This window comes from Xanthomonas sp. D-109, from assembly GCF_017746095.1.
Lineage (GTDB): Bacteria > Pseudomonadota > Gammaproteobacteria > Xanthomonadales > Xanthomonadaceae > Xanthomonas_A > Xanthomonas_A sacchari.
This window is the reverse complement of the sequence record NZ_JAGHWV010000026.1, coordinates 1-57,671: the sequence shown is the minus strand read 5'-3', so window position 1 is coordinate 57,671 and position 57,671 is coordinate 1. Positions and strand designations below refer to the sequence as shown.

Here is a 57,671-nt window from a genome sequence, read left to right as displayed (position 1 = left end):
AGCGCCCGGCCAACGCCGGCTGCGCGTCGCTGTCCAGCTTGCCCAGGCGCAGCCGCGGCTCGAGCTGCGCGGCCGCGGCGGCGAAGTGCGGGGCCATGGTCCGGCACGGGCCGCACCACGGCGCCCACACGTCCACCAGCAACGGCAGCTCGCTGCGCTCGGCGTGCGCGGCAAACGTCTCGGCGGTCAGCGTGACCGGTGTGGCGTCGAACAGGCCGCGATGGCAGCGTCCGCATTGCGGCGCATCCGCCAGTTTCGCCTCCGGCACCCGGTTGAGCGCGGCGCAGTGTGGGCAGGCGACATGCAGCAGCGTGGTCATGCGCCGGCCTCGATGCTCTTGTCGCCGAGCAACACCGTGCCTTGCGCATCCTTGACCGTCACCTGCACGTCGATGCCCTGGCGCACGCTCTGGGTGACCACGCAGAACTGCTCGAACTGCGCCAGGATCCGTTCCATCTGCGCATAGTCCTGGTTGGCGCCGGGCAGCTGCAGTTCCACCGAGGCCTGCGGAATGCGCCAGAACCCTTCCGGATTGCGCATCGGCGTGGCGGTGATGTGCGCGACCACCCCGGCAGGATCGTTCTTGTACTTGCGCATCGCGAACAGCAGGCTGGCCGCCAGGCAATTGGCAATGCCGGCGAGCAGGATGCGCGTGGGATTGGGGCCGCGCTCCTGGCCCAGCGGCGCGGTTTCGTCGCTCAGCCAGGGCTCCAGCGCGGTTTCGTCGAAGCGAATGCGGAACGCGAAGTCCGTGTCCTGCTCCAGGGTGACGCGGATCGGATCGCCGATGGGCATCGTGGAAACTCCACTTCGCAGAAAGGGATTTCGACTCTACGCCGGCACCGGTAACGGCGTGTGGACGCAGCCTTGCGCTCACGCCGCCGCTTCGCGCCGTGCCAGCGGGTAGTACAGCAACGGGATGACCAGCAGGGTCAGTGCCGTGCTGACCAGGATGCCGAACAGCAGCGCCACCGCCAGGCCGTTGAAGATCGGATCGTCGAGGATGAACAGCGCACCCAGCATCGCCGCCAGGCCGGTCAGCACGATCGGCGGTGCGCGCACCGCACAGGCCTCGATCACCGCCTGTTCGGCGCTGCGTCCCTGCGCCAGGGCATGACGGATGAAGTCCACCAGCAGGATCGAATTGCGCACGATGATGCCGGCCAGGGCGATCATGCCGATCATGCTGGTCGCGGTGAACTGCGCGCCGAGCAGGGCATGACCCGGCATCACCCCGATCACCGTCAGCGGAATCGGCGCCATGATCACCAGCGGCAGCAGATAGCTGCGGAACTGCGCCACCACCAGCAGATAGATCAGCAACAGGCCCACCGCGTAGGCGATGCCCATGTCGCGGAAGGTCTCGTAGGTGATCTGCCATTCGCCGTCCCATTTCACCGCGAAGTCGGCGGTGTCGGTCGGCGGTGCGATGAAATGCTGCTGCAGCGTCTGCCCATCCAGCGGGTGCCGGCGCAGTTGCCCGACCAGGTCGAACATGCCGTACAGCGGGCTGTCCAGGCGCCCGGCTTCGTCGCCGGTGACGTACACCACCGGCCGCAGCTCCTTGTGCGCGATGCTGTCGTCCCAGGGCAGGCGCTGCACCGTGACCAGTTCCGACAGCGGCACCAGTTGCCCATCGCCACCGCGCACGCGCAGCGCCAGCAGGCGTGCGCTGGCGGCCTGCGCGGCGCCCGGCAGGCGCAGCCGCACCGGCTGTGCCACCTTGGACGTGCCATCGTGCAGCCAGGTGACGTCCAGACCCTGCACCGCCGTGGCCAGGGCATCGGCGATGGCCGCCTGGCTCACGCCCAGGCGCGCGGCGCGCACGCGGTCGACCACCAGCGTTTCGCGGCTGGCCGCACTCTCCACGCTGGTGTCGATATCGACCACGTTCGGCGTGCGCAGGAAGCGTCGCTCCAGCGCCAGGGCCAGCTGGCGGCTGCGCGGATAGTCCGGCCCGTACACCTCGGCCACCAACGGTGACAGCACCGGCGGCCCCGGCGGCACCTCCACCACCTTCAGCGACGCGCCATGCCGGCGTGCGATCGCCGCCAGCGGCGGACGCAGCGCACGGGCGATGGCATGGCTGTGGCGCGTGCGCTGGTGTTTGTCGATCAGGTTCACCTGCAGGTCGCCGACGTTGTTGCCGCTGCGCAGGAAGTACTGCCGCACCAGGCCATTGAAGTTGACCGGCGCCGAGGTACCGGCATAGCCCTGGTAGTCGTGCACCTCGGGCGTGCGGTCGAGCACCCCGGCCAGGTCCACCAGCAACGCATCGGTGTCCTGCAGGGTGCTGCCTTCGGGCAGGTCGACCACGATCTGCAGCTCGGACTTGTCGTCGAACGGCAGCATCTTCAGCACCACCCACTGCAGCCCGACCAGGCCCACCGCGGCCAGCAGCAGTGCCGCGATGCCGGCGAACAGCCAGCCGCGCCGGCGCGCGCCGCGGACCGGATCCAGGAACGGGTGCAGCAAGCGCCCGAACAGGCGCTGCAAGCGCGGCGGCGCGTCGCTCCCCGCCGCTGCCTGCGCGGCGCGTGCCGGCACGTGCCGCTTCAGCAGCTTCAGCGCCAGCCACGGCGTCACCACCAGCGCGATCGCCAGCGACAGCAGCATGCCGACCGAAGCGTTGATCGGGATCGGCCGCATGTACGGCCCCATCAGGCCGCTGACGAAGGCCATCGGCATCAGCGCCGCGATCACGGTGAAGGTGGCGAGGATGGTCGGGCCGCCGACCTCGTCCACCGCCGGCGGGATCGCCTCGCGCAAGGTCTTGCCGCCGGCGCGCAGATGGCGGTGGATGTTCTCCACCACCACGATGGCATCGTCGACCAGGATGCCGATGGAGAAGATCAGCGCGAACAGCGACACGCGATTGAGGGTGAAGCCCATCGCCCACGAGGCGAACAGCGTCAGCGCCAGGGTCAGCACCACCGCGCTGCCGACCACGATGGCTTCGCGCCAGCCCAGCGCGAACAGCACCAGCAGCACCACCGAGGCGGTGGCGAACACCAGCTTGTGGATCAGCTTGGCGGCCTTGGCCGCCGCGCTGGCGCCGTAGTCGCGGGTGACCTCGGCATGCACGCCCTGCGGCAGCAGTTCGCCGCGCAAGGCCTGCAGGCGCGCGCTCACCGCGCGGGTGAGCGCCGAGGCGTCGCTGCCCGGCTTCTTGGCGATGGCCAGGGTCACCGCCGGTGCGCGCCCCTGCGCCGGGCCGCCGCGCGTGGGCGGCGTGCCGTACCACACGTAGGCCGTGGGCAGGTCGGCGCCGGCCTGGATCCGTGCCACATCGCGCAACTGCAGCGGCCGGCCGTCGTGCACGCCGATCACCAGCGCGCGCACGGCGTCGGCATCGGCCAGGAACCGCCCGGCACTGAGCGGCACCGCACGGCCGCCGCCGATGCGGTCGCCGAGCGGGCGCACCACGTTCGCCCCCTGCAGCGCCTGGCCGAGGTCGGCCACGGTGAGGTCGTAGGCGGCCAGCCGCGCCGGATCCAGCGTCACCGTGACCACCCGCGGCGGCGCGCCGATGCTGTAGATGTCGCGCGTGCCCGGCAGGCGCTTGAGTTCGGTCTCCAGGGTGCGCGCGATCGCACCCAGGTCGGCGGCGCTGCGCTGCGGATCGTCGCTCCACAGGGTCACGCTCATCACCGGCACGTCGTCGATGCCCTTGGGCTTGACCAGCGGCGCGCTGGCGCCCATCTGCGTGGGCAGCACGTCCAGATTGGAATACACCTGGTTGTACAGGCGCACCAGCGCGGTCTGCCGCGGCACCCCGACCTGGAATTCGACGGTCAACACCGCCTGCCCGGGGCGGCTCACCGAGTACACGTGCTTGATGCCCTCGATCTCGTCGAGCTTCTGTTCCAGCGGCGTGCTCAGCAGCTGTTCGACCTCGCGCGCGTCGGCGCCCGGCAGCGACACGAACACGTTGGCCATGGTCACGTCGATCTGCGGCTCTTCCTCGCGCGGGGTGATCGCCACCGCCGCCAGGCCGAGCAGCAGGCCGAGCAGGGCCAGTACCGGCGTCAACGGATTGGCCTGGAAGAACGCCGCCAGGCGGCCGGACATCCCGAAACCGGCGGCCATGTCAGCGCGCCGCCAGCGCGCGCCGCTGCGCAGCCAGCGCCTGTCCGGCAGCGACCGGATCGCGCGCCACCCGCTCGCCCGCGCGCAGCCCGGCCAGCACTTCCACGCGTTGCGCATCGCGCTGCCCGATCCGCAGCTGCCGCAGGCTGAGCCGACCGTCGGCCAGCACATAGGCCGCGCTGAGTTCGCCCCGTTGCAGCAGCGCCGACAGCGGAATGCGCAACGGCGCCGCCTCCGCGGCATCGCCGGCAGCCAGCGGAAAACCGACCTTGGCCGTGGTGCCGGGCGCCGGAGCCGGCTGCAGCGCCGGCAACGGTACCCGCACCGTCACGCTGTGGCTGCGCGGATCGGCGGTGGGGAACACCGTCACCTGCGGAATCTGCAGGCTGCGCCCATCGTCCAGCCTCACCTGCGCGCGCGGCGCGGCGCGGATGGCGTCGGCATCGGACTGCGGCACCTGCACCTCGATGCGCTGCGCGCCGGGCACGTACAGCGACAGCAAGGCCTGTCCGGCCGCCACCGCCTCGCCCGGCTGCACCTGGCGCGCGCTGATGACGCCCGCGAACGGCGCGCGCACCACGGTGTACTCGGCCGGCTGCTGCGCCTGCGCCAGTTGCGCGACGGCGGCAGCGCGTGCGGCGTTCGCCGCATCGCGGGTGGCGCGGGCCTGATCCAGCTGCGCGCGCGACACGTATTGCGCCCCGGCCAGGGACGCATAGCGGCGATAGCTGGCCTCGGCCTCGTCGGCGCTGGCCGTCGCGGCACGCACTTGCGCCTGCGCACTGGCCACGCCGGCGCGCTGTTCCACTGCGCTGAGCTGCAGCAGCACCTGGCCGGCGGCGACCCGGTCGCCCACGTCCACCGCGACGCTGCGCACGCGCCCGCCGGTCTGCGCGCTCAGATCGGCGTACGCCACCGCGGTCACGACGCCGTCCCAGGAGCGCGACACCATGGCCGCGGGCTCCACCGGCGCGGTCGCCAGCGCCGGCAACGGCGGTGGCGCGACCGTGGCGGCGTCATGGCGACAGCCGGCGAGCGCCAGCATCGCCAGCGCCGCGAGCGCGCCCGCCAGGGGCGCACGACCGCTGCCGCGGACCGGTGCAGCGGCAGGCGCAAGCCTCCCGCGCAGCCGTCCGGCGCTACAGACACCTCGGACCGGCCAACGAAGCACACGCATGATCGAACTCCAGAAGAAAGGGCGCATCCGCGCCGTCGGTGGGCACTCCGCCGCGGCAAGCCGGGCGCGGGCCGCACGAAGCTGGCCGCGAGATAAATTAGAATTTTCTTATATTAGAGTCAACTGATATGATGGGCGTACTTTCCCGCCGAGCACCCCCAATGCCCGCCTCCTCCGCCCAAGCCCTGGTCGACCGCGCACGCGCGCAGATCCACGAAACCCCCGTCCACACCGATGCCGCCGCCACGCCCCTGCCCGGCGAATGGATCATCGACGTGCGCGAACCCGGCGAGTTCGCCATGGGCCACCTGCCCAACGCCATCAACATCCCGCGCGGCATCCTCGAATTCCGCCTCGACGCCGATCCGGCGCTGGCCCGACGCGACCAGCCGATCCTGCTGTACTGCGCCAGCGGCGGCCGCTCCACTCTGGCGGCGCTGAGCCTGCAGCACCTTGGCTACACCGCGGTGCGCTCGCTGACCGGCGGCTTCCTGGGCTGGACCGCGGCCGGTGGCCCGGTCGATTTCTGAGCCCATGCCGCGCCGCGCCGCAACCGCCCTGGATCCAGCCGCGATGCGCGCGCACGCCAGCGAGGCGGCGCGCCTGCTGAAGGCGCTCGGCAACGAGAAGCGGCTGCTGCTGCTGTGCCTGCTGGTGGACCACGAGCAATCGGTCGGCGAGCTCAACGCGCGCGTGGAACTGAGCCAGTCGGCGCTGTCGCAACACCTGGCGCTGCTGCGCGAGGATGGACTGGTGCAGACCCGACGCGACGGCCAGACCATCTATTATTCGCTGGTGCCCGGCCCGGTGCAGCGCATCCTCGAGGTGTTGCACGGCATCTACTGCAGCGCCGCGCCACCTGCCGCCACCAGGAGCGATCGATGAGCCCGCATCCGCACGTCCACGCCTTCCACCATGCCGGTTCCGGCACCTGGAGCTACGTGGTCGAGGATGGCCACGACGCCGCGGTGATCGACCCGGTGGTGGGCTACGACCCGGAGACCGGCGCACTGGACGACGCGCCGGCGCAGGCGCTGGCCGCGTGCCTGGACGCGCGCGGACTGCACCTGCGCTGGATCCTCGAGACCCACGCGCACGCCGATCATGTCTCCGCCGCGCAATGGTTCAAGCAGCGATGGCCGCAGGCGACGCTGGCGATCGGCGACGGCATCCGCGAGGTGCGTGCCCGTTTCGCGCCGCAGTTCGGCCTGGACGCCGATGCACAGGTGCGCTGCGGCTTCGATCACCTGTTCATCGATGGCGAGCGTTTCGCGATCGGCAGTGTGCAGGCGCAGGTGATCGCCGTGCCCGGCCACACCGGCGACAGCGTCGCCTACCTGATCGGCGATGCGCTGTTCCCGGGCGATTCGCTGTTCATGCCCGACAGCGGCACCGCGCGCTGCGATTTCCCCGGCGGCGACGCGGCCACGCTGTACCGTTCGATCCAGCGGCTGTACGCGCTGCCGGAGGCGACGCGCGTGTTCGTGTGCCACGACTACGGCGCAGGCGGCCGCGCGGTGGCCTGCCAGACCAGCATCGGCGAACAGCGCCGCAGCAACATCCACGTGCGCGACGGCATCGACGAAGCGGCCTTCGTGGCCTTGCGCCAGGCGCGCGATGCGACGCTGGCCGAGCCGCGGCTGATGCAGCCGTCGGTGCGCGCCAACATCCAGGCCGGCCGCACCGACGACCTGGCGCCGCCGGCGGCGTCAGCAGGCAGCGCGCCGCCGGCGCGCTAGGATGCGGGTCTGCGGCAGCGCTGCGCGACTGCGGTCGCGCTCTGCCGCATCGCCTTCCCCGCCCCCGCTGGAGTGAGCCATGACCCGACCGCTGCGCCGCCTGCTGTGCCTGTGCACCTTGATCGTCGCCACCGCGATCGCGCCGGTCTCGGCGCAGACGCCGCTGACCGTGTTCGCCGCCGCCAGCCTCAAGGAATCGCTGGACGAGGCCGCCAGCGCCTACCAGCGCGCCAGCGGCTCCCCCGTGCAGGTGTCCTACGCCGCCAGCTCCACGCTGGCCCGGCAGGTGGAACAGGGCGCGCCGGCGGACGTGTTCGTGTCCGCCGACCAGGAATGGATGGACTACCTGCAGCAGCGCAAGTTGATCGATCCGGCGCTGCGCCGCGACCTGCTCGGCAACACGCTGGTACTGGTGGCGCCGGCCGCCAGCAAGGCGCAGGTCGACCTGCGCACACCGGGCGCGCTGCTCGCCGCGCTCGGCGCGCAGGGGCGCCTGGCGGTCGGCCAGACCGCCAGCGTGCCGGCCGGCAAGTACGCGCGCACGGCACTGCAGGCGCTGGGTCAGTGGGACGCCGTGCAACCGCGGCTGGCCGAAAGCGAGAGCGTGCGCAGCGCGCTGATGCTGGTGGCGCGCGGCGAGACACCGCTGGGCATCGTCTACGGCTCCGACGCCCAGGCCGAGCCCAAGGTGCGGGTGGTGGCGACCTTCCCCGCCGACAGCCACGCGCCGATCGTGTATCCGGTGGCGCCGCTGCGGGCGAGCGCGCAGGCGAAGAGCGCCGCCGAGTTCGTGCGCTGGCTGGGTACGCCGCCGGCGCAGGCGATCTTCCGTCGCCATGGCTTCTCGCTCGCCCGCTGAGGCCTGGCATTGTTCGACTTCACCGCGCAGGAACTGACCGCGATCGCGCTGAGCGTCAAGGTCGCGCTGGTCGCGGCGCTGGCCAGCCTGCCGTTCGCGGTGGCCTGCGGCTGGCTGCTGGCGCGGCGCCGCTTCTTCGGCAAGTCGTTGCTGGACGCGCTGCTGCACCTGCCGCTGGTGATGCCGCCGATCGTCACCGGCTATGCGCTGCTGCAGCTGTTCGGCCTGCAGGGCCCGATCGGCGGCTGGCTGTTCGAATATCTCGGCGTGCAGTTCGCGTTCCGCTGGACCGGCGCGGCGCTGGCCAGCGCAGTGATGGGCTTCCCGCTGATGGTACGGGCGATCCGCCTGGCCCTGGAGTCCACCGACCGTCGCCTGGAAGCGGCGGCCGCCACGCTGGGCGCCGGCCCATGGCGGGTGTTCTTCACCATCACCCTGCCGCTGGCATGGCCGGGCGTGGTCGCCGGCGGCGTGCTCGGCTTCGCCAAGGCGCTGGGCGAGTTCGGCGCCACCATCACCTTCGTTTCCAATATCCCCGGACAGACCCAGACCCTGGCCTCGGCGATCTACAGCCTGCTGCAGGTGCCCGGCGCCGAGGCCGGCATCTGGCGGCTGGCGGCGGTGGCACTGGCGATCTCGCTGGGCGCCTTGCTGGCTTCCGAGTGGCTGGTCCGGCGCCAGCGTGGCGCGGAGGCGGATGCATGAGCCGCGCATGCACTCGGAGCCTGCACCGATGCTGAGCATCGACCTGCAGCTGCAGCGCGGCCGTTTCGCCCGCCACGTGCGCATCGAGGAACAGGCGCGCGTGGTCGCCCTGGTCGGTCCGTCCGGCGCCGGCAAGACCAGCCTGCTCAATGCCATCGCCGGCGTGCTGCCGCCGCGCAGCGGGCGCATCGCCATCGATGGCCGGGTGCTGTACGACAGCGCGGCCCGCATCGACCTGCCGGCGCATCGCCGCGGCATCGGCTACGTATTCCAGGACGCGCGCCTGTTCCCGCACATGGACGTGCGCCGCAACCTCGGCTACGGCCGCCATGGCCGCGGCCAGCCGGCGCGCTTCGCACTCGATGCGGTGGTCGAGCTGCTCGGCATCGGCGCCCTGCTGGAGCGGCGCCCCGACACGCTCTCCGGCGGCGAAGCGCAGCGCGTGGCGATCGGCCGCGCGCTGCTGTCGCAGCCGTCGCTGCTGCTGTTCGACGAACCATTGTCGGCGCTGGACGCGGACCGCCGCAGCGACCTTATCCCCTACCTGCAGCGGGTGCGCGACGACGTGCGCCTGCCGATGCTCTACGTCAGCCACCAGGCCGAGGAAGTGGCGCGCATCGCCGACGCGGTGCATCGGCTGGACTGACGCCGACATCGCGTTCACTGCGGCTGACGAGACTGGCGTCCTCCGTCCCCGACAACGCCGCATGCGCCGCTACCGCAAGCTCGACTTCCCCACGCAGGACGTGCGCCGCTTCCTCGAGCCGGGCCCGGTGGTGCTGGTCAGTTCGGCGTGGAAGCAGCAACGCGACATCATGACCCTGGGCTGGCACATGGTGCTGGAGTTCTCGCCCTCGCTGCTGGCCTGCTGCATTTCCAGCGCCAGCCACAGCTTCGCGCTGCTCCGGCGCAGCAAGCAATGCGTGATCAACCTGCCCACCGCCGACTTGGTCGACACCGTGGTCGGCATCGGCAATACCAGCGGCGCGGACCTGGACAAGTTCGCGCACTTCGGCCTCACCGCGGTACCCGCCACGCACGTGGCGGCGCCGCTGATCGCCGAGTGCTACGCCAGCTTCGAGTGCCGCCTGCACGACGGCAGCCAGATCGGCAAACACGGCCTGTTCGTATGGGAGGTGGTCAAGGCGCACGTCGCCGCCTCGCCGAAGCGGCCGCGCACCCTGCACTATCGGGGCGACGGCCGCTTCATGCTGTCCGGCACCGAGATCTCGCGGCGGCGCCTGTTCAAGCCGGAGATGCTGTAGTTCCCGGCAACGGTCGAGGCAGACCGCACGCTGCGATCGCGGCGCTCAGCGCGCGCCGCTGACACGCCCCGATTGCACACTGGCCTTGCCCTGTCGGACCTCGAAGGTGAACGCGTAGGCCAGCGTCACCGGCACCTCCTGCACCGACTGCGCATCGTCGCAGCGCCCGTCCTGCGCCGGCCGCTGCGCCGGATCGGCATAGGTACAGATCGCCGCCGGCACGAAGCGCCACTGCACGACCGCGTCCTGCACCGCCTGCAGCAGATCGGCCATCTCCGGCTGCGCGCCCGCGCTGCAGTCCGGGCGATCGTTCAACAGGGCGCTGCGCTCCACCGTGCCTTGTGCGGACAGGATCACCCGCACGCAGACCGTGGTCGGGGCCAGCGTGCGGCGCGGCGACTCGCTCGGCAACTGCGGCGTCGGCGCCTGCAGCGGTTGCGGCATGCGGAACACTTCCTGCGGCTGCATCCGATACGACTGCACTGCCGCCGCCCCCGGTGCCGCGCCGAATCCTGTTTCCAGCATGCGCTGATCCACCGAGTCGATGCGCTGGGTCGGTTGCAGCGCCTCTTTCGGCACGTGGCTGGCGCAGCCGGAAAGGACCAGCACCAGCAGCATGCCGGCCCGCAAGTGCGCACTCATCGCACGGTCCGCGCCATGCCGCACAGCGGCGCGGCGCCGCCCTTGCTGGGGAATGTGCGGTCGCACAGCCCCTCGACCTCCCCGACGGCATCCTCGCCCAGGCGATACCAGCGGTAGTTCGCGGCATCGGCGACGCCAGCCGGCGCCTCCTCGGGGTACATTTCCACATCGAACGCAACCGGAATCTTCAGGCGGCTGGCCACAGCACGTCCGTGCGCAGTCGCCGGCGAGAAGCGCCATTTCCAGGCGGCGGTGACCGCGGCAGCATCCAAGACGGCGCTGCCACTACCATGATCCAGCACGCGCACGGCGCTCGGCGCCCCGTGCGCATCCACGTCGACCAGCAGGACCAGCTTGCCGGAGACGCCCGCACGCACCGCTTCATCCGGGTATTTCGGGGGTGGCATGTCGATCACCTTGGCAGGCCGCGCTCCGGTCCGCGCGGCGACCACCGACGCCTGCTGCGCCGGTCGTGCCGACGTGCCATCCACCTCGCTCGCGACCAGATCGCGTGCCACGCCCGTGGCATCTGTGCCAGTTGGCAACGCCAGTGCCATTGCACTCCCGCTCAACGCGGCCAGCGTCACCGCGGCGATACCCAGACGACGCCGCCAACCGCGCACCGCCGGGCGCCGCAGCAAGGCAATGCGCTGGCACAGGACGCTGCCCGCCTGCCAATGGCAGCCCACCGGCAAGGCCAGCGCGTCCAACTGGGTCTGCAGCATCGCTTCGGCGTAGTGCCGGCGCGTGCCGGGATGGCGAACCAGCACCGCGGCATCGCAGGCCAGTTCCTGATCCAGGCGGAAGCGCGTGGCGGCCCAGTGCAGCAGCGGATTGAACCAGTACACGCAGCGCAGCACGGCGAGCAGCAGATTGCTGCGGGTGTCGCCACGGGCGATGTGCATACGTTCGTGCGCCAGCACCAGGTGCGCCTGCGGTGGGGGATAGCGCGCGGCAAAGTCCATCGGCACCACCACCTGCGGCCGCCACGCACCCAGCACCAGCGGCCCATGCAGCGCATGCTCGGCGACCAGCACGCCGTCCTCCCCTGGCCGCAAGCAACCCAGGCTGCGTCGGTAGCGGCGCTGCTGCCGCCAAAGCACAGCCGCCGAGGCCAGCGCACCCGCCAGCCACAATGACAGCAACCAGACCGCGGCATGACCGCTCGCGTGCACGCCGTCGCCCACCGACATCTTTGCCTGCGGCACGCCGACCAGCACCGTCGGCATGTCCAGCACCAACCCCGCCGGCAACGCTGGACGCCAGCCGCTGGGCAACAGTGCCGCCAGCAGCGCCAACGGCACCGCGATCCATAGCGCGTAGGCGATGCCGGCACCGAACGCGCGCCGCATCGGCACGCGCAACGCCAGCACCGCCGCGATGGCCACGCTGACGACCAGCGCGGTACTCCCGAGGTCCCTCACGATCCCGTCAATGCTCATCGTCCAGCTCCTGGATCAGTCGTTTGAGTTCGGCGATATCGGCATCGCTGAGCTTGCCGCGTTCGCTGAAGTGCGCCACCAGCGGCGCGATACGGCCGCCGAACAGGCGGTCGAGCAGGCCTTCGCTCTGTTGCTGCACCCACTGCGCGCGCTGCAGCAAGGGCGTGTACAGATAGCGGCGGCCCTGTTTGTCGGCGCGGATCGCGCCCTTGTTGAGCAAGCGGTTGAGCAGGGTCTTGACCGTGGGTTCGGCCCAGCCGCCATGGCCGGACAAGGCGGCGAACACCTCCTCGGCGCCGAGCGGGTGCCGCTCCCATAGCACCTCCATGACCACGGCTTCCGCATCGCTGATCGACATTGCGTTTACGTCCGTAAATTTTCATTGATTACGCGCGTAAACAAAACGCATGTCAAGCGTTTTTTTGCGCAGCGGCCGATGCCCTAGCGATCGGCATGCCCCCATGCCGGAGGTCGTCGCCGGCCGTCGCGTGTGCCGCGGCACCGCCCGCATCGCGCGCGCACCACGATCGACGCAATCGCCGGCGCACCCTCTAAGCTATGCCGATGACCGATCACCTCGACGACCTCGACGCCGCTGCCGACCTGATCCTGCAGCGCATCGCCGGCCCGCTGCGCGTGGGCGCGCCGCTGGGCCTGGGCAAACCGCATCGCCTGCTCAACGCGCTGTACGAGCGCATCGAACACGATCCGACGCGGCCGCTGCAGATTTACACCGCGCTGTCGCTCAATCCGCCGGCGCCCGGTGGCGGAATGCAGGGGCGTTTCGCGCGTCCGTTCGTGCAGCGCCACTTCGGCGAGGACTTCCCGCGCCTGCGCTATGTGCAGGCGATGCAGCGCGATGCGCTGCCGGCGCACATCCAGGTCGAAGAGTTCTACATGCAGTCCGGCGCGTTGCTGCGCTCGACCCAGGCGCAGCGCAGCTACACCAGCCTCAACTACACCCATGCCGCCGACGCGGTGGCGCAGCGCGCGCCGAACCTGATCGTGCAGAAGGTGGCGCGCGAACCCGACGGCACCCGGCTGTCGTTCTCGTGCAACAACGACATCACCCAGGACACCCTGGCCGCGGTGCAGCGGCGCGGCCTGCCGCGGCCGCTGCTGGTGGCCGAAGTCGATCCGCAGTTGCCGTGGATCGGCGGCTGCGCGGCGGTGGAGCCGAGCTTCTTCGACGTGGTGGTGACGCCGCCGGGACCGTATCCGCGCCTGTTCGGGCTGCCGCGGCAGCCGGTCGCCGATGCCGATTACGCCATCGGCCTGTACGCCAGCACCCTGGTGCGCGACGGCGGCACCCTGCAGATCGGCATCGGCACCCTGGCCGATGCGCTGTGCCATGCGCTGGTGCTGCGGCATACCGACAACGCGCGCTACCGGCAGGTGCTGGCGGCGCTGGATCCGGAACTGGAGCGGCATCCGGCGGTGCGCGAATGCGGCGGCCTGGAGCCGTTCGCGGTCGGCCTGTTCGGCTGCAGCGAGATGCTCAACGAAGGCTTCCGGCAACTGGTCCAGTGCGGGGTGATCCGGCGCAAGGTGCTCGACGACGCGCCGCTGCTGCAGCGCGTGGCCGACGGCACTGCCGATGCGCAGGACCTGCAGCGCCTGGAGCGCGAGGGCGAGTACCTGCAGGGCGCGTTCTACCTGGGTTCGCCGGAGTTCTACGCCTGGCTGCGCGACATGGACCCGCAGGCACGCGCGGCGATCGGCATGCGCCGCATCAGCGAGATCAACCAGCTCTATGGCGGCGAGACGCTGCGCCGGCTGCAGCGGCGCGAGGCGCGCTTCTTCAACTCCTGCATGATGGCCACCGCGCTCGGCGCGGCGGTGTCCGATGCGCTGGACGACGGCCGCGTGGTGTCCGGCGTCGGCGGCCAGTACAACTTCGTGTCCATGGCGCACGCGCTGGACGACGCACGCAGCGTGCTGATGTTCCGTGCCGTGCGCAGCGACGGCGGCGCGGCGCAGTCCAACGTGCGCTGGAACTACGGCCATACCACCATCCCGCGGCACCTGCGCGACCTCTACGTCAACGAATACGGCATCGCCGACCTGCGCGGCCTGACCGACGAGGATTGCATCGCGGCAATGGCCGGCATCGCCGATGCGCAGGCGCAGCCCGGATTGCTGGAGACGGCGAAGGCCAACGGCAAGCTGGCCACCGGCTTCGCCGCGCCAGCGCACTGGCAGCGCAACCACGGCGCGCGGGTGCGCGACGCACTGGCGCCGTTCCGCCGCGACGGCACCCTGCCCGACTATCCGTTGGGCAGCGATTTCACCGAGGTCGAGCAGCGCCTGCTGCGCGCCCTGGCCTGGCTGCAGCACCACACCGCCAGCACCGGCGCCAAGCTGAAGACGCTGACCAGCGCGGTGCTGGCGCGTCCTGCCGCGGATGCCGCCTGCCTGCAGCGCATGGGCCTGGACGCACCACGCAGCGTCGGCGAGCGCCTGGAAGCGACGTTGCTGGCGTTCGCCCTGCAGCGCACGCGCACGCCGCAGTGACACGCGCGCGGGCCTGACGCGACAGCGCAGGCGCGCGCCGATCGCGGACCGCGACGCGAGACAGTGACCGCGGTCGCGCGCGAAAGCGACGTGTCGCACGATCGCCGCACATGAGGGGCGATGACACGATTCGGCAACACGCTGGCAGGAAACACGTCAACTCCGCTGGCGATGCTGTCGGGATATCGTTACCAAACGTGGCCGCGATGCCTTCCCACCGTTCTGCCCCGATGTCGTCGTCGCTCTCCCGCCGCACCGCGCTGCGCATGCTGCTGGCGATGCTGGCGCTGCTGCCGTCGGCGCTGTTCGCCGACCCCGGACTCAACGACCTGCAATACATCGGCAGCCACAACAGCTACCACGCCGGCTTCGCGCCCAGCGAAGCGACGCTGTGGAAACGCCTGGATCCGGCGACGTTCGCGGCGCTGGATTACCGGCACCCGCCACTGACGCAGCAACTGGACGACGGCGTGCGCCAGATCGAACTGGACATCTACGCCGACGCCAAGGGCGGGCGCTACGCCCACCCGGCGATGCTCGACCAGCTCGCCAAGGCCGGGCTGCCGCCGGCGCCGCCGATCGCCGCACCGGGAGTGATGCAGCGACCGGGCTTCAAGGTCATGCACATCCAGGACCTCGATCAACGCAGCACCTGCCAACCGCTGCTGGCCTGCCTGCGCGAGGTGCGCGCGTGGTCGCAGCGGCATCCCGGGCATCTGCCGATCTTCATCCTGCTGGAAACCAAGCAGTCGACCGTGCCTGCGGCGTTTCCCACGGTGCAACCGGAACCGTTCGACGGCAAGGCGCTGGATGCACTGGATGCCGAACTGCGCTCGGTGTTCGCCGCCAACGACTACATCGGCCCCGACCAGGTGCGTGGCACTGCGCCGACGCTCAATGCCGCCGTGCTCGCGCATGGCTGGCCTGCGCTCTCCGCGGCGCGCGGCAAGGTGGTGTTCCTGCTCGACCAGCGTTCGGTCGGCCCGGCCTACCTGGCCGGCCATCCTTCCTTGCGCGGCCGCGTGTGCTTCACCAACGCCGACCCCGGCACCGACGATGCCGCCTTCGTCGAGCGCAACGACGGCAGCGCCGAGGACATCGCGCAATTGGTGAAGGCCGGCTACCTGGTGCGCACACGCACCGATGCCGACCTGAAGGAAGCCAAGGGCAACGACACCGCGCGACGCGACGCCATGCTCGCCAGCGGCGCGCAACTGCTCAGCACCGACTTCCCCGATCACGAACCGGCCACCTCCGGCTACGTGGTGCGCTTTCCCGGCGACGCCGTCGCCCGCTGCAATCCGCAACGTCCGCACGCCGACTGCCAAGGCGTCGACCTGCGCCACTGATCGCCCACGGCCGCGCCGGGTCGCGGCCACCCCATACGCCGCAATGGAAGGCCTTGGCGATCCGCGCGCCGGCATCGACGCGCCTGGACCTCGGATCGCAACCGCTGTTTCCCCCAACGAGCCACCCCCATGCTCCCGTTCCATCGCCCCCGCCCCTTGTGCTGTGCCATCGCCCTCGCGCTTGCGCTCTCGCCGGCCGCGCACGCCAGCGACGCCAACGCCCCCGCTGACGCCAGCGCGCGCACCACCACCCTGGACTCGGTCAACGTGCAGGCCGCCCAGGCCACCGTGCCGGGTTCACTGGACGAACAGCGCCTGTCCAACGGCGTCAACAGCGTGATGAGCAAGCAGCAGATCGACGCGATTCCCTCCGCCGGCATCGCCGACGTGGTCGCGCACCTGCCTGGGCTATCGGCCTACAGCGACATGCACCTGGGCCAGGCCACCACCGGCGAGAACGCCTACGTCAGCATCCGCGGCCTGGACGCCAGCTACAACAGCTACCGCCTCAACGGCTTCGGCATGCCCGAGACCGATTCGTCCACGCGTGCGATCTCGCTGAACATGCTGGCGCCGTTCGGCATCCAGTCGGTCAAGGTCTCCAAGTCGCCGACCCCGGACCTGCCGGGCGACGCGATCGGCGGCGCGATCGACATGCGCACGCCCAGCGCGTTCGACTTCGATGGCGACTTCTACGGCAAGACCACCGCGCAAGGCCAGTTCAATGCGCTCGCTTCGGACCTCGGCGGCAAGCACACCGGCGGCACGGTGCAACAGGAGCTGGCCTGGAAGTTCGGCGACGACCACGCGTTCGGCATCTATGCCTCGGCCTACTACGGCAAGAACAACAACATGGCGCAGGCGCCGGCGCCCAACAGCGCGTATTTCCCGGCGGACCCGGCGCAGGCCAAGGCGGTGGACCTGCGCGACGTCGGCCCGCTGCTCAGCGCCCGCTACAAGTACAGCGTCTACACCAGCCAGATCGAGCGCTACGGCGGCAACCTCGCCTTCGACTGGCAGGGCGACCACACCTCCCTCTTCGCCCGCGCCATCTACGGCAGCTACAACGTCACCGGCCAGCAGGACCAGTCCAGCGCACGCCTGGAAACCGTCAACAACCAGCCGACCGCAGTGCGTGGCGGCTACTTCAACACCCACGACATCAAGGAAACCCTGGCCACGCTGCAGTTGGGCGGGCAGACCACGCTGGATCGCCTGCGCTTCGACTACGGCAGCTCCTTCGGCCGCGGCACCCGCAGCCGCCCGGACTACGTCGCGGCGAGCCTGTACGGCTTCACCCCGGGCAGCTTCGCGTTCGACCTGAGCGACCCCACCTATCCCAGCATCGGGCCCAGTTCGCCGGCCCTGAAGAACTTCTTCTACAGCCTGGATTCGGCGCTGTTCTGGAAGACCCAGGGCCACGATGCCGGCAGCCACGACAACCGCGCCAGCGCGCATGCCGACATCAGCTACCGCGTGGACGGCGACGTGCTCGATGAGGTCAAGACCGGCCTGTCGCTCGACCACGCCGACCGCGGTTCCTACGATCATCCGTTCTTCCACAAGGACGGCAACTTCGTCTACAACGGCCCCTACTTCGGCGGCAGCAACTACGTGTTCCCCAACGCCGGCGGCCCGCCGCTGAGCGCCCTGCCTGGTCGCCTCACCTACGCCGCCTTCGACGGCCACTACGCCGGCCCGTTCAAGATCCTGGACCGCGACTGGGTGCGCGCGCAGGCGGTGCCGTACAAGTACGTCAACGATCCCAACGGCGCGGGCATCTATACCGCCAACGACTACAACGCCAACACCACCTCCAGCACCGAGGCGATCTACGCCGGCTACGCGATGGCCACGCTGCATGTCGGCGCGGTGACCATCCTGCCCGGCGTACGCTACGAACTGACCCGTTATTCCGCCGACGCGTGGCAATCGAACGGCGACGGCATCAATGGCCGCTTCGTCGGCAGCGGCCGCAGCTACGGCGAGGTGTTGCCGGGCATCAGCCTCAACTATCGCCCGGACGAGCTGACCGTCTACCGCGCCTCGCTGCGGCGCAGCTTCAGCCGCCCGGCGTTCGGGCTGATTTCGGGCGAAACCGTGTACACGGTCGACCCCACCCAGAAGGTCATCGGCATCTCCAAACCCAATCCCGACCTGCAGCCGAGCAAGGCCGACAACGCCGACCTGTCCGCGGAGTTCTACGACCACAACGGCGGCGTGCTCAGCGCCTCGACCTACTACAAGCGCATCACCGGCTTCATCTACACCTCGCAGTCGGCGACCAGCAACGACAACACGCTGGGCGGTCTGGTCCCGACCGGCACCACCTTCGAGGACGGCGTACCGGTGACCATGCCGCAGAACGGCGGCACCGCCAAGCTGTACGGCGTGGAGCTGGCCGGCAGCAAGCGCCTGCAGGATCTGCCCGGGTTCTGGGGCAACCTCGGCATCGCCGCCAACCTGACCCTGCAGCACAGTTCCGCCGACAGCAAGCGCACCGACCAGCCCGAAAAGACCTGGCTGCCGCGTGCGCCCGAGCGCATCTACAACCTGGACCTGTTCTACGACGACAGCCGCCTGCGCGCCGACCTGAGCTACAACTACACCGGCCTGCAACTGCTCGGCCTGACCAGCGACCGGCTCAACTACTACCTGCAGCCGGTCAAGTCGCTGGACTTCACCGCCACCTACCACCTGCCGCACGGCATCGACGTCGGCATCGCCGCTAAGAATCTGCTCAATTCGGCCACGTTCTACGAGACCCAGGGCAAGTCCACCCGCTACATGGCCTACGACCCCGGTGCCGACGGCGCCTACGTGGAAACCGGGCGCGTGTACATGCTCACGCTCAGCTACACCTACTGACGGACGCCAACCCGGCCTCCGGCGCGCCGCGCCGGAGGCTTTTCGCGCATGGGGAAGCCTGAACGCGTCCAGCGACTTGGGCGCCATACCAGAGACCGCAGTCGATCCTGCGACCGTGCGAGGCGGGCGCCGCGCCGCCAGGACACGCAACGCCCGCCACGCAAGGGTTTCCGCCCCGCAGGGGCAGGTACCGGCGAGGGATGTCATTCGCGTGTAAAATTGCGGGTTTTTGACCACTCACATGGCGAAAGCCCCTCCACGGGCGCCCGTCCCGGGCCCGGCCTTCATTCGCCTGCTGGCGCGCCTGAGCAATGCGCCGATGCCCGCGTCCAGCCCCGCGCTGGCCGACCGGCTCGGCCAATGGATCGACTGGAACCGCGCGGTGGCGGTGTCGCGCGCGCTGGACGGCAAACTGCCCGAGCCTGGCGAGGACGCGCCCGAGGCGCCGGAACCGTCGGCGCTGGAAGCCGAATGCGGCCGCGTGCGCGCCGCGCTGGAAGAGAGCATCGCCCTGGACATCGCCAAGGAAACCGGCAAGCCCGTGGGCAAGCGCCAGCACGACCCCGACGCACCGATCGACTACGCGCCGTTCCGCCAGCGCTACCTGGCGCTGCAGCGCACGATGCTGACCGCGACCGGGCGCCTGCGCGGCCTGCTGCGCGATGCCCTGGTTCCGCTCTCGCCGGAGATGGCGCGGCTGGCCGAGGTCGATGCGGTGATGGAACTGACCCTCAGCCCGCGCGAGCAGACCCTGCTGGCGACGGTGCCCAACCTGCTGGAAGCGCATTTCCAGCGCCTGCGCGCCGCCGCGGCGCCCGCCCCCGATCCTTCCCTCACCGACGTTCCGCCGGCGCCTGCCGACACGGCCTGGCTGGACCTGTTCCGCCAGGACCTGCACAGCGTGTTGCGCGCCGAACTGGACGTCCGTTTCCATCCCATCGAAGCGCTGCTCGCCGCGCTTCGCAGCCGTTGATTCGACCCTCATGCCCAAGACCCTGCTCCATTCCGTCCTGTTCCTCGCCGGCCTCGCCGTGGTCTGCTGGATCGGCGTCGGCTATCTCGGCTCCAACCCGCTGGGCGCCAGCTTCGCCGCGCTGATCGGCCTGTGCTACCTGGCCGGCATCGCCGAGTTGTACCGCTACCGTCAGGCCACGGCGACATTGCAGACCGCGCTGAGCGAGGCCGAGTCCGCGCGCGACGACCTCGGCGGCTGGCTGCAACGGCTGCACCCGAGCCTGCGCAACGCGGTGCGCCTGCGCATCGAAGGCGAACGCGCGGCCCTGCCGGTGCCGGCGCTGACCCCGTACCTGGTCGGCCTGCTGGTGCTGCTGGGCATGCTCGGCACCTTCCTGGGCATGATGGCGACGCTGCGCGGCACCGGCCTGGCACTGGACAGCGCCACCGATCTGAATGCCATCCGCGCCTCGCTGGCGGCGCCGCTGAAGGGCCTGGGCTTCGCCTTCGGTACCTCCATCGCCGGCGTGGCCACCTCGGCGATGCTCGGCCTGCTGGCCGCGCTGTGCCGGCGCGAGCGACTGCAGGCGGTGCAGCACCTGGACCTGCATGCGGCCACCGCGCTGCGCACGCATTCGCTGGCCTACCAGCGCAACGAGGCGTTCAAGCTGCTGCAGGCGCAGTCCACGCTGATGCCGGGCCTGATCGAGCGCATGCAAACGATGATGGCGGCGCTGGAACAGCACAGCGCGGTCAGCGGCGAACGCCTGGCCAGCAGCCAGGACGCCTTCCACAGCCGCACCGAGGCCGCCTACACGCGCCTGGCCGGCGCGGTCGAACACGCCCTGCAGGCCGGCGTGGCCGCGCATGCGCGTGCGTTCGGCGATGCGCTGGAGCCGGTGGTGCAACGCACCCTCGACGGCGTGGCACGCGAGACCGCCGCGCTGCAGGACAGCGTCGGCCAAGCGGTGAAGCGGCAACTGGACGGCCTGGCCAATGGCTTCGCCCAGGCCGCCGAACAGGCAACGCAGCGCTGGGACAGCGCGCTGGCCGAGCAGCAACGCGTCAATGGCGCGCTGCTGCAGGAACTCGGCAGCGCGCTGCAACGCGCCGGCGACGGCCTGGAGCAACGTGCCACCACGCTGGTGGAGGCGACCGCGGCACGCCTGCAGGGCGCCAGCGACGACGCCAGGCAGGCCTGGAGCGAAGCCCTGACGCAACAACGCGAGGTCAATGACAGCCTCACCGCGCGCCATGCGCAGGCACTGGACACGGTGACGAACCGCCTGGATGCCACCGCCGAAGCCGCACAGCACGCCTGGAGCGCAGCGCTGGCGCAGCAGCGCGAGGTCAACGACGCGCTCGCCGCGCGTCATGCGCAGGCACTGGACACCGTGGCGACGCGCCTGGACGCCACCGCAGAAGCCGCACAACAGGCCTGGGGCGCGGCGCTGACGCAGCAGCGCGACGTCAACGACACGCTCGCCACGCGCCATGCGCAGGCGCTGGAGACCGTGACCACCCGCCTGGATGCCACCGTCGAGGCCGCGAAACAGGCCTGGAGCGCGGCGCTGGCGCAACAGCGCGAGATCAACGCGGCGCTGGCCGCGCACAACGCGCAGGCACTGGATGCCGCCGCCGCCAGCCTGGAGCAACGCGCCGCCGCGCTGGCCGAGACGCTGCAGCAGGCGCACGCCGACCTGCAGGACGCGCTGGAAGCGCGCGACCAGGCCCGCCTGCAGGCCTGGACCGACAGCTTCGCCAGCATGGCCGCGACCCTCGGCGCGCGGTGGGAACAGCACGGCGAGCGCATCGCGCAGCGCCAGCAGGAGATCTGCAGCACCCTGCAGGAGACCGCGACGGCGATGTCCGAACAGAGCCAGGCGCAGGCGCGCGACACCATTGCCGAGATCGAGCGGCTGGTGCAGGTCGCCTCGGAAGCGCCGAAGGCCGCGGCCGACGTGGTCGCGGAACTGCGCCAGAAACTCTCCGACAGCATGGTCCGCGACACCGCCATGCTCGACGAGCGCAACCGCCTGCTGGCCACGCTGCAGACCTTGCTGGAAGCGGTCAACCACGCGTCCACCGAACAGCGCAGCGCGGTGGATGCCCTGGTCGCGACTTCGGCGGATTTGCTGGAGCGCGTCGGCAGCCGCTTCACCGACCGGATCGAGGCCGAGACCGGCAAGCTCGGCGACGCCGCCGCGCAGGTCGCCGCCGGCGCCACCGAAGTGGCCAGCCTGGGCGATGCGTTCTCCGGCGCGGTACAGGCCTTCGGCGACTCCAACATGGCCCTGCTGGAGAGCCTGCAGGGCATTGAGCAGGCCCTGGACAAGTCGCTGGCGCGCAGCGACGAGCAACTTGCCTACTACGTGGCGCAGGCGCGTGAGGTGATCGACCTGAGCATGCTCTCGCAGCAGCAGATCACCGAGGAACTGCGCCAGCTCGCCGCGCGTCAGGCGCCCGACCAGGCCGACGCGGCATGAGCGACGAGCTGGAACTGGAGGCCGACAACGGCGCGCCGGTCTGGGCGGTGTTCGGCGACCTGATGTCGGTGCTGCTCGGCGCCTTCGTGCTGATCCTGATCGGGGTGATCGGCGTGCAGTTGCAGTTGTCGAACAAGCTGGATGCGGAAATGCGTCAGCGCCAGCTCGAAGCGCAGCAGCGCAAGACCCTGGAACAGGCGCTGGCCGCGCCGCTGGCGGCCGGCCGGGTGACCCTGGTCGACGGCCGCATCGGCATCCGCGGCAACGTGCTGTTCGCCCTGAACTCCGATCAGTTGCAGCCGGAGGGCCGCGACCTGCTGAAGAGCCTGGCCGCGCCGCTGGCCGGCTACCTCAAGGCGCGCGACGAGATCCTGATGGTCAGCGGCTTCACCGACGATCGCCAGGTGCGCGAAAGCAACCGCCAGTTCGCCGACAACTGGGAACTGTCGGCCGAACGCGCGTTGACCGTGACCCGTGCCCTGATCGAGGCAGGCGTCCCCGCCGATGCAGTCTTCGCCGCCGCCTTCGGCGCGCAGCAACCGGTGGCGCCGAACAGCGACGAGGCCGGACGCGCCAGCAACCGCCGCGTGGAAATGGCACCGCTGCCGCGCATGCGCAAGCGTGCCGCGACACCGCATGCACCCTGATCGGATCCCGACCGCCGACCGCCTCGCCGCCTTGCGTGCACAGCATGCCGAGCGGCTGGACCCGCTGCGCTTCCGCTTCCTCGAAGCGCTGGCACGCCGCACCCAGGCGCAGCAGGGCAAGGCGCGGGAACTGCTGGAGCAGAAGCTGTCCGCGTTGCTCGACGCCTACGCCGCGGCGCTGGCCGCGGCGCCGCAGGACGCTGGCGATGCGGCCGACGCCGCGATGCGAGCGCCGCAACCCGGCCCGCTCGGTGCCTTGCTGGCGCAGTACCGGCCTGCGACTGCGGCGGCCACCGCCCACAGCGGCCAGGGCACCGACGTCGGCCCCCATGTGGAGACCGACACCGAAACGTCCACGGCGACCAACGCAACCGATGCAGACGCCGCTGCGCCGTCGCACGCGCCGGCAGCAAGCGCCGCAGCGCGCCTCGCCGTACCGCAGTTGCCCGCGGTCGAAGACGCACGCCGGCTGTGGACAGAACTGCGCAGCCGCAGCCAATTGCGGCAGTCGCTGCAACCGGCTCCCGCCGACGCCGGCCCGCTCAACTCCGGCGTGCTGGTGCATCGCGCATTGGCGTTGATGCGCACGCTCTCACCCGGCTACCTGCAGCACTTCCTGTCCTACGTCGACGCACTGTCCTGGCTGCAGCAACTGCAGGAGGCGGGCGCACTGGCAACGCCACAGAAATCCGGCAGCGCTGCCGGCAAGCCTGCGACGCCGCGCAGCAAGCCGCGCAAGCGCGGTTGACCGCATCGCTGCCGATTACATGGCCGCAGGAGCGGCTCTTGTCCCCTTTTCCCGGATCAGCCGCGACAGGCATCCCGGGGACGGCGGTCGCGGCTGAAGCCGCTCCTACCAGATCCGTTTTCCCATCATGCGACGCGTCCGCACAGCAAGAAAAAGGCCGGCATGCGCCGGCCCTTTTCGTCTTCCATCGCGGGATCGGCTTACAGCGCCTTCGCCGCCGCCACCACGTGCTCGGCGGTGATCTTGAAGTACTTGTACAACTGGTCCGCCGGCGCCGAGGCGCCGAACGTGTCGATGCCCACCACGGCGCCGTCCAGGCCCACGTAGGCGCGCCAGAACGCGGTGACGCCGGCTTCGACCGCCACGCGCTTGCGCACCGCCGACGGCAGCACCGACTCGCGGTAGGCGGCATCCTGGCGATCGAACACGTCGGTGCACGGCATCGACACCACGCGGGTCTTCAGGCCCGCGGCATCCAGCGCCTGCTTGGCTTCCACCGCCAGGCCGACTTCCGAGCCGGTGCCGATCAGGATCACGTCGGGCGTGCCGCCTTCGGCATCGGCCAGCACGTAACCGCCACGCTCGATCAGTTTGATCTGCGCCTCACTGCGAGCCTGGAACGGCAGGTTCTGGCGGCTGAACACCAGGCAGCTCGGGCCGTCCTTGCGGGTGATCGCGGCCTTCCAGCTCACCGCCGACTCCACCGTGTCGCAGGGGCGCCACACGTCGTTGTTGGGGATGTAGCGCAGCGACGCCAGGTGCTCCACCGGCTGGTGGGTCGGGCCGTCCTCGCCCAGGCCGATCGAGTCGTGGGTGTAGACGTGGATCGCATGCGCCGGGATCAGCGCGCTCATGCGCACACCGTTGCGCGCGTAGTCGCTGAACACCAGGAAGGTGGCGTCGAACGGGATGAAGCCGCCATGCAGCGCCAGGCCGTTGGCGATGGCGGTCATGCCGAACTCGCGCACGCCGTAGTACACGTAGTTGGCGTTCGGGTCGTCGCTGGCGACCGACTTGCTGGCCTTCCACAGGGTCAGGTTGGAATGCGCCAGGTCGGCCGAACCGCCGACCAGTTCCGGCAGCAGCGGCGCGAAGGTTTCGATCGCCATCTGCGAGGCCTTGCGCGAGGCGATGGTCTGGCCTTCGGCGGCCTGCTTGGCGATGTAGGCGTCGGCCTGAGCGAGGAAGTCCTCCGGCAGTTCGCCATGCGAGCGGCGGGTCAGTTCCGCGGCTTCGGCCGGGTACTGCTTGGCGTACTTGTCGAAGGCCTGCTCCCACTCGGCCTGGCGCAGCGTACCGGCACCGCCGGCGCGCCAGCCGTCGTAGATCGCCTGCGGGATCTCGAACGGCGCATACGGCCAGTTCAGCGCCTTGCGCGCGCCTTCCAGCTCTTCCTTGCCCAGCGCGGCGCCGTGCGAGGATTCCTTGCCGGCCTTGGTCGGCGCACCGAAGCCGATGGTGGTGCGGCAGCAGATCAGGGTCGGCTTCTCGCTCTCGGCGATCGCCGCCTCGATCGCGGCCTTGACCGCGTCGGCATCCTGGCCGTCGACATCGCGGATCACGTGCCAGTTATAGGCCTCGAACCGGGCCGGGGTGTTGTCGCTGAACCAGCCAGCGGTGTTGCCGTCGATGGAGATATGGTTGTTGTCCCAGAACGCCACCAGCTTGCCCAGGCCCCAGGTGCCGGCCAGCGACGCGGCTTCGTGGGAGACACCTTCCATCATGCAGCCGTCGCCCATGAACACCCAGGTACGGTGGTCGACGATCTGGTGCTCGGGGCGGTTGTAGCGCTGCGCCAGCAGCTTCTCGGCCAGCGCGAAACCGACCGCGTTGGCAAAGCCCTGGCCGAGCGGACCGGTGGTGGTCTCCACCCCGGGGGTCTCGCTGCGCTCGGGGTGGCCGGCGGTCTTGCTGTGCAGTTGGCGGAAGCGCTTGAGCTCCTCGATCGGCAGGTCGTAGCCGGACAGGTGCAGCAGCGCGTACTGCAGCATCGAGCCGTGGCCGTTGGACAGCACGAAGCGGTCGCGGTTGAACCAGTGCGGATTGTTCGGGTTGTGGCTGAGGAAGTCGTTCCACAGCACTTCGGCGATGTCGGCCATGCCCATCGGCATGCCGGGATGGCCGGAATTGGCGGCCTCGACCGCATCGGCGGCAAGGAAACGGATCGCGTTGGCGAGTTCGCGGCGGGTAGGCGTCGTCATGAGGGATCTGTCGGAAGCGGGCGCGTGGCGTCGGGCCCACTATTGTCCCACAGGCGGGGATTCGGGATTCGGGATTGGTAGCGTCACCGGCTGGACGCCCGAGATGGCGTAGGAGCGGCTTCAGCCGCGACAGGCGTTCACCGGGAGGCCCATCGCGGCTGAGGCCGCTCTCACGCGCGGCCGGTCAGGCGGCGACGCTGCCGCCTTTACCAATCCCCAATCCCGACTCCCTAATCCCGGCCATCTTCCCCCTTGGCCACCAGCGTGGTCAGGGCCAGGTCGCCGGTCACGTTCAGCGCGGTGCGGCACATGTCCAGGAAATGGTTGACGCCCAGGATCATGCCGATGCCGACCGGGTCCACCCCGACCATCGCGCAGATCAGCGCCACCACCGGCAGCGAGCCGGACGGCACGCCCGCGGTGCCGATGCCGCCAAGGATGCACACCAGCATCACCATGCACTGCTGCGCGATGCTCAACTCCACGCCGAAGAACTGCGCCAGGAAGATCACCGTCACGCCCTCGAACAGCGCGGTGCCGTTCTGGTTGGCGGTGGCGCCGACGGTGAGCACGAAACGCGACACCTTGTGCGGCAGCCCCATCTGGTCGGCCACGCGCAGCGCGGTCGGCAGGGTGGCGTTGCTGGACGCGGTGGAGAACGCCATCACCGTCGCCTCGCGGGTGGCGCGGAAGAACCACAACGGCGAGCGCCCGGCCAGGCGCACCGCCACGCCGTAACTCACAACCATGTGCAGGCCCAGCGCCAGCACCACCACGCCCACGTAGGCGCCCAGCCGCACCAGCAGCTCGAAGCCGAACAGCGCCGCCAGGTTGAACATGAAGCAGGCCACCGCATACGGCGCCAGGCGGATCACCAACCCGATCAGGGTCATCGAGATCTCGAACACGCCCTCGATGCCGCGCCGCAGCGTCGCCACCTTGGCGTCGTCGCTGAGCACCATGCCCACGCCGAACATCACCGCGAAGAACATCAGCGACAGGATCGCGCCGTTGCTGGAGGCGGCTGCGACCACGTTGTCGGGCACGATGGACAAGAGCATGTCCATGCCGTGCGGCTGGTGCTTGCTCTGGTCGACGATCTGCGCGGTGCGCTCCACGTTCTGCTGCAGCAACTGCTGCGCCAGTTCGCGATCCACGCCGATGCCGGGCTTGAGCACGTTGACCAGGACCAGGCCCAGCAGCACCGCCACCCCCGACAGCACCACCGTGTAGCCGAGCGTCTTCCAGCCGATGCGCCCGAGCGCGCGGATGTCGCCCATCTCCGAAATGCCCATCACCAGCGCCGAGAACAGCAGCGGCACGATCAGCATGAAGATCAGGTTGAGGAACAGCTTGGAGAACGGCGTGGTGAGGTACTTGGTCAGCGCCTGCACCCAGGCCGCGTCGCCGCCCACGCTCATGTGCACCGCCAGGCCCAGCACCAGCCCGAGGACGAAGCCGATCGCCATTTTCCAGTGCAACGGCATGCCGGTTTCGGCCTTCACGGGGGTGTCGGTCATGAGTGCGCCTTGCGAGGAGAGGCACTCAGCTTAACAAACCATGAGCAGACATCGACCAACACACGCTGACATAGGCTGCGCTGCGAGTGCCTCGGCTTGCCAAGGGGCGCCGACAACGTGGCGTCAGGTCGCAGGCTGGCGAACTGCACCGCTCGCCATCGCGTCATCGCGTCATCGCGTCATCGGACGGCAGGCTGGCGAGCCCCCGCCGGCTCAGGCGTTGCGCCTCGGATACAGCGGCGGCAGATCGTCTGCGGCCGCGCCGCGCGTTGCGACGCGCCAGCGTGGGCCGGACGCGAACGCCGTACGAAGCGCAGCACGTGCACCGGCCACATCGCCACCACCGCCCCAGCGCGCGTGCTGCATGCGCAGGACGGCGTCGCGCTGCGCCGGATCGTCAAGACGCTGCACCACCGTATCCAGGTCGGCGACGCCGGCCTGCGCGCACAGGATCGCCGCGACCTCGTCCAACCCGCCGCTGTCCAGCGCCTTGCGCAATTCCGGCAATGCGGCGCGCGCGCGCGCAGGCACCGATGTCGCGCCAGGCGCCGCGTTGGCCGCTGTGGCCGGCAGTGCCGCGACGGCGCGCGAGCGGCGCGCGCGGCGCCAGGCCCAGACCAGGGTCAGCAGCCACAGCACCGCGAAGCCCACGGCCAATCCTATCCACAGCGACAAGGAGGCAAGCCGTCCCTGCAGTGTGTGCGTCGGCGTCACCGCAGTGTCGCCAGGAACCACGCTCAGCGTCGGCGCCGCCGGGCTGACCGGAGCCGGGGCCGGCGCGGGCACGCCCTGTCCGGGCTGCACCTGCAGGGTGAGGTCCGGCAGGCTGGCCTCGCGCGCAGCGCCGGCGCCGACGTCCCACCACGGCATGCGCAGGCCGCGCACCAGCAGCGGGCCCGCTGCCTGCGGCACGATCGAGTAACGGCGGGTGACGGTCACCTGCGGGCCGCCGTCGACGAAGCGTTCCTGTACCTGCGGCGGCTCCGCGAACACCTGCGCGCCATCGACGCTGGGCGTCGGCAATTCGGGGAACTGCGCCTGCGTCGCGCCGCGTGCGGTGGCCTCGACCACGATGTCGGCGGCCTCGCCGGCCTTGGCGCGTTGCGGCGTGGCGGTGTAGCGCAGGCGCAGTTCGTGCAGCGGCAGCCAGGGCTGCGGCGCATTGGCCGGCTGCGCGCGCACCTGCAGGGTCTGCGCAGTGCCGCGCGCATTGAGTTCGCCGCCGCGGCCGAAGTAGTCGTCGAAGAAGCCGGTGGGGCCGCGGCCGTTGAAACGCGCCCCCGGCAACAGCAGTGCGCCGCTGCGTTCGGGGACCAGCAGGTAGTGCCGCTCGATCACCGTATACATGCGTCCGTCGATCTGGCGACGGTTCTGGATATCGTCGCCGACGCGCTGCAGCGACGCGCCGGCCGGCGCGTCCAGGTCGAGCTCACCCGAACTCAGCGGCACGCCGAGATACAACCGCACCACCACGCCCACGCTCTGCTGCACGTACGGCTTTGCATCGTCGACGACGGTCTGCACGAACACATCGGTATTGGCCACCTGCGCCGGCACATCGGCATTGGTGGTGGCCGGCACCGCGGCACTGGCCGCAGCGACCTCCAGCCGCAATGGCGCGGTGCGTTCGTTGCCGACCTGCAGCGACGGGATCTCCAGGGTGCCGGTGTTGCGCGGGGTCAGCATCACGCCGAACAAGGACTTCGCCGAGACCGCGCCGTTGACGATCTGCATCTGCCGGCTCTTGACCTCGTTGCTGAGCGCGAAATCCGCGCGCAACGGCGTGTAGTCCGGCGTGGCCGCGCCCTGGTCGGTCTCGATGTTGAGGGTCACGCCCTCGCCGGCGCCGACGTTGTCGCGGTCCAGCCACGCGCGCGTGGCCGCACCCGCCGGCAACGCCAGCAGCAGCGCGGCCGCTACCATCAGCACCGCGCACAGCCGTGTCCCCTGGCCGAGTCGCCTGAAGTGGATCATGGTTCTTGTTCCCGCTGCCTGCGTTCGTGTTCCAGCCTGAATTTGGCGCGCAGCAGATTGCCCGGATCGTCCGGCACCCGCCGCAACCACGCCTCCACCGCCTGGCGCTGCTCGCGCTGCTGCGGCGTCTCGTTGGCGGCGGCAGCGGCGCGTTCGGCGGCCTGCTTGTCGGCGCCGCCCTGCTGCGCCATCGCCTGCTGCATCTGCTGGCGCTGCGCCGCATCGGCCTGTTGTTGCGCCTGCGCATCGCCGGGCTTCGGCGGCGCCTGCTGCGCGTCCTTGGCGCCATTGCGTCCCTGCTGGCCATCTCGCTGCTGGCCGTTCCGTTGCTGCCCGTCCTTCTGCTGCTGGTCCTTCTGCGCACCGTTCTGCTGTTGACCCGACTGCTGCTGGCCGTTTTGCTGCTGGCCGCTCTGTTGCTGACCGTTCTGCGACTGCCCGCCCTTCTGCTGCTGCCCGTCCTTGCCCTGCTGGCCGGACTTGGAGTTCTGCGACGACTGGCGCTTGCGCGCCGCCTCCACCGCCGCACGGTTGGCGATCGCATCGGCCATCTGCGGATGCAGCTTCAGCGCCTTGTCGTAGGCGTCGATCGCCTCGTCATAGCGACCCTGGCGCGCCAGCGCATTGCCGAGGTTGTACCAGCCGGCGTCGCTGTCGATGCCTTCGAACTGCTGCTGCGCGGCGGCGAAATCGCCCTTGCGATAGGCCTGCACGCCCGCGTCCAGCCGTTGCTGGCGGACCTGGTCGGCACGTTCCCACAACCCGCCTGCGACAGGACCGGGTGGCGGCGTCAAGACCTGTGGCGGCGCCGGTGCCTGCGCATGCACCGGGAGCGGCATCGCCAGCGGCGCCAGCACCAGCAGCAGCACCGCCGCCCCACCGCGACGGCGGAACGCCAGCAATGCCAGCAGCATCAGCGGCGGCAGCAACCAGTAGCCCTGGTCCAGCCAGACCCGGCCATGGCTTTCGTCGGCGGCCGTCGCATCCTCTTCCTGCGGCCGCAGCACGCCCAGCGCGCGCAGATCCGTATCGTCGGGCGTCAGCCCGGCGTAGCGACCGGCGCCGGCCGCCGCCAGCGCGCGCAACGAGCCCGCATCCAGTTGCGCGTGCGCGAGCCGTCCCTGGTCGTCACGGTAGGCGGCGCCTTGCGCGGTCCCCAATCCCAACGCGGACACGTGATAGCCCTGCCCCGCCGCACGCGCCGCCGCCTGTTGCGCCTGCGCGTCGGCCTGGTCGCTGAGCACCAGGATGTCGCCGCGGGAGAAGCCGGCCTGGCGCAGCAACTGCGCCGCCCAGTCGATCGCCAGGTCGGTGCGCTGCCCCGCCACCGGCATCACCTGCGGCGACAGCGCATCCAGGAACAGGCCCACGTTCGCCGCATCGTCGGTCAGCGGCGCCACCGTGTACGGCTCGCCAGCGTAGGCCACCAGCGCCACTTCGCCGCCGGCGCGCTCGTGCAGCAGCCGCGCCAGCTTGGCCCGTGCCTGCAGCAGCCGCGACGGCGGCAGGTCGCGCGCGTCGATCTGTGCGGACAGATCCAGCGCGATCACCAGAGGCGTACGCGCCTGCCACAGCGGCTGCTGTTCCTGCCGCCAACTCGGCCCGGCCAGCGCCAACACGGCCAGCGTATACCCCAGCGCGCCCAGCAACAGGCCGGCGCTGCCCTTGGCATCGCCGCGCGCTAGCAGGTGCGGCAGCAGATGCGGATCCACCGTGCGCCGCCAGATGTCGCGGCGCCGGCGCCGCCGCCACCAGCTCCAGGCCAGCAACGGCAGCAACAGCAGCGCCCACAGCCATTCGGGGCGCAGCAGGTGCAGGGCCTGGAGGAACTCCGCCACGCGGGTCATTGCCGCCTCCAGGGCCAGATGAAGGACAGCAAGGCCAGGACCAGCGCCGCGGCCAACGGCCAGGCGTAGCGTTCGATCCGCGGCCGCACCGCCGGACCGGCCGAACGCACCGGCTCGAGCCGGTCCAGTTCGGCGTAGATCGAGGCCAGCTCGGCGGTATCGCGGGCGCGGAAGAAGCGCCCGCCGGTGTCCTGTGCGATCTTGCGCAGCGTGTCCTCGTCGACCTGGTCGTCGCCGCCACTGCCGGGGATCGGCAGGCCGAACAGGGACATGCCGCCATCGCCACCGAAGGCGATGGTGTACACGCGCACGTGTTCGGCCTTGGCCAGTTCGGCGGCCTTCAGCGGATCGAGCACACCGGCGGTGTTGACGCCGTCGGTGAGCACGATCAGCACGCGCTCGCCTTGCTTCTGCTCGCGCAGGCGCTTGACCGCCAGCGCGATCGCGTCGCCCAGCGCGGTCTCGCGCCCGGCCAGGCCGACCACGCTGTCGCGCAACTGGTCGCGCACCGTGGCCAGATCGGCGGTCAACGGGGTCAGTGCATACGCCTGCTGGCCGAACACCAGCAGGCCGATGCGGTCGCCGTCGCGGCGGTCGAGGAAGTCGGCCAGCACCGCCTTGGCCGCGGTGAGGCGATCGACCACACGTCCGCCCAGGGTCATGTCCGGCTCGCTCATGCTGCCGGACAGATCCACCGCCAACATCAACTGCCGTGCCTGCTGCGGCGGCATGATGGGTTCGCCCAGTTGCAGCGGACGCGCCGCCGCTGCGCACAGGCAGAACCAGGCCAGCCATGCCAGCCACACGCTGGCACGCCACAATCCGCCGCGCGCCGGCGCGGCGGCAACGGCCTGCAGGCGTTCGCCATAGGGCACGCGCAAGGCCGGCGCATTGCCGCGCCGCGCCGGCAGCAGCAGGTTGGCCAGCAACGGCAGCGGCATCGCCAGCCACATCCAGGGCCAGGCGAAACCGGCCAGCAGGTCGCTGAGGCTCTGCCACGACGACGGCAACAGGCTCATCGCCGTCCTCCGCGCCGTGCCGCCATCAGCGCCAGGAACCTGCGCTGCGCCAGCGGCAGCAACGCCTGCACCTGCGCCGGGTCCAGGCTGGGGCGGTAGCCACCGTCGAGCAACACACGGCCGGGACCGGCGGAAAACGCCTGGTGTTTGTCGCCGCCATCCAGGAACCGCAGCCAGGCCTCACCCTGCAACGCCGCAGCGGCCGGATCGTGGCGCTGCGCCGCGCGCCGCAGCAGCTCCGAGACAGCGGCCACCTGCGCCGGCGGTTCGCCCGTACGCGTTGCCGCGTCGAACTGACGCTGCCAGCGCTGCACGCGCCGACGCCGGCGCAACGACACGAACAGCACCGTGCCGATCGCCAGCAGCAGTACCGCGGCCAGCATCCACCAGCCCGGTGCGGGCGGCCACCACGCCGGTGCCGGCGGCAGGTGCACATCGCGCAGAGGCAGTTGCTGCGGGCTCATGGCAGCGCGCCCCGCTGCACCGGCAGCAACCACGACTCGCTGGGCGCGTCGCTCAACAGCACCCGCACCTGCACGCCGCGGCCCGGCAGTTCCGCGGCCAGGCTTTCCAGCGGCTGCACGAACTGCGCGCGCCAGCGCTGCTGCGCGGTGCTCGCCAGCAGATCCACTTCCACGCGGCGACCGCTCGCCCAGAACGGCAGGGCCGCGCGTGGCGGCTGCATTTCCAGCGGATCGGCGAGCAGCAGCAGCTCCACTTCGTTGTGCAGCGCCAGCGCGGCCCAGCGCGCGGCGGGCACTGCCTGTGCGCTGGCCGGATCGGCCAGCACGGTCAGGTGCGATCCCGGACGCAGCAGCTTGGCCGCGTGATCCAGCGCCATGCCCAGGCCCGCGTCGTCCTGCGGCGGCTGTGCGTACCAGCGTGCCAGCGCATCGAGCACACGCAGCACGCCGCGCGGTCCGGACGCGGGCGGCACCGGCGCTTCGCTGCGGCTGCCGCGCAAGGCGGCCAGCCGATCGCCCTGGCGCTGCGCCGCCCACGCCGCCACCGCGCCGGCACGCGCGGCCTGCACCGACTTGAAGCGGACGCGGGTGCCGAAGTACAGCGACGGCGCGGTATCGGCGACGATCAGGCTGAGCCGTTCGCGCTCGGCCTGAAACAATTTGGTGTGGGTGCGGCCGCTGCGCGCAGTCAGGCGCCAGTCGATGTGCCGCACGTCATCGCCCACCACGTACTCGCGCGATTCGGCGTATTCCATGCCGCGCCCACGCATCGGCGACGGGGCGGCACCACTGAGACCATGACGGCCGCGGCGCGGCGGTGGGATGCGCGCGACCGCAGCGCGCAGGGCCACCAGCTCGGCCAGGCTGGGGCGGATCCCCGCCTCGGCCGGCGCGGCGGCGTGCGGCATGCCCGGCGCGGTCGGCTGCGGTGCCATCGTCGTTACTCCGCGCGCAGGCGGGCGGCGGACAGCAGCCGTGCTTGGCGGCGCCCGCTCACGGCGGCGGCACCTTGTCCAGCAAGGCGGCGACCAGGCGATCGCCATCCCAGCCTTCGGCGGTCGCTTCGTAGCTGGGCAGCACGCGATGGCGCAGCACGTCGGCGGCGACCGCGCGCACGTCGTCGGGCGTGACGAAGTCGCGTCCGGCCAGCCACGCCCGGGCGCGGGCGCAACGCTCCAGCGCGATCGAGCCACGCGGGCTTGCCCCCCAGGCGATACGGCGTGCCAACGCAGCGTCGTAGCCGCTGGCGTCGCGCGACGCCAGCACCAGTTCGATCAGATAGCGCTCCAGCGGCGGCGCCATGTGCAACGCCAGCACCGCACGGCGCGCCGCGAACACATCTTCCAGCGGCATGCGCGGCGGCGGTGCCTCGCCCGCCTCCAATGTCTCGCGAGCGCGCTCACGCGCCAGGCGCAGGATTTCCGCTTCCGCGGCCGCTTCCGGATAGCCGATCCGCACATGCATCAGGAAGCGGTCCAACTGCGCCTCCGGCAGCGGGAAGGTGCCTTCCTGCTCGATCGGATTCTGCGTCGCCATCACCAGGAACAGCTTCGGCAGCGCATAGGTATGCCGGCCGACGGTGACCTGGCGCTCGCCCATCGCTTCGAGCAGCGCCGACTGCACCTTGGCCGGCGCGCGGTTGATCTCGTCGGCGAGCAGGATCGGATGGAAGATCGGCCCGGGCAGGAATTCGAAGCGGCTTTCCTGCGGGCGCCACACCTCGGTGCCGGTAAGGTCGGCCGGAAGCAGATCGGGCGTGAACTGCACGCGGGCGAAGTCCGCTTCCAGGCGCGAGGCCAGCGCGCGGATCGCCGTGGTCTTGGCCAGGCCGGGCGCGCCTTCGACCAGCAGATGGCCATCGGCGAGCAGCGCAATCAGCAGGCGTTCCACCAGCGCCGACTGGCCGACGATGGTCTGGGACAGGCCGTCGCGCAGGGCGACGAACGCGGCGTGCAGGCGCTGCTGCTCGGGCGCGGCCGGCGGGGAATCGAGGGGTGAGGAGGACGTGTTCATTTGCGCAGTCTGACCGATCACCGGTGAAAATGGTTCCGCGCGCGGCCGACGCCGCGTGCGGCGAATTCAGGATTTCCTCATCCACGCAGCATAAACGCCGACGGGAGAGGCTTGCGCCTCTCCCGTCGGGAGTTACAGCTGTCTGCGCTGACGCTCAGCCGGCGGGCGAGCGCTTGGCCACGCGCATCAGCTTCGGGGTCACGAAGATCAGCAACTCCGCCTTGTCCTTGCTGCGACCACGCTTCTTGAACAGGTTGCCCAGGAACGGCACGTCGCCCAGGAACGGCACCTTGGAGATGCTGCTGCGATCGGTGAACTCGTAGACACCACCGATGACCACGGTCTGCCCATCATCGACCAGCACGGCCGTGTTGATCTCGCGCCGGTTGATGACAGGAACCTGGCCGTAACCGCTGAGCGTAATGTAGCTATCAACCTCATCCTTCTTCACGTTCATGTTCAAGAAGATGCGGTTGTCGTCGGTGATGGTCGGCGTCACCTTCAGTTCAAGCAGCACTTCCTTGAACTGCACATTCGGCGTGGCGGCAGATCCGCTGGTACCGCCGGTGATGGTGACATAGCCGATTTCCTTGCCTTGCCGGATCACCGCCTCACGCTGGTTGGAGGTCACGATGCGCGGGTTGGAGATCACCTCGCCACGCCCTTCCTCCTGCAGTGCCGACAACTCCATGTCCAGCGAGAAATTGGCACCGAGCAGGGTATACGCGATCGCACCGGGCGTACCCGTGGTGAAGGTGCCGGCGGGCATGTTGAAGTTCAGCCCGCTCGGAATGTTGTGCACGCTGCTGTTGAGGATCGACGTGTTGTTGGCCAGGTTGCCGCTGATCACGCCGGTGTTGTCGCCGTACTGCCGGCGGCCAGCGATACCGAAGCGCGCGCCCAGATCACGCGCGAAAGTATCGGTCGCAATGACGATGCGGCCTTCGATCAGCACCTGGTCGACCGGCCGGTCGATCACGTTGATCAGCTCGCGCATCTGCGCGACCTTCTTCGGGATGTCGCTGATCATCAGCGTGTTGGTGCGCTCGTCGGCGACGAGGCGTCCGCGCGGCGACAGGAAGCCATTGTCGTTCTGGCTGCTTCCACCGCCACCGCCACCGCCGCCACTTCCACCACCACCGCCACCGCCGATGCCCTTGGCCTCGGTCAGCGCCTTGAAGATCGCGCTAGCGCTGTGATAGTTGATCTGCACGTAGTCGGTGATCAGGTCCTCGCGGTTCTCGATCGCGATGCGCGCGTCTTCCTTGTCCTGCTCGAACTTGGCCAGTTCCTGCTGTGGCGCGACCCAGATCACCTTGCCGTCGCGGCGCTTGTCCAGGCCCTTGGCCCGCAGCACGATGTCCAGCGCCTGGTCCCACGGCACGTTGACCAGGCGCAGGGTGACGCTGCCCTGCACGGTGTCGGAGGCGACGATGTTGAGATTGGACTCCTCGGCGATCAACTGCAGCACCGTGCGCACCGGCACGTCCTGGAAGTTGAAGGTCACCGGCTTGCCGCTGTAACCGCGGGCAGCGACCTGCGCAGCGGCCTGACTCACCGTGGTGGCGGTGACCGCGCCCACCGCCGGCGCGGCGGCGCGCGGGGTGATCTCGACCACGTACTCGTTCCCGGATTGATAGGCCAGGGATTCGAAGCCGCCATTGGTGTTCAGCACCAGCTCGGCACCGCCGGCATAGGGCTTGGCATCGATGCGCTGCACCGGGGTCGCGAAGTCGGTGACGTTGAGCGGACGCTGCAGTTCCGGCGGCAGCACGGCGTTGCCGACGTCGACCACGACGTTGTTGCCCTGGGTGCGCAGGTCCGGGCTGGCGCCGCTGCCGTTGAACGACAGGATCAGCCGCCCTGCGCCGCCGTCGCCGCGCTTGAAGTCGATCTTCGACACCGTGAGCTTGGCCGGCGCCGCCGCGGGCGCGACAGGTGCAGCAGCAGGCGCAGCCGGCGGCGCCGCACTGGCGACGACCGCGTTCCCGAGCATCGCCGCCAACCCCAAGGCGCATAGCCGCATCGTCGCGTGGCGCCGGATGGGGCGCAGGCTCAGGGCTTTGGAAAAAGTCATCGTGCTATCCCCATAATCAATCATTGATCGTCCAGCGCGACGGAGGCGGGACGTTCCAGCCAGCCGCCGGCGCCATCCGGCACCAGTTCAATCAAATCGATGCGATCCTCGTGCACCCCGGTCACGCGGCCATCGCTCTGCCCCATGTACACGCCCGGACGCACGCGGTAGGTCACCTTGTCCGGCGCCATCACCAGCGCCACCTGGCCCGCACCGCTGCCCAGCGTGCCGACCATGTTGAGGCTGTCCAGCGGGAACTGTTCCAGCGGCTCCTTGCGGCGGTTCGGATCCGGGCGCAGGCCGCTGCTGCCGTCGGGGTTGGCCCAGGCATCGCTGAACGGATCGCGTAGGCCCTGCGCCGCATACTCGAAGGTCTCGAACTGCTGCATCACCGGCAACGGCTCCAGCGGCTGCGCCGGTCGCGCGCGCACTTCCTTCACCCAGTTCTCCAGGTTCGGCGCATCGCCCGGCGTGCTGGTAATGGTGCGACCACACGCGCCAAGCACCAGCGCCAGCGCGGCCGCGGCGAGAATCCTGACCATGCGTTGCTGCCGGCTCATGCGCCACCGCCTTGCTTGCCGGCCTTCTTCGCGGCCGCGGCAGCCTGTTCCTGGTCGGCCATTTCCTTGTCGTCCAGGTACCGGTAGGTCTTGACCGTGCCGGACAGTTCCAGCTCGCCGCGCGCGGTGATGCCGTTGCTCTTGTCGCGCGGCTTCAGGTTGATGTCGTGCATGGTCAGGATCACCACCCGCGGCAGCGAGGCCACACCGCTGACGAAGGCGCCGAACTGGTGGTAGCTGCCGACCATGCGCAGGGCGATCGGCTTCTCCGCGTAGAACTCCTTCGGCGACTCCGGACCCGGCTGGAACAGCTCGTTGGTCAGGCCGCTGGACAGCGCGGTCTGCGAGATGTCGATGATCAGGTCGGGCATCTCGGTCTTGCTGGGCAGCTGCCGCAGCATCTGTTGCAGCACCTGCTCCATCTGCACCAGTTGCTGTTTCAGCGGCTGCAGGTTCACCGCCCGGCTCTGTTCCTTCTCGAAGGAGGCGCGCAGCTCGGTTTCCTTCTGCTCCAGCGTCTGCAACTCGTCGCTCTTGCTGCTGATCAGCAGGAACCAGGAAATGGCCAGGATGAACAGGGTCACCAGCACGCAGAACACGATCTTGGCCTGCTGTGGCCAATTGCCGAGATTGTTGAAATCCAGCTCTTTGATGTTGAATTTCTTGCTCATGACGCCGGTCCCTGTTGCACTGGCTTGGCGGCGGGAGCCGGCGCGGTGGCCGGCGCCGGTGCGGCGGCGCTACCCGTGGCAGGTGCGGGGGCAGCCGGTGCCTGCGCCGGCGCGCCTGGCGCGCCGCCGGCAGGTGCTGCGCCCGGCGTCGCGGGCGTCGCCGCACCGCCGGGGGCCGTCGCGTCGGCCGCCGGATCGGTGCTCTCGCCGGGCACCGGCAGCTTGACCCGCAGCGTGAACACGTACGGCAGCGCCTTGGTGTCGACGATCGGGCCCTTGGCTTCCTTCTCCTGCGCCTTGGCCTCGATCACCGTCAGCTCCGGATTGGTCATCCAGCCCGAACCTTCCAGGTTGCGCATGTAGGTACTGACCCGCGCATTGGACTGCGAGCGGCCTTCCAGGGTCAGCATGTCGCCCTCCTGCTTCACCGAGGTCAGCACCACGCCGTCGGGAATGGTCCGCACCAGCGAGTCGAACAGGTGCACCATCTGCGAGCGCTTGGCCTGCAGTTCCTCGATGACCTGCTTGCGCGCCAGCAGCCGGCGCTTCTTCTCGTCGAGGGTGTCGATTTCCTTGTTCTGCGCCTGGACCTTCTCGATCTCGGTCTGCAGATACGCGTTGCGCTCGTTCTGGCCGCTGATCTGCAGGTCGTAGTAGAACCAGATCAGCCCCGCCAGCAGCACCCCGGCGAACGCGGCCAGGCCAAGCATCGAATAGAACTCGCGTTCGCGCTGCTTGCGCCGTTCCGCCCGCCAGGGCAGCAGATTGATCTTCGCCATCAGTCGAAGCTCCTCAGCGCCAGGCCGGTGGCGATCATCAGCGCCGGCGCGTCCTGGGCCAGCGCATGCGCCTGGACCTTCGGCCCCAGGGTCATCTGCGCCAACGGGTTGGCGACCACCGTGGCCACGCCGAGTTGCTCCTCCACCATCTCCGGCAGCCCGGCCAGGGCGGCACAGCCACCCGCCAGGACGATGTGGTCGACCCGGTTGAATTCGCTGCCGGCGTAGAAGAACTGCAGCAGGCGGCTGATCTGCTGCACCGTGGCTTCCTTGAACGGTTCCAGCACCTCGACCTCGTAGCTCTCCGGCAGCCCGCCCTGGCGCTTGGCCATGCCGGCTTCCTCGTAGGTCAGGCCGTAGCGGCGCATCACTTCGTCGGTTAGCTGCTTGCCGCCGAACACCTGTTCGCGGCTGTACAGGCTGCGCCCGCCGCGCAGGACATTGAGCGTGGTCATGGTGGCGCCGATGTCGACCAGGGCGACGATGCCGTCGGCGGCCACCGGCAGCTCGCTGGCCACCAGCGCGAAGGCGTTCTCGACCGCAAAGGCCTCCACGTCCATCACCTTGGCCACCAGGCCGCCCAGTTCAAGGGCCGACTGGCGCAGTTCCACGTTCTCCGAGCGCGAGGCCGCCAGCAGCACCTGCACCATTTCGGGGTTGTTGGGAATGACGCCCAGCACCTCGAAATCCAGGTTCACTTCGTCGATCGGGTACGGGATGTAGTTCACCGCCTCCAGCTCGACCTGGGCTTCCAGCTCGTTCTCGTCCAGTTCGGCCGGCATCGGGATCACCTTGGTGATCACCGCCGAACCGGCCACGGCAGCCGCGGCATGCTTGGCACGGGTGCCGGAGCGGGTCACGGCGCGGCGGATCGCCTCGCCCACCGCCTCGACCTCGACGATGTTCTTTTCGACCACGGCGTTGGGCGGCAAGGGTTCGACGGCGTAATGCTCGACGCGGAACCGGTTGCCGTTACGCGAAAGCTGCAGCAGCTTGACCGCGGTCGAGCTGATGTCGATGCCGATCAGCGGCTGCTGACTCTTTGGGATAAGCCCCACGGATTTTCCCCTGCCGGCGGGCACTTGGACGCCAATGTTGCGCCAGCGCATTAATAACAAATTTTTTGCAATTGGCAACCGCCCGGTTGCATACCGCGATCCGTGTCACGGCATGACCTGCGGCAGCAAACCCGTCGCATCCCCGGAACCGGCCCCAGCCGTTCCCCGGCGTACTCTATACTCTGCGCCCAAGAAATCTGCAATCGGAATCTCTCGCGATGCCCCGTTTTCGTCGTTGGCTGCGCTGGGCGCTGGTCTTGTTCGTCCTCCTCGGCCTGGTCGGCGCCGCCGTGGCAGGCGGGCTGTACTACGTCGTCTCCTCCAAACTCCCGGACGTGCAGACCCTGCGCAAGGTCGAACTGCAGGAGCCGATGTACGTCTACTCCAGCGACGGCAAGCTGATGGCGCTGTTCGGCGAGACCCGACGCTACCCCATCACCATGAAGGACGTGCCGGAGCGGCTGAAGCAGGCCTTCCTGGCCACCGAGGACGCCCGCTTCTACGAGCATGGCGGCGTCGACTACAAGGGCATCGCCCGCGCGGTGTGGCTGCTGGCCACCACCAACGACAAGCGCGTGCCGGGCGGCTCCACCATCACCCAGCAGGTCGCCCGCCAGTTCTTCCTGAGCTCGGAGTACAGCTACACCCGCAAGCTGGCGGAGATCCTGCTGGCGCGCAAGATCGAGGCCGAGCTGACCAAGGACGAGATCTTCGAGCTGTATCTGAACAAGAGCTTCTTCGGCAACCGCGCCTACGGCATCGCCGCCGCCGCCGAGTACTACTACGGCAAGAAGCTCAACGAGCTGAGCCTGGACGAGATGGCCTCCCTGGCCGGCATCCCCAAGTTCCCCTCCAGCGGCAACCCGATCAGCAACCCCGAGCGCGCCAAGCAGCGCCGCGACAACTATGTGCTCAGCCGCATGGCCGCGCTGGGCTTCATCACCCCGGCCGAGGCCGAGGCGGCCAAGGCGGTGCCGATGCACGCCGCCCCGCATGAGCGTCCGGTCGAGGTCGAGGCCCCGTACGTGGCCGAACTGGTGCGCCAGGAGATGATCGCGCGCTTCGGCGGCGACGTGCTGGACAAGGGCTACCACGTCTACACCAGCATCGATTCGACCCTGCAGACCGCGGCCAACCATGCGGTGCGCGAGGGCCTGGTCGTCTACGATCGTCGCCATGGCTGGCATGGCGTCGAGAAGCACTTCGACGTCCCCGCCAATGCCGATGCGGCGGCGCTGGCCAGCCACCTGAGCGGCGTCTACGTGCAGGGCGGGATGCTGCCGAGCATCGTCGCCAGCACCGGCAGCGACGGCAGTGCGACCGTGGTGCTCGCCAACAAGACCGAACTGGTGCTGCCGGTGGCCGCCAGCCGCTGGACCGGGCGCAGCCCGGCCACCCTGCTCAAGCGTGGCGACCTGGTGCGCATCCAGGCCGGCGACAAGCCGGGCGAATGGGAGATCACCCAGATCCCGCGCGGCCAGGCCGCCCTGGTCTCGCTGGACGCCAACAACGGCGCGCTGCGCGCCATGGTCGGCGGCTTCAGCTACGCCGGCAACAAGTTCAACCGCGCCACCCAGGCGCGCCGCCAACCGGGTTCGAGCTTCAAGCCGTTCCTGTACGCTGCCTCGTTCGAGAAGGGCTTCAACCCGGCTTCGATCGTGCTCGACGCGCCGGTGGTGTTCCGCGACCGCCGCGGCAAGACCTGGTCGCCGCAGAACGACGGCGGCGGCTTCCGCGGCCCGATGCGCCTGCGCGAAGCGCTGGTGCAGTCGCGCAACCTGGTCTCGGTGCGTCTGCTGGACGCCATCGGCGTGGACTTCGCGCGCAAGTACATCAGCCAGTTCGGCTTCCAGGAGGCCGAGCTGCCGCCGAACCTGTCGATGTCGCTGGGCACCGCCTCGCTGACCCCGCTGTCGGTGGCGCGCGGCTATACCGTGTTCGCCAACGGCGGCTCGCTGGTCAACACCTGGATCATCGACAAGGTCACCGACCGCGACGGCAAGGTGCTGTTCCAGGAGCATCCGCTGACCGCCTGCCGCAGTTGCGGCAGCGTCGGCGGCAACGCCGCGCCGGTCAGCCAGGTGGTGGACGGCTTCAACTTCGGCGCGGCCACGCCGCCGCCGACGGCCAAGCCGGCAGAGACCGCGGCCACGGCGGCTGCAGCGGAGAAGCCCGCCGACCCGGAGGCCAAGGTGGCGCCGCGCGCCATCGACGAGCGCACCGCCTATCAGTTGGTGTCGATGATGCGCGACGTGGTCCAGCGCGGCACCGGCACCCCGGCCAAGGTGCTCGGCCGCGAGGACATCGGCGGCAAGACCGGCTCCACCAACGACCATCGCGACGCCTGGTTCTCCGGCTTCGGCGGCCCGTACGTGACCACGGTGTGGGTCGGCCGCGACGACTACCGTTCGCTCGGCTACCGCGAGTACGGCGGCAAGGCGGCGCTGCCGATCTGGATCGACTACATGCGGGTCGCGCTGAAGGACCAGCCGATCGCCCGCAACGATCCGCCGGGCGGCATGGTCCAGGTCAGCCTCAACGGCGCAACGGAATGGGTCAAGACAGAGGACATGGACCGCATCCAGCAGTTCGACGAAAGCCTGCAGGACCAGAAGACCGACGACGCGGCCTTCGACATCTTCTGATCGCGTCGTGTCCCCCGCCCCGGCGCTGGCCGGGGCAGTTCCCGCCGGGCGCGCCTCGCCCGGCGGACGCCGCCTCAGGCAGCGGCGCCGGCTACACCCGAATTTCGCAAGGCTGCGGTACAGTCGGGGCAGGCTTTGAGGGGAGGCGCTCCATGCACCACGCTCGGCAACATGCCCGGACCCGCACGCACGAACGCCGCCGCCGGCTGGCGCACGAAGCCGCCCGCCTGATGGCCGAAGGCGGCATCCGCGATTTCCACCAGGCCAAGCTCAAGGCCGCCGACCGGCTCGGCATCCACGACGACGCCTCGCTGCCGCGCAACAGCGAGATCGAGGACGCCCTGCGCGAATACCAGCGCCTGTTCGCCGGCCCCGACCATGCCGGCGAACTGCGCCGGCGGCGCGAGGCGGCGCTGCGCGCGATGGACTTCCTGCACGCGTTCGCGCCGCGCCTGGCCGGGCCGGTGCACGACGGCACCGCCGACGCCAACAGCCCGGTGCAGTTGCACCTGCACAGCGACGATGCCGAGGCGGTGGCGCGCTTCCTCGAAGAGCACCGCATCCCGGCCGAGTTGCGCAGCCGCCGGCTGCGCCTGGACCGCGAGCGCAGCGAGGACTTCCCGGTGTGGCTGTTCACCGCCGAGGAGCTGACCTTCGACCTGACCGTGCTGCCCTACGACGCGCTGCGCCAGGCGCCGCTGTCGCAGGTGGACGAGAAGCCGATGCGCCGCGCCTCGATGCCGCAACTGCGGCAACTGCTGACCGAGCAGGACATCGCCGACTACCAGTACGGCTGAGCGCGACGGCGCGCCACGCGCTGGCTGTGGCGGGCGCCGTGCCATGGCGCATGCGCGCGCGTGCGCGGCGAGGCGGATGGCAGTCCTTCCCCGCTTCGACCGCGCAAACAAAAACGCCCCGCGAGGCGGGGCGTTCCTGACAGCGATGCGGCGATCGATCAGCGCTTGTCGGTGCTGGTGTAGTCGCGCTTGTCGTAGCCGGTGTAGATCTGGCGTGGACGGCCGATCTTCATTTCCGGGTCGACCTGCTGCTCCAGCCAGTGCGAGACCCAGCCGGCGGTACGGGCGATGGCGAACATCACGGTGAACATCTCCACCGGAATGTTCAGCGCCTTGTAGATGATGCCCGAGTAGAAGTCGACGTTCGGGTACAGCTTGCGCTGCACGAAGTAGTCGTCCTTCAGCGCGGCCTCTTCCAGTTTCAGCGCCACTTCGAGCAGCGGGTCGTTGACGCCCAGCTCGCCCAGCACCTTGTGGGTCATCTCGCGGATGATCTTCGCGCGGGGGTCGAAGTTCTTGTACACGCGGTGGCCGAAGCCCATCAGGCGGAAGCTCGAGTTCTTGTCCTTGGCCTTGGCCACGGCGCTCTCGACGTTGTCGGCGGTGCCGATCTCTTCCAGCATCTTCAGCACGGCTTCGTTGGCGCCGCCATGCGCCGGGCCCCACAGCGCGGTGATGCCGGCGGCGACCGAGGCGTACGGGTTGGCGCCGGTGGAACCGACCAGACGCACGGTCGAGGTCGAGGCGTTCTGCTCGTGGTCGGCGTGCAGGATGAACAGCAGGTCCAGGGCCTTGGCCACGACCGGGTTCATCTGCAGCTGCTCGCTCGGCACCTCGAACATCATGTGCAGGAAGCGCTCGACGTAGCCGAGGTTGTTGCGCGGGTAGCGGATCGGCCAGCCGATGGAGTAGCGGTAGGCGGCGGCGGCGATGGTCGGCACCTTGGCGATCAGGCGGATCGCGGCCAGGCGGCGCTGCTCCGGATCGTTGAGGTCGAGGGTGTCGTGGTAGAACGCCGACAGCGAGGCCACGCTACCGGCCAGCATCGCCATCGGGTGCGCGTCGTGGCGGAAGCCGCCGAGGAAGTTCTTCAGCGACTCGTGCATCATCGTGTGATGCGTCACTTCGTGGTCGAACTTCTTGAATTCGTCGGCGGTGGGCAGCTCGCCGTTCATCAGCAGGTAGGCCACTTCGAGGAAGTTGGACTTCTCGGCCAGCTGCTCGATCGGGTAGCCGCGGTACAGCAGCACGCCGTTGTCGCCGTCGATGTAGGTGATCGCCGACTTGCAGCTGGCGGTCGCGGTGAAGCCCGAGTCGTAGGTGAAGAGACCGGTCTCCTTGGTCAACTTGGAAATGTCGACGCAATCGTTGCCCAGGGTGGGCTTGAGTACCGGAAGAACGACCGACTTGTCGCCGGCGTTCAACGTGACCTGATCAAGATCGGACACAGTGTGCGCTCCTCGATGGAAGGCGCCTGTCCGATTACGTTGCGAACAGACGCGTGAAGGAAGTCCACGGCAATCGCCACGGATCGCGCCATTATCGCACAGCAGCATTTGCGTCGTCGCTCACCGCTCATGCTGCACGATGGCGGCAGGAAAGCGACACAGCGTTGCATCCTCGCCGCACTTTCACGGAAGGATGACACCGGCGCGTCAACACCGGGAAGACAGGATGTGGCGGATAGCAAAACGGCCGCGCAAGCGGCCGTCGCTTTACATCCGTTCGACGGTTCCGATCAGCGCGCGTAGCGCTTCTGGAACTTGTCGATGCGGCCGCTGGTGTCAATGACCTTGTGCTTGCCCGTGTAGAACGGGTGCGAAGCCGAGGAAATTTCGACCTTGATCAGCGGATACTCTTCGCCGTCCTCCCACTTGACCGTCTCTTTCGAGGACATGGTCGAACGGGTCAGGATCTTGAAATCGGAGGTGACATCGTGGAACACGACGTCGCGGTACTGGGGATGGATGTCGGCCTTCATGGGCTCGCACCGTAGGTGGCTGCTGGACAAGAGGGAAACTATAACAGCCCTGCCGCCCTCCACGCAACGTTTACGTATCGACAGCGGCGGTGACATCGCCCGGGGCGCCCTGCCCCGGCCGATCCCGCCCGGGTGCGGGCGGGCGGCAGGCTCAGCCGGCGCCGACCGCCGCGCGGGCCAGGCCCAGGAAGCGGGCGTGGTCGTAGCGGATGAGCATGGTCGTGCTGTCCGGCAGGCCCAGCTGGCGGTTCCAGTCGACCAGGGTGGCGCCGCGGGTGTGCACCCCGGACAGCTCGATCTGCATCGGCCGCGACTGCACTTCCTGGGCGCCGTCGGGCTGCAGCGCCCAGGCCATCGCCAGCGCGTCGGCGGCGTACCAGTGCTCGCCGCGCGCGTCTTCCGACCACAGTCGGGTCTTGCGCGAGATCAGCTCGTAGAAGCGCGCCTTGGGCGCATCCACCGCCAGCCACTGCTCGACCTCGCGGTGCGGCAGGCCGTGCGCCACGGTCGCTTCCCAGTCGGCGACCTCGATGTGCGGGAACGCCTTGAACACGATGTGCGCCGCCTCTGGGTCGAAGGCGATGTTGAACTCGGCGGCCGGGGTGATGTTGCCGTGGCAGGTGATCGCCCCGCCCATCACCAGGAAGCGGCCGACGCGCTGCGGCAGGGTCGGGTCCAGCTTCAGCGCCAGTGCGATGTTGGTCAACGGCCCCAGCGCGACCAGCAGCAGGCGCCCGGCGTACTGGTGCGACAGGCGCAGGATCGCCAGCGCGGCGTGCTCGGCCTCGGCGCCACGCGCGGCCGGCGGCAGGTCGACGTCGCCGAAGCCGTCCTGGCCATGCACGTGCCCCGCATCCACCGACGGATGCAGCAGCGGATCGGCGCAGCCGGCGAATACCGGCACATCCTCGCGCCCGGCCACTTCGCACAGCTTCAGCGCATTGCGCACGGTGTGGCGCAGCCCGACGTTGCCGGCGGCGATGGTCAGCCCGACCACCTCGTGACGCGGATCGGCGAACGCCATCAACAGCGCCAGCGCGTCGTCCACGCCAGGGTCGGTATCGATCAACAGGGGAATCTTATCGCTCATGCGTCGCTTCGCTCGTCCATTCGGCGGCCGAGTCTGGCACTGCGGAGCAGGCATGGGAAGGAGCTGGGATTGGGGAGTCGGGATTGGGGATTCGTTAGAAGCGGCCGGTCCGCCTGCTGTTGTAGGAGCGGCTTTAGCCGCGACCGGGCATTACCGGGACAGCCTCATAGCGGTCAAAGTCAGCCCTACGAACAAAGACGTGGCGATGCCGCTTTTGCGAATCCCAAATCCCAAATGCCGAATCCCCCCCATCACGCCCCGGCGAACCGCACCGCGCCGCCGACCCAGCGGGCGACGATACGGTCGGCCAGGACCGGCGCCTCGTCGAGCAGCCGGTCGGCCAGGGCGTGCACGCGCGGCAGCAGGCCGGCGTCGCGAGCCAGGTCGGCCACCCGGAACGCGGCCAGGCCAGTCTGCCGGGTGCCGAGCAGTTCGCCGGGGCCGCGCAGTTCCAGGTCCTTCTCGGCGATGACGAAGCCGTCGTTGGTCTGGCGCATGGTTTCCAGGCGCTGCCGCGCCATCGCCGACAGCGGCGCCTGGTACATCAGCACGCAGCTCGACGCCGCCGCGCCGCGCCCGACCCGGCCGCGCAGCTGGTGCAACTGCGCCAGGCCCAGGCGCTCGGCGTTCTCGATGATCATCAGCGAGGCATTGGGCACGTCCACGCCGACCTCGATGACGGTGGTGGCGACCAGCAGGTCGATCTCGCCCTGCTTGAACGCGCGCATCGCCGCCTGCTTCTCCGCCGGCTTCATGCGGCCATGGACCAGGCCCACGCGCAGTTCCGGCAACTGCGCCGAGAGCGCCTCGAAGGTGGCCTGCGCGGCGCTGGCTTCGAGCCGGTTGCCGGCGCCGCCGCCCTGCGCGGACTTCTCGTTGTCCTCGGCCTCTTCGATCAGGGTGCAGACCCAATAGGCCTGGCGACCCTCGGCGCAGGCCACGCGGATGCGCTGCACCAGTTCCGGACGGCGCTCGGCATTGAGCACGATGGTCTGCACCGGGGTGCGCCCCGGCGGCAGTTCGTCGATGGAGGAGACGTCCAGGTCGGCATAGGCGGCCATCGCCAGCGTGCGCGGAATCGGCGTGGCGGTCATCACCAACTGGTGCGGCACGCCCGCGCCGGAAGCGCCCTTGTCGCGCAGCGCCAGCCGCTGGTGCACGCCGAAGCGGTGCTGTTCGTCGACGATGGTCAGGGCCAGGTCGTGGAAGCGCACCGCGTCCTGCATCAGCGCATGCGTGCCGACCACCACCTGTGCCTCGCCCGAGGCGATCTGCGCCAGGGTCGCGCTGCGCGCCTTGCCGGTGACCTTGCCGGCCAGCCAGGCCACGCGCACGCCCAGCGGCTCCAGCCAGCCGCGCAGGTTGGCCAGATGCTGTTCGGCGAGCAGTTCGGTCGGCGCCGCCAGCGCCGCCTGCTTGCGCTTGTCCACCGCCAGCATCGCCGCCAGCGCGGCGACCACGGTCTTGCCGCTGCCGACGTCGCCCTGCACCAGCCGCAGCATCGGCGCCGGCCGCTCCAGGTCGGCGCGGATCTGCGCGAACACGCGCTGCTGCGCGCCGGTCAGTTGGAACGGCAGCGACTGCTGCAGGCGCTTGGCCAGCAGCCCGCGGCCGCGCAGCGAGGGCGCCGGCTGGCACTGCATGGCGATGCGCTGGCGGCGCAGGCTCAGGTGATGCGCGAGCAGTTCCTCCAGCGCCAGGCGCTGCTGCGCCGGATGCAGCCCGGCGGCGAGCGCGGCCAGGTCGGCCTGCGGCGGCGGCCGGTGCGCGACCAGCAGCGCGCTGCGCAGCGACGGCAGGCCGAGTTCGGCCAGCAGCGACGCCGGCAGCAGTTCCAGCGCCGCTTCCTCCGGCAGCCGGTCCAGCGCCTGGCCGATCAGCCGCCGCACGGTCGCCGGGCCGACGCCCTCCACCGCCGGATACACCGGATCCAGGCGATCGCCCAGCGCCGCGTCGTCGTCCTCACCGAGGATCTGATAGCTGGGATGCACGAACTCCAGCCCGTGCTGGCCCGGCTTGGGCGTGCCGAAGGCGCGCAAGCGCGCGCCGACCGCGAACTGCGCCGACTGCGCGGCACGGAACTGGAAGAAGCGCAGCACCAGGGTGCCGCGCGAATCGTCGGCGACCGCCACGCGCAGCATCGGCCGGTAGCGGAAGCCACGGTCCACCGCCTGCACCCGCCCCTCGACCTGAGCCGGCACGCCCGGCTGCAACGCCGCGACCGTGGTCAGCCGGGTGCGGTCCTCATAGCGCAGCGGCAGGTGCAGCCACAGGTCCTGCAGGGTGGACAGACCGCGCGCGGCGAATTTCTCCGCCAGCTTGGGACCGACGCCGGGCAGCGTGGTCAGCGGCACCTCGCCTGCCGCCGACAGCGCCGGCGCCGGAACCTGCACGCGCGGCACGGCGGGGGATCAGTCCAGCACCATCACCGCGTCCACTTCGAAGCCCGCGCCCTTGGGCAGCGCCGAGACTTCGATGGTGGAACGCGCGGGGAACGGCGCCTGGAAGTAGTCCTGCATCACCGCATTGACCTGCGCGAACTGCGCCAGATCCGTGAGGTACAGCCCCAGGCGCACGATGCGGTCCAGCGAACCGCCGGCCGCCTCGGCCACCGCCTGCAGGTTGTCGAAGGCGCGGCGCGCCTGCGCGGCGATGTCGCCGGCGACGATCTCGCCGGTGGCAGGATCCAGCGGGATCTGCCCGGAGAAGTACACGGTGTTGCCGGCGCGCACGGCCTGCGAATACGGGCCGATCGCGGCCGGCGCACGGTCGGTATGGATGATCTGGCGGGACATGGCGACTCCGTTGGAAGAATGTCCGCCTAGTTTAGCTGGCGTGCGCGGTTGGGGATTGGGGAATCGGGAATCGGGAATCGGGAATCGGGAATCGGAACAGCATGCCGGCAAGGCATGCCGCGATCCGCACGCACGCTTTCGTAGGAGCGGCTTCAGCCGCGACGCTCTATCGGTAAGGCGTCGCGGCTGAAGCCGCTCCTACGACAGCAGGACCCGACCCGCTCCGACTCCCCAATCCCGACGCCTTACTGGCGCCGCACGCTCTGCACCGCATTCAAGCGCCGTAGCCGACGCATCACTTCGGCCAGGTGGTTACGGTCGCGCACCTGGATGTTGAAGCGCAGCACCGCGGCATTGAAGTCGCGGTCCAGGTAGTCGACGCGCTCGATGTTGGACTGGCTCTGCGCGATCGCCGCGGCCAGTTGCGCGAGCACGCCGGTACGATTCTCCACGTCCACCACCAGCGCGGTGTCGTAGTCGCCGATGACGCTGGTATCCCAGCCGATCGGCACCCAGCGCTCGGGCGACTTGCGCAGTTCGGCCAGGTTCGGACAGTCCAGCCGATGCACCACGATGCCCTTGCCGGCGGTGTGGTAGCCCATGATCTCGTCGCCGGGAATCGGCTGGCAGCAGTTGGCGAAGCTGACCACGCCGCGCTCGGTGCCGTTGATCAGGATCTTTTCCTGCGAATGCTTGGAGTGGCCGCCGCCGCGCAGTTCGGCGTACGCCATCAGCGCCTGCGCGGCCTGGTTGGGCATCCAGTTGCCCAGCGCCACGTCGGCCAGCAGCGCCTCCAGGCGCGGGTAGCGGTGCTCGCTGAGGAACGAGTCCAGGCGCCCCTTGGGCAGCCGTTCCAGCGAACTGTCCATCGCCTCCAATGCGCGGTCGAGCATGCGGTGGCCGAGCTGCACCGCGTCCTCGTGCTCGAGCTGCTTGAGTTGGTGGCGGATCGCGGTGCGTGCCTTGCTGCTGACCACGAACTCCAGCCACTGCGGCTTGGGCGTGGCCGAGCGCGCGGTGATCACTTCCACCGTCTGCCCGCTGACCAGCTTGGTGCGCAAGGGCACCAGCTTCTTGTCCACGCGCGAGGCCACCGCGCGGTTGCCGACGTCGGTGTGCACCGCATAGGCGAAGTCCAGCGCGGTGGAATTGCGCGGCAGCGCCAGGATCTTGCCCTTGGGCGTGAACAGGTAGACCTCGTCCGGGAACAGGTCGACCTTGACGTTGTCCAGGAACTCCAGTGACGAGCCGGCGGCGCGCTGCGATTCGATCAGCTCGACGATCCACGCATGCGCGCGGCTCTGCGCGCTGTTGGGCGAGTCGCCGCCGAACTTGTAGGTCCAGTGCGCGGCGACGCCGCGCTCGGCGATCAGGTCCATTTCCTCGGTGCGGATCTGCACCTCGATCGGCGAGCCATAGGGGCCGAACAGCACCGTGTGCAGCGACTGGTAACCATTGGCCTTGGGAATGGCGATGAAGTCGCGGAAGCGCGCGTCCAGCGGCTTGAAGGTGGCGTGCACCGCGCCCAGCGCGTGGTAGCAGTCGGGCACCCCGCGCACCACCAGGCGGAAGCCGAACACGTCCATCACCTGGTCGAAGGATTTGTTCTCGTCGCGCATCTTGTTGTAGATGCTCCACGGCGTCTTGATCCGACTCACCAGCCGGTGCTCAAGCCCTTCCTTGGCCAGACGCTGCGACAACTGCACTTCCACCTGCGCCATCGATTCGCGGCGCACCACCGGCTGGCTGCGGATGTGCTTCTCGATGATCGCGTGCCGCCACGGATGCAGCGCGCGGAAGCCGAGGTTCTGCAGCTCGGACTTCATCAGGCTCATGCCCAGGCGCTGGGCGATCGGCGCGTAGATCTCCAGGGTCTCGCGGGCGATGCGGCTGCGCGCCTCGGCGCTCTGCGCGCCCAGCGTGCGCATGTTGTGCAGGCGGTCGGCGAGCTTGATCATGATCACGCGCAGGTCGCGCGACATCGCCAGCAGCATCTTGCGGAAACTCTCGGCGGCCGCTTCCTGGCGATCGCGGAACTTGAGCTTGTCCAGCTTGGTGACGCCGTCGACCAGTTCCGCCACCGCCTCGCCGAACTCGGCGGCCAGCTCGGCGCGGGTCAGCGGGGTGTCCTCGATGGTGTCGTGCAGGATCGCCGCGATCAGCGCCTCCACGTCCAGGCCGAGCTCGGCCAGCACGCCGGCCACCGCCACCGGGTGGGTGATGTAGGGCTCGCCGGACTTGCGGGTCTGCCCCGCGTGCGCGGCCGCACCGACCTCCCACGCGCGGCGCAGCAGCGGGATCTGCTCGGGAGGCAGATAGCTGGCGCTGCGTTCGAGCTGCAGGACGTAGTCGGGGACCGCCTCGTCGGCCGACGACGGCGCGGCGTGGGCGACCTGGGCAGAAGGGCCTGGGTTCATGCGGGAAGACTATGCCAGCGGCGCGTGGACGGCAAACCCGCAAAACGAAACAGCCCGCGGATGCGGGCTGTTCGCAGGACGATCGCGACGCGGGACGCGATCAGTCGTCGTTCTTGGACATGTCCTCGTCGGCCACCACTTCGGCCGCGGCCCATTCCAGGGCTTCGCGCTCGGCGCGCTCGCGCTCGGCCTTCTCGACCTCGTCGATCAGCGCGTTGTCGATCTTGCGCGCGGCGATCTCGCGCAGCGCCAGCACGGTCGGCTTGTCGGCGGACTCGGTGTTGTCGAGGGTGGCCTGCACGCCGTTGGCGAGCTGGCGGGCGCGCTTGGACGCCATCATGACCAGTTCGAAACGGTTGTTAACGACTTCCAGGCAATCTTCTACGGTGATGCGGGCCATGCGGGCTCCCGGCGGGCCGGCAGCGGCCACGCGTTCGAATGAGGGAAAGGGCGGGGATTGTAGGGCGGCAGCCGCCCAAGATCAACCCCACCCCATTCAGTTCCCTTTGGAATCAGCCAGTTGGCTGTTCCTGCAGGAGGGTGGCGATCAGCCCGGCGTGGCGCTGCTGCTGCGGCAGCCGGCGCAGGCGGCTGGCGACGAAGATCGCGCACATCTCGTCCACCGCGGCGTCGAAGTGCTCGTTGACGATCACGTAGTCGAAGTCGGCATAGTGCGACATCTCCTCGCGCGCGGCGGCCAGCCGCTGCGCGATCACCGCCTCGCTGTCCTGGCCGCGCTTGCGCATGCGCTGCTCCAGCGCCTCGCGCGAGGGCGGCAGGATGAACACGCTGACCGCGTCGGGCACCTTGGCCCGGACCTGGCGGGCGCCCTGCCAGTCGATCTCCAGCAGCACGTCGTGGCCGGCGGCCAGCTGCGGCTCCACCGACTGCCGCGCGGTGCCCTTCCAGTCGCCGTGCACGCGGGCGTACTCGAAGAAGTCGCCGGCATCGATCATCCGCTGGAACTCGTCGGCGGAGACGAAATGGTAGTGCTCGGCATGGCGTTCGCCCGGCCGCGGCGCGCGCGAGGTGAACGAGATCGACAGTGCGATCTGCGGATCGCGCGCCAAGGTGGCGTTGACGATGCTGCTCTTGCCGGCGCCGGAAGGGGCCGCCACGATGTAGAGAGTGCCGCGCATGTTCTTGGGAATGGGGAGTCGGGAATGGGGAATGGGAACAGCGCCGAGCCGGGCTGGGGGTGAATCGTACCCGCTTTGACGATTCCCCATTCCCGATCGCCCATTCCCGGCTACTCGAGGTTCTGCACCTGCTCGCGGATCTGGTCGATCAGCACCTTCAGTTCCACCGCGGCGTTGGAGGTGCGGCTGTCCACCGACTTCGAGCCCAGGGTGTTGGCCTCGCGGTTGAACTCCTGCAGCAGGAAATCCAGGCGCCGGCCCGCCGGTTCCGGCTGGCGCAGGACGCGGCGCAGTTCCTTGATGTGGCTGCCGAGCCGGTCCAACTCCTCGTCCACGTCCAGCTTCTGCAACCACAGCACCAGTTCCTGCTCGGCGCGGCCGGGATCGACCGGATGCGGCAGGTCGGCCAGGCGCGCCGCCAGCTTGGCGCGCTGGCCGTCGCGGATGGCCGGGATCAGCGTGCGCACCTCGCCGGCGACGCGTTCCACCGCATCGACCCGCTCGACGATGGCCGCGGCCAGCTTGCCGCCTTCGCGCTCGCGTGCGGCGACGAACTCGGCCAGCACCTCGTCCAGCAGTTCCAGCGCCTGCGCCTGCAGCGCGGCCGGATCGGCGGTCTGCCCCTGCAGCACGCCCGGCAGTTGCAGCAGGTCGACGAACTGCACCTGCATCTGCGCAAAACGCACCCCCAGCCGCTGCGCGAGCACGCCCAACTGTTCGACCAGCGCTTCGTTCACCGCCAGCGTCTGCGCCGCATCCGGCGCGCGCAGGCGCAGCATCAGGTCGAGCTTGCCGCGGCTGATCCGCGCAGCCACGCGTTCGCGCAGTTGCGGCTCCAGCGCGCGCAGTTCCTCCGGCAGGCGCACGCCCACTTCCAGGAAACGGTGGTTCACCGAGCGCAGCTCGCACCCCAGCGTGCCCCAGGGAGTGATGCGCTCGGCGCCGGCGTAGGCGGTCATGCTGCGGATCATGCGGTGTTCCAATGCGGACAAGGGGCGGATGTTAACCTAGCGGCCTTTCCTGCCTTGCCGAACGCGGTCACATGCCGCGCACGCCCCCCTTCCCGGAACCCCTGCATGTCCTTCTCCCGTCCCAGCGGCCGCACGGCCGATCAGTTGCGCCCGGTCCGCATCGAACGCGCCTTCACCCGCCATGCCGAAGGCTCGGTCCTGGTCAGCTTCGGCGACACCCGCGTGCTGTGCAACGCCAGCGTCGAGAACCGCGTGCCGGGCTTCTTGCGCGGCAAGGGCGAAGGCTGGGTGACCGCCGAATACGGCATGCTGCCGCGCGCCACCCACTCGCGCTCCGATCGCGAGGCCGCACGCGGCAAGCAGGGCGGACGCACGCTGGAGATCCAGCGTCTGATCGGCCGCGCGCTGCGCGCCTGCGTCGACCGCACCGCCCTGGGCGAGCGCACCATCACCCTGGACTGCGACGTGCTGCAGGCCGACGGCGGCACCCGCACCGCCGCCATCACCGGCGCCTACGTGGCGCTGGTGGATGCGGTGAACTGGCTGCAGAAGCGCGGCGACCTGAAGAAGCCGGTGGTGCTGGGCGCGGTCGCCGCGGTCTCGGTGGGCGTGTACCGCGGCGTGCCGGTGCTGGACCTGGACTACGCCGAGGACAGCGACTGCGATACCGACATGAACGTGGTGATGAACGACGGCGGCGGTTTCATCGAGCTGCAGGGCACCGCCGAGGGCCACGCGTTCCGCCGCGACGAACTGGACGCTCTGCTCGGCCTGGCCGAGCGCGGCATCGGCGAGTTGCTGGCGGCGCAGCGCGCGGCCCTGGCGCAATGACGCGGCACCTGGCCCTGGTCACTCTGGTGGTGGCCGACTACGACGAGGCCATCGCCTGGTACACCGGCAAGCTGGGCTTCCAGTTGCTGGAAGACGTGGACCAGGGCCACAAGCGCTGGGTCGTGGTCGGGCCTGGCGATGCGCGCGGTGCGGCGCTGCTGCTGGCGCGCGCCAGCAACGATGCCCAGCGCAGCCGCATCGGCAATCAGACCGGCGGCCGGGTCGGCTTCTTCCTGCATACCGACGACTTCCGGCGCGACCATGCGGCGATGCTCGCCGCCGGCGTGGAGTTCCTGGAAGCCCCGCGCCACGAACCCTACGCCACGGTCGCGGTGTTCCGCGATCTGTACGGCAACACCTGGGATCTGCTGGAGCCCACCGCATGAAACTGGTCCTGGCCAGCAGCAACGCCGGCAAACTCGAAGAACTGCATGCTTTGCTCGACGACGTCGGAGTCGAGCTGATCGCGCAATCCACCCTCGGCGTCAGCGATGCCGACGAAACCGGCCTGACCTTCGTCGAGAACGCGCTACTGAAGGCGCGCCACGCCGCGCGCGTCACCGGCCTGCCGGCGCTGGCCGACGACTCCGGCATCTGCGTGGACGCGCTGCACGGCGCGCCGGGGCTGTATTCGGCGCGCTACGCCGGCGAGCACGGCAATGCGCAGGCCAATATCGACAAGCTGCTGGACGCGCTGCGCGATGTTCCCGACGCGCAGCGCGGCGCGCACTTCTACTGCGTGCTGGTGCTGCTGCGGCATGCCGAGGATCCGCAACCGCTGCTGGTGGAAGGGCGCTGGCGCGGCCGCATCGCGCAGGCCCGTGCCGGCACCGGCGGACATGGCTACGACCCGGTGTTCCTGGACCCGGAGCACGGCCAGACCGCGGCCGAGATGCCGCTGGCGCTGAAGAACCGCATCAGCCATCGCGCCCTCGCCCTGCAGCAACTCAAGCAACGCCTTGCGGAGTTGCTGGCGGCACGGCCGGCCGGGTGAACACGCCGCGCGCAGGCCTCCGGCCGATACAGGCCGCGTGGTGCGCGCAGCCTGCACTGCGCCGCGCCTGCGGCCCCTGACCCACCCCGCCCCACTCGCCGACCGCACTTCGCTTTCCTGCCGCCATGCCGCACGCCCACGCCCACGCCCATTGCCAGCATCCGCCCGGCGCCGCCTGTCCGGACCCGTCCGCGCACGCCGACGGCCCGTCGCTGGTGCCGCCGCCGCTGTCGCTCTACGTGCACCTGCCGTGGTGCGTGCGCAAATGCCCGTACTGCGACTTCAACTCGCACGCGGCCAAGGGCACGCTGCCGTTCGACGCCTACGTGGATGCGCTGATCCGCGACCTCGACCAGGACCTGCCGCTGGTCTGGGGCCGGGTGGTCAACAGTGTGTTCTTCGGCGGTGGCACGCCCAGCCTGTTCCCGCCCGAGGCGATCGATCGTTTCCTGCAGGCGGCCAGCGCCCGGCTGCGCTTCGCGCCGGGCCTGGAGATCACCCTGGAGACCAATCCCGGCACCGCCGAGCACGGCCGCTTCGACCGCTACCTGGCGGCCGGGGTGAATCGCCTGAGCTTCGGCATCCAGAGCTTCGACGACGCGGCGCTGCAGCGGCTCGGCCGCATCCACGACGGCGCCGAGGCCGAGCGTGCGGTGAAGCTGGCGCAGGACGCCGGCTACGCCAATGTCAACCTGGACCTGATGTACGCGCTGCCGCAGCAGACCCTGGCCGAGGCCGAGCGCGACATCGCGCAGGCGCTGGCGCTGCAGCCGACCCACCTGAGCCACTACCAGCTCACCCTGGAGCCGAACACCGTGTTCGCCGCGCGGCCGCCGCAGGGCATCCCCGAGGACGACGACGCCTGGGACATGCAGGAGCGCTGCCAGGCGCTGCTGGCCGAGGCCGGCTACGCGCAGTACGAGGTCAGCGCCTATGCGCGCGCCGGCTACCGCTGCGCGCACAACCTCAACTACTGGACCTTCGGCGACTATCTCGGCATCGGTGCCGGCGCCCACGGCAAGATCAGCTCCGGCGCCGAGCAGAACATCCTGCGGCGCTGGAAGCACAAGCATCCGCAGGCGTTCCTGGACGCGGCGGGGACGCCGGCGGCGATCGGCGGCGACGAGTGGATCGCGCCGGAGCGGCGCCCGTTCGAGTACATGCTCAACGCCCTGCGCCTCAACGACGGCTTCGCGCTGCGCGACTTCAGCGCCCGCACCGGCCTGCCGCTGCAGGCGATCGCCCCGGCCCTGGCCACCGCGCAGGCCCGCGACTGGCTGCGGGTGGACGCCGGGCACGCCGTCCCGACCGAGCTGGGACGGCGTTTCACCAACGACGTCATCGCCCTGTTCCTGCCCTGAGCCGCGTCGTCCGCCTTGGTTGCGGCGGCGGATCGTGCTACATACCGCGCAGAAAAGTACAACGGCGATCACAGGATGCCCGTGTCTGCGACCCTCCAGGCCCCGACGGCGACGCTTGCCAGCGCCGCCCTGCCGGCGCGCGTGCGCGACATCCTGCAGACCCTGAACAGCCTGCTGCAGCAGGCCCTGGACATGCCGCTGCAGGCGACCCTGGACGAACTGGAGCAGGACCTGCTCGAGCAGGCCGGGCGCGCCCGCAACGGCCAGGTGCAGCAGGACCTGTTCCAGGAAGCGCAGCGCCTGCGCGCGCAGCGCGGGGGCTTTGCGCCGCACTACCAGGCGCACCTGGAAGCCGGGCTGGCCGGCATCCGCAGCCCGGCCGCCGCGGCCGCCACCCCGCGCACGGCCAGTCCGGTCGCGGCGGCGCAAATGCTGACCCTGGTCGCCGACGTGGATATCGACCGCGACATCGTGCTGCACGAGATCGCCCGCCGCGAGGCGACCCGCTGCAACATCCCGCTGCAGTTGCTCGGCCAGCGCTTCGGCGTGCTGGCGGCGCGGCCCGCCTTCGAGATCGAGCAGTTGCCGCTGGGGCCGCACGCGCTGTGCCGGCTGCTGCGCGTTGCCGGCGAAACGCTGGGCCTGGGGCTGGACACGCAGTTGTCGCTATATCGCGCCTTCGAACGCCAGGCGCTGGCGCGCTATGGCGAGATCGTGGAACGGGCCAATGTGCTGCTGACCCACGCAGGGGTGCTGCCGGGCCTGATCTACCTGCCCTACGTGGCGCGCAGCACCAACGTGGAGCCGGGCGTGCGCCGCACCGCGCGCATGGCCGCAGGCACCGCGCCGGCGCCTGCCGACAGTGCCCCCCGCGGCGGCGGCGCTGCGCCCTTCCAGGCCGCACCCGCCATGGGCATGCCGCCGGGGCCTGCCGCCACGGCCCCGCTGCCGCCAGCGGGTGCAGCGGCGGTCGCCGCGGAACC

Annotated in this window: 50 protein-coding genes (1 of these 50 running past the window's edge); 21 read left to right on the top strand and 29 right to left on the bottom strand. The window is 69.9% G+C overall.

Translation table 11 applies throughout. The features are described 5' to 3' along the window. From trxC to J7357_RS18915, 4 genes are all read right to left on the bottom strand, one after another. A protein-coding gene (gene trxC / locus J7357_RS18930) for a thioredoxin TrxC (RefSeq protein WP_209248858.1) crosses the window boundary here: on the bottom strand, positions 1–319 show its 5' portion. Its footprint begins 125 nt before the window's first position; only the first 319 of its 444 coding nucleotides appear in the window; the start codon lies at positions 317–319; its stop codon lies beyond the left edge, outside the window. After that, on the bottom strand, positions 316–795 hold the full coding sequence (locus J7357_RS18925; RefSeq protein ID WP_209248856.1) for an OsmC family protein: 480 nt from the start codon (positions 793–795) through the stop codon (positions 316–318). The genes trxC and J7357_RS18925 overlap by 4 nt, the downstream gene beginning before the upstream one ends. Before the next feature lie 78 nt (positions 796–873). Further along, complete coding sequence (locus J7357_RS18920) at positions 874–4,071, bottom strand: efflux RND transporter permease subunit (RefSeq protein ID WP_244667660.1); 3,198 nt, start codon at positions 4,069–4,071, stop codon at positions 874–876. 19 nt (positions 4,072–4,090) lie between these two features. Further along, positions 4,091–5,134 carry an efflux RND transporter periplasmic adaptor subunit gene (locus J7357_RS18915; RefSeq protein ID WP_209248852.1) on the bottom strand — a complete coding sequence of 348 codons (1,044 nt, stop codon included), beginning with the start codon at positions 5,132–5,134 and terminating at the stop codon, positions 4,091–4,093. Between the two features lie 293 nt (positions 5,135–5,427). On the opposite strand from J7357_RS18915, the gene J7357_RS18910 reads away from it, so the two are divergent. From J7357_RS18910 to J7357_RS18880, 7 genes are all read left to right on the top strand, one after another. Further along, on the top strand, positions 5,428–5,796 hold the full coding sequence (locus J7357_RS18910) for a rhodanese-like domain-containing protein (protein WP_019800082.1): 369 nt from the start codon (positions 5,428–5,430) through the stop codon (positions 5,794–5,796). Between the two features lie 4 nt (positions 5,797–5,800). Continuing rightward, on the top strand, positions 5,801–6,151 hold the full coding sequence (locus J7357_RS18905; protein ID WP_160957240.1) for a metalloregulator ArsR/SmtB family transcription factor: 351 nt from the start codon (positions 5,801–5,803) through the stop codon (positions 6,149–6,151). After that, a complete protein-coding gene (locus J7357_RS18900) occupies positions 6,148–7,005 on the top strand; it encodes an MBL fold metallo-hydrolase (protein ID WP_209248850.1) in 858 nt (285 codons plus the stop codon). Before J7357_RS18905 ends, J7357_RS18900 begins: the two co-directional genes overlap by 4 nt. A 79-nt stretch (positions 7,006–7,084) precedes the next feature. Next, a complete protein-coding gene (gene modA / locus J7357_RS18895; protein WP_209248848.1) occupies positions 7,085–7,864 on the top strand; it encodes a molybdate ABC transporter substrate-binding protein in 780 nt (259 codons plus the stop codon). A 9-nt stretch (positions 7,865–7,873) separates the two neighbouring features. Continuing rightward, positions 7,874–8,569 (top strand): molybdate ABC transporter permease subunit, encoded by a 696-nt coding sequence (modB, locus tag J7357_RS18890; RefSeq protein WP_209248846.1) that lies wholly within the window; start codon positions 7,874–7,876, stop codon positions 8,567–8,569. Between the two features lie 28 nt (positions 8,570–8,597). Continuing rightward, positions 8,598–9,215 (top strand): ATP-binding cassette domain-containing protein, encoded by a 618-nt coding sequence (locus J7357_RS18885; RefSeq protein WP_209249035.1) that lies wholly within the window; start codon positions 8,598–8,600, stop codon positions 9,213–9,215. 61 nt (positions 9,216–9,276) lie between these two features. Next, the gene (locus tag J7357_RS18880) at positions 9,277–9,834 is read left to right on the top strand and encodes a flavin reductase family protein (RefSeq protein WP_209248844.1); all 558 of its coding nucleotides are present in this window, start codon (positions 9,277–9,279) and stop codon (positions 9,832–9,834) included. 45 nt (positions 9,835–9,879) lie between these two features. Here the strand turns inward: J7357_RS18880 and J7357_RS18875 are convergent, their stop codons facing one another. Genes J7357_RS18875 through J7357_RS18865 form a run of 3 tightly spaced genes read right to left on the bottom strand, consistent with a single transcriptional unit; the run spans position 9,880 to position 12,276 of the window. Beyond that, entirely contained in the window at positions 9,880–10,476 is a 597-nt protein-coding gene (locus tag J7357_RS18875) for a hypothetical protein (RefSeq protein ID WP_209248842.1), read from the bottom strand. Then, positions 10,473–11,918 carry a TonB family protein gene (locus tag J7357_RS18870; protein ID WP_209248840.1) on the bottom strand — a complete coding sequence of 482 codons (1,446 nt, stop codon included), beginning with the start codon at positions 11,916–11,918 and terminating at the stop codon, positions 10,473–10,475. The genes J7357_RS18875 and J7357_RS18870 overlap by 4 nt, the downstream gene beginning before the upstream one ends. Beyond that, positions 11,908–12,276, bottom strand: coding sequence for a BlaI/MecI/CopY family transcriptional regulator (locus J7357_RS18865; protein ID WP_209248838.1), 369 nt, complete (start codon positions 12,274–12,276; stop codon positions 11,908–11,910). The genes J7357_RS18870 and J7357_RS18865 overlap by 11 nt, the downstream gene beginning before the upstream one ends. Before the next feature lie 200 nt (positions 12,277–12,476). Here J7357_RS18865 and J7357_RS18860 point away from each other — a divergent pair, with 200 nt between their 5' ends. The 7 genes from J7357_RS18860 (at position 12,477) to J7357_RS18830 (ending at position 23,484) form a co-directional block, all read left to right on the top strand. Beyond that, entirely contained in the window at positions 12,477–14,432 is a 1,956-nt protein-coding gene (locus J7357_RS18860) for an acetyl-CoA hydrolase/transferase C-terminal domain-containing protein (protein ID WP_209248836.1), read from the top strand. 230 nt (positions 14,433–14,662) lie between these two features. Next, a complete protein-coding gene (locus tag J7357_RS18855; protein ID WP_209248834.1) occupies positions 14,663–15,781 on the top strand; it encodes a phosphatidylinositol-specific phospholipase C1-like protein in 1,119 nt (372 codons plus the stop codon). A 129-nt stretch (positions 15,782–15,910) separates the two neighbouring features. After that, positions 15,911–18,649 (top strand): TonB-dependent receptor, encoded by a 2,739-nt coding sequence (locus J7357_RS18850; RefSeq protein ID WP_209248832.1) that lies wholly within the window; start codon positions 15,911–15,913, stop codon positions 18,647–18,649. Positions 18,650–18,890: 241 nt separating this feature from the next. Beyond that, positions 18,891–19,622: a DUF3348 domain-containing protein gene (locus J7357_RS18845; RefSeq protein WP_209248830.1), complete on the top strand. Its 732-nt coding sequence runs from the start codon at positions 18,891–18,893 to the stop codon at positions 19,620–19,622. A 10-nt stretch (positions 19,623–19,632) separates the two neighbouring features. After that, entirely contained in the window at positions 19,633–22,089 is a 2,457-nt protein-coding gene (locus tag J7357_RS18840) for a DUF802 domain-containing protein (RefSeq protein ID WP_209248828.1), read from the top strand. Further along, positions 22,086–22,736, top strand: a complete 651-nt coding sequence (locus J7357_RS18835; RefSeq protein ID WP_209248826.1) for an OmpA family protein — start codon at positions 22,086–22,088, stop codon at positions 22,734–22,736. Before J7357_RS18840 ends, J7357_RS18835 begins: the two co-directional genes overlap by 4 nt. Beyond that, entirely contained in the window at positions 22,726–23,484 is a 759-nt protein-coding gene (locus J7357_RS18830) for a DUF2894 domain-containing protein (RefSeq protein ID WP_209248824.1), read from the top strand. The genes J7357_RS18835 and J7357_RS18830 overlap by 11 nt, the downstream gene beginning before the upstream one ends. A 200-nt stretch (positions 23,485–23,684) precedes the next feature. Here the strand turns inward: J7357_RS18830 and tkt are convergent, their stop codons facing one another. The 13 genes from tkt to J7357_RS18765 all read right to left on the bottom strand — a co-directional run bounded on the left by tkt (position 23,685) and on the right by J7357_RS18765 (position 39,667). Next, complete coding sequence (tkt, locus tag J7357_RS18825) at positions 23,685–25,685, bottom strand: transketolase (protein WP_209248822.1); 2,001 nt, start codon at positions 25,683–25,685, stop codon at positions 23,685–23,687. Positions 25,686–25,915: 230 nt separating this feature from the next. Then, positions 25,916–27,205 (bottom strand): dicarboxylate/amino acid:cation symporter, encoded by a 1,290-nt coding sequence (locus J7357_RS18820; RefSeq protein WP_209248819.1) that lies wholly within the window; start codon positions 27,203–27,205, stop codon positions 25,916–25,918. A 213-nt stretch (positions 27,206–27,418) separates the two neighbouring features. Beyond that, complete coding sequence (locus J7357_RS18815) at positions 27,419–29,179, bottom strand: BatD family protein (protein WP_209248817.1); 1,761 nt, start codon at positions 29,177–29,179, stop codon at positions 27,419–27,421. Then, positions 29,176–31,026, bottom strand: coding sequence for a VWA domain-containing protein (locus J7357_RS18810; RefSeq protein WP_209248815.1), 1,851 nt, complete (start codon positions 31,024–31,026; stop codon positions 29,176–29,178). The genes J7357_RS18815 and J7357_RS18810 overlap by 4 nt, the downstream gene beginning before the upstream one ends. Next, positions 31,023–32,045, bottom strand: coding sequence for a VWA domain-containing protein (locus tag J7357_RS18805; protein WP_209248813.1), 1,023 nt, complete (start codon positions 32,043–32,045; stop codon positions 31,023–31,025). The genes J7357_RS18810 and J7357_RS18805 overlap by 4 nt, the downstream gene beginning before the upstream one ends. Continuing rightward, positions 32,042–32,509, bottom strand: coding sequence for a DUF4381 domain-containing protein (locus J7357_RS18800; RefSeq protein ID WP_209248811.1), 468 nt, complete (start codon positions 32,507–32,509; stop codon positions 32,042–32,044). The genes J7357_RS18805 and J7357_RS18800 overlap by 4 nt, the downstream gene beginning before the upstream one ends. Further along, positions 32,506–33,444: a DUF58 domain-containing protein gene (locus J7357_RS18795; protein WP_209248809.1), complete on the bottom strand. Its 939-nt coding sequence runs from the start codon at positions 33,442–33,444 to the stop codon at positions 32,506–32,508. Before J7357_RS18795 ends, J7357_RS18800 begins: the two co-directional genes overlap by 4 nt. A gap of 58 nt (positions 33,445–33,502) precedes the next feature. Further along, complete coding sequence (locus J7357_RS18790; protein ID WP_209248807.1) at positions 33,503–34,522, bottom strand: MoxR family ATPase; 1,020 nt, start codon at positions 34,520–34,522, stop codon at positions 33,503–33,505. Positions 34,523–34,676: 154 nt separating this feature from the next. After that, entirely contained in the window at positions 34,677–36,599 is a 1,923-nt protein-coding gene (locus tag J7357_RS18785) for a type IV pilus secretin PilQ family protein (RefSeq protein ID WP_209248805.1), read from the bottom strand. A gap of 20 nt (positions 36,600–36,619) precedes the next feature. Further along, positions 36,620–37,159, bottom strand: a complete 540-nt coding sequence (locus J7357_RS18780; RefSeq protein ID WP_010340868.1) for a pilus assembly protein PilP — start codon at positions 37,157–37,159, stop codon at positions 36,620–36,622. Further along, positions 37,156–37,830 (bottom strand): type 4a pilus biogenesis protein PilO, encoded by a 675-nt coding sequence (locus tag J7357_RS18775; RefSeq protein ID WP_010340866.1) that lies wholly within the window; start codon positions 37,828–37,830, stop codon positions 37,156–37,158. Before J7357_RS18775 ends, J7357_RS18780 begins: the two co-directional genes overlap by 4 nt. Next, complete coding sequence (locus J7357_RS18770; protein ID WP_209248803.1) at positions 37,827–38,609, bottom strand: PilN domain-containing protein; 783 nt, start codon at positions 38,607–38,609, stop codon at positions 37,827–37,829. Before J7357_RS18770 ends, J7357_RS18775 begins: the two co-directional genes overlap by 4 nt. Beyond that, positions 38,609–39,667, bottom strand: coding sequence for a pilus assembly protein PilM (locus J7357_RS18765; RefSeq protein WP_010341533.1), 1,059 nt, complete (start codon positions 39,665–39,667; stop codon positions 38,609–38,611). The genes J7357_RS18770 and J7357_RS18765 overlap by 1 nt, the downstream gene beginning before the upstream one ends. Positions 39,668–39,885: 218 nt before the next feature. Between J7357_RS18765 and J7357_RS18760 the strand changes: the two genes are divergently transcribed. Both J7357_RS18760 and J7357_RS18755 read left to right on the top strand, forming a co-directional pair. Continuing rightward, positions 39,886–42,312 carry a penicillin-binding protein 1A gene (locus J7357_RS18760; protein WP_209248801.1) on the top strand — a complete coding sequence of 809 codons (2,427 nt, stop codon included), beginning with the start codon at positions 39,886–39,888 and terminating at the stop codon, positions 42,310–42,312. Positions 42,313–42,464: 152 nt separating this feature from the next. Then, entirely contained in the window at positions 42,465–43,109 is a 645-nt protein-coding gene (locus J7357_RS18755) for a hypothetical protein (RefSeq protein WP_010341535.1), read from the top strand. 158 nt (positions 43,110–43,267) lie between these two features. Here the strand turns inward: J7357_RS18755 and J7357_RS18750 are convergent, their stop codons facing one another. The 9 genes from J7357_RS18750 to J7357_RS18710 form a co-directional block, all read right to left on the bottom strand. After that, entirely contained in the window at positions 43,268–44,557 is a 1,290-nt protein-coding gene (locus J7357_RS18750; protein WP_010341536.1) for a citrate synthase, read from the bottom strand. A gap of 290 nt (positions 44,558–44,847) precedes the next feature. Further along, the gene (locus J7357_RS18745) at positions 44,848–45,090 is read right to left on the bottom strand and encodes a type B 50S ribosomal protein L31 (protein ID WP_010341537.1); all 243 of its coding nucleotides are present in this window, start codon (positions 45,088–45,090) and stop codon (positions 44,848–44,850) included. A 151-nt stretch (positions 45,091–45,241) separates the two neighbouring features. Then, positions 45,242–46,180 carry a nucleoside hydrolase gene (locus J7357_RS18740; protein ID WP_209248799.1) on the bottom strand — a complete coding sequence of 313 codons (939 nt, stop codon included), beginning with the start codon at positions 46,178–46,180 and terminating at the stop codon, positions 45,242–45,244. A gap of 251 nt (positions 46,181–46,431) precedes the next feature. After that, positions 46,432–48,582, bottom strand: a complete 2,151-nt coding sequence (recG, locus tag J7357_RS18735; protein WP_209248797.1) for an ATP-dependent DNA helicase RecG — start codon at positions 48,580–48,582, stop codon at positions 46,432–46,434. Positions 48,583–48,591: 9 nt separating this feature from the next. Next, complete coding sequence (locus J7357_RS18730) at positions 48,592–48,975, bottom strand: RidA family protein (RefSeq protein ID WP_010341827.1); 384 nt, start codon at positions 48,973–48,975, stop codon at positions 48,592–48,594. Between the two features lie 245 nt (positions 48,976–49,220). After that, positions 49,221–51,392, bottom strand: coding sequence for a bifunctional (p)ppGpp synthetase/guanosine-3',5'-bis(diphosphate) 3'-pyrophosphohydrolase (locus J7357_RS18725; protein WP_017909851.1), 2,172 nt, complete (start codon positions 51,390–51,392; stop codon positions 49,221–49,223). A 100-nt stretch (positions 51,393–51,492) separates the two neighbouring features. Continuing rightward, the gene (rpoZ, locus tag J7357_RS18720) at positions 51,493–51,792 is read right to left on the bottom strand and encodes a DNA-directed RNA polymerase subunit omega (RefSeq protein ID WP_010343101.1); all 300 of its coding nucleotides are present in this window, start codon (positions 51,790–51,792) and stop codon (positions 51,493–51,495) included. A gap of 112 nt (positions 51,793–51,904) precedes the next feature. Beyond that, positions 51,905–52,531: a guanylate kinase gene (gene gmk / locus J7357_RS18715; protein ID WP_209248795.1), complete on the bottom strand. Its 627-nt coding sequence runs from the start codon at positions 52,529–52,531 to the stop codon at positions 51,905–51,907. Between the two features lie 110 nt (positions 52,532–52,641). Beyond that, positions 52,642–53,502 (bottom strand): YicC/YloC family endoribonuclease, encoded by an 861-nt coding sequence (locus J7357_RS18710; protein WP_209248793.1) that lies wholly within the window; start codon positions 53,500–53,502, stop codon positions 52,642–52,644. A 105-nt stretch (positions 53,503–53,607) separates the two neighbouring features. On the opposite strand from J7357_RS18710, the gene rph reads away from it, so the two are divergent. From rph to J7357_RS18685, 5 genes are all read left to right on the top strand, one after another. Next, complete coding sequence (rph, locus tag J7357_RS18705) at positions 53,608–54,333, top strand: ribonuclease PH (RefSeq protein WP_010343098.1); 726 nt, start codon at positions 53,608–53,610, stop codon at positions 54,331–54,333. Continuing rightward, entirely contained in the window at positions 54,330–54,719 is a 390-nt protein-coding gene (locus tag J7357_RS18700) for a VOC family protein (RefSeq protein WP_209248791.1), read from the top strand. The genes rph and J7357_RS18700 overlap by 4 nt, the downstream gene beginning before the upstream one ends. Beyond that, on the top strand, positions 54,716–55,327 hold the full coding sequence (gene rdgB / locus J7357_RS18695) for an RdgB/HAM1 family non-canonical purine NTP pyrophosphatase (protein WP_209248789.1): 612 nt from the start codon (positions 54,716–54,718) through the stop codon (positions 55,325–55,327). The genes J7357_RS18700 and rdgB overlap by 4 nt, the downstream gene beginning before the upstream one ends. Positions 55,328–55,452: 125 nt before the next feature. Next, a complete protein-coding gene (hemW, locus tag J7357_RS18690) occupies positions 55,453–56,688 on the top strand; it encodes a radical SAM family heme chaperone HemW (protein ID WP_209248787.1) in 1,236 nt (411 codons plus the stop codon). Between the two features lie 81 nt (positions 56,689–56,769). Continuing rightward, positions 56,770–57,671: DUF1631 family protein (locus J7357_RS18685; RefSeq protein ID WP_209248785.1), on the top strand; the 902-nt coding region annotated here is incomplete at its 3' end.

Bases quoted from the DNA above. Each gene is read 5' to 3' on its own strand.
- J7357_RS18795 (WP_209248809.1), bottom strand. From the start codon at position 33,444: ATGGCACCGCAGCCGACCGCGCCGGGCATGCCGCACGCCGCCGCGCCG.
- J7357_RS18860 (WP_209248836.1), top strand. From the start codon at position 12,477: ATGCCGATGACCGATCACCTCGACGACCTCGACGCCGCTGCCGACCTG.
- rph (WP_010343098.1), top strand. From the start codon at position 53,608: ATGTCCTTCTCCCGTCCCAGCGGCCGCACGGCCGATCAGTTGCGCCCG.
- hemW (WP_209248787.1), top strand. From the start codon at position 55,453: ATGCCGCACGCCCACGCCCACGCCCATTGCCAGCATCCGCCCGGCGCC.
- J7357_RS18810 (WP_209248815.1), bottom strand. From the start codon at position 31,026: ATGACCCGCGTGGCGGAGTTCCTCCAGGCCCTGCACCTGCTGCGCCCC.
- J7357_RS18870 (WP_209248840.1), bottom strand. From the start codon at position 11,918: ATGAGCATTGACGGGATCGTGAGGGACCTCGGGAGTACCGCGCTGGTC.
- J7357_RS18740 (WP_209248799.1), bottom strand. From the start codon at position 46,180: ATGAGCGATAAGATTCCCCTGTTGATCGATACCGACCCTGGCGTGGAC.
- J7357_RS18775 (WP_010340866.1), bottom strand. From the start codon at position 37,830: ATGAGCAAGAAATTCAACATCAAAGAGCTGGATTTCAACAATCTCGGC.
- J7357_RS18805 (WP_209248813.1), bottom strand. From the start codon at position 32,045: ATGAGCCTGTTGCCGTCGTCGTGGCAGAGCCTCAGCGACCTGCTGGCC.
- J7357_RS18820 (WP_209248819.1), bottom strand. From the start codon at position 27,205: ATGACCGACACCCCCGTGAAGGCCGAAACCGGCATGCCGTTGCACTGG.
- J7357_RS18790 (WP_209248807.1), bottom strand. From the start codon at position 34,522: ATGAACACGTCCTCCTCACCCCTCGATTCCCCGCCGGCCGCGCCCGAG.
- J7357_RS18915 (WP_209248852.1), bottom strand. From the start codon at position 5,134: ATGCTGGCGCTCGCCGGCTGTCGCCATGACGCCGCCACGGTCGCGCCA.
- J7357_RS18845 (WP_209248830.1), top strand. From the start codon at position 18,891: ATGGCGAAAGCCCCTCCACGGGCGCCCGTCCCGGGCCCGGCCTTCATT.
- J7357_RS18840 (WP_209248828.1), top strand. From the start codon at position 19,633: ATGCCCAAGACCCTGCTCCATTCCGTCCTGTTCCTCGCCGGCCTCGCC.
- rpoZ (WP_010343101.1), bottom strand. From the start codon at position 51,792: ATGGCCCGCATCACCGTAGAAGATTGCCTGGAAGTCGTTAACAACCGT.
- J7357_RS18725 (WP_017909851.1), bottom strand. From the start codon at position 51,392: ATGAACCCAGGCCCTTCTGCCCAGGTCGCCCACGCCGCGCCGTCGTCG.
- rdgB (WP_209248789.1), top strand. From the start codon at position 54,716: ATGAAACTGGTCCTGGCCAGCAGCAACGCCGGCAAACTCGAAGAACTG.
- J7357_RS18920 (WP_244667660.1), bottom strand. From the start codon at position 4,071: ATGTCCGGCCGCCTGGCGGCGTTCTTCCAGGCCAATCCGTTGACGCCG.
- J7357_RS18770 (WP_209248803.1), bottom strand. From the start codon at position 38,609: ATGGCGAAGATCAATCTGCTGCCCTGGCGGGCGGAACGGCGCAAGCAG.
- J7357_RS18785 (WP_209248805.1), bottom strand. From the start codon at position 36,599: ATGACTTTTTCCAAAGCCCTGAGCCTGCGCCCCATCCGGCGCCACGCG.
- J7357_RS18865 (WP_209248838.1), bottom strand. From the start codon at position 12,276: ATGTCGATCAGCGATGCGGAAGCCGTGGTCATGGAGGTGCTATGGGAG.
- J7357_RS18800 (WP_209248811.1), bottom strand. From the start codon at position 32,509: ATGAGCCCGCAGCAACTGCCTCTGCGCGATGTGCACCTGCCGCCGGCA.
- J7357_RS18745 (WP_010341537.1), bottom strand. From the start codon at position 45,090: ATGAAGGCCGACATCCATCCCCAGTACCGCGACGTCGTGTTCCACGAT.
- J7357_RS18830 (WP_209248824.1), top strand. From the start codon at position 22,726: ATGCACCCTGATCGGATCCCGACCGCCGACCGCCTCGCCGCCTTGCGT.
- J7357_RS18755 (WP_010341535.1), top strand. From the start codon at position 42,465: ATGCACCACGCTCGGCAACATGCCCGGACCCGCACGCACGAACGCCGC.
- J7357_RS18760 (WP_209248801.1), top strand. From the start codon at position 39,886: ATGCCCCGTTTTCGTCGTTGGCTGCGCTGGGCGCTGGTCTTGTTCGTC.
- J7357_RS18910 (WP_019800082.1), top strand. From the start codon at position 5,428: ATGCCCGCCTCCTCCGCCCAAGCCCTGGTCGACCGCGCACGCGCGCAG.
- modA (WP_209248848.1), top strand. From the start codon at position 7,085: ATGACCCGACCGCTGCGCCGCCTGCTGTGCCTGTGCACCTTGATCGTC.
- J7357_RS18905 (WP_160957240.1), top strand. From the start codon at position 5,801: ATGCCGCGCCGCGCCGCAACCGCCCTGGATCCAGCCGCGATGCGCGCG.
- J7357_RS18730 (WP_010341827.1), bottom strand. From the start codon at position 48,975: ATGTCCCGCCAGATCATCCATACCGACCGTGCGCCGGCCGCGATCGGC.
- J7357_RS18925 (WP_209248856.1), bottom strand. From the start codon at position 795: ATGCCCATCGGCGATCCGATCCGCGTCACCCTGGAGCAGGACACGGAC.
- J7357_RS18885 (WP_209249035.1), top strand. From the start codon at position 8,598: ATGCTGAGCATCGACCTGCAGCTGCAGCGCGGCCGTTTCGCCCGCCAC.
- tkt (WP_209248822.1), bottom strand. From the start codon at position 25,685: ATGACGACGCCTACCCGCCGCGAACTCGCCAACGCGATCCGTTTCCTT.
- J7357_RS18815 (WP_209248817.1), bottom strand. From the start codon at position 29,179: ATGATCCACTTCAGGCGACTCGGCCAGGGGACACGGCTGTGCGCGGTG.
- J7357_RS18780 (WP_010340868.1), bottom strand. From the start codon at position 37,159: ATGAGCCGGCAGCAACGCATGGTCAGGATTCTCGCCGCGGCCGCGCTG.
- J7357_RS18850 (WP_209248832.1), top strand. From the start codon at position 15,911: ATGCTCCCGTTCCATCGCCCCCGCCCCTTGTGCTGTGCCATCGCCCTC.
- J7357_RS18880 (WP_209248844.1), top strand. From the start codon at position 9,277: ATGCGCCGCTACCGCAAGCTCGACTTCCCCACGCAGGACGTGCGCCGC.
- J7357_RS18875 (WP_209248842.1), bottom strand. From the start codon at position 10,476: ATGAGTGCGCACTTGCGGGCCGGCATGCTGCTGGTGCTGGTCCTTTCC.
- J7357_RS18710 (WP_209248793.1), bottom strand. From the start codon at position 53,502: ATGATCCGCAGCATGACCGCCTACGCCGGCGCCGAGCGCATCACTCCC.
- gmk (WP_209248795.1), bottom strand. From the start codon at position 52,531: ATGCGCGGCACTCTCTACATCGTGGCGGCCCCTTCCGGCGCCGGCAAG.
- J7357_RS18700 (WP_209248791.1), top strand. From the start codon at position 54,330: ATGACGCGGCACCTGGCCCTGGTCACTCTGGTGGTGGCCGACTACGAC.
- J7357_RS18855 (WP_209248834.1), top strand. From the start codon at position 14,663: ATGTCGTCGTCGCTCTCCCGCCGCACCGCGCTGCGCATGCTGCTGGCG.
- J7357_RS18835 (WP_209248826.1), top strand. From the start codon at position 22,086: ATGAGCGACGAGCTGGAACTGGAGGCCGACAACGGCGCGCCGGTCTGG.
- J7357_RS18900 (WP_209248850.1), top strand. From the start codon at position 6,148: ATGAGCCCGCATCCGCACGTCCACGCCTTCCACCATGCCGGTTCCGGC.